The following is a 57,671-nucleotide window of genomic DNA, read 5'->3' as shown; positions in this document are numbered from 1 at the left end:
GCGGTTATTTCCCTGCCGTCACTCTTTTTTATGCTCTTAAAACTGCAGAAACGCTCGTACTTCTCTGATGCCAGCGCCCGAAGAGGCACTATATAGAGGGCTTTTCCTCCGCAATTTAATATTGATTTTAGCATGGCGAACTCAGAAAGCAGGGTCTTGCCAGAGGCTGTGGGGATCGCTGCCACGATATTCTTATCATCAAGAAGCCCGGCCTCAATAGCATCGGCCTGCGGAGGATAGAGCTCGGTTATGCCTGTATCCCGATAGAATTGAATGGCGCTGTCCGGGAGATTCAAGTCTGAGATTTTCATTCGGGTAGCTAAAGGGAGGGATTGCTTAAAAAGAATTCCTCAAGGTCATGCGAACCCATCCAATAATTAGACGGTAAGACAGTATCGAATGATGATAAAAACCTATCCTACTAATCCAGTAATGCCCTAAATTTCACGACCTATATAAAAACAACAGTCACGGAGTCGGCTATGAACGCTGTTCATAAATGAACATGAAAAAGACGATTAACAACGAACTCAAAACGAACTTAAACGAACTCATAAGCCCGAGTTCGTATCGGGTTCGTACCAGTTCGTTGTTTTATATTAGCTGAACCACATCGGAATCTAAGATGCGATATAGTTGAACTTTTTCATACCAGGCACAGAGGCGCAGAGAAATATTTCAAAAAAGCTCTCTGTGAGCGCAAACTATGCAAGATATTTCAATCCCTCTAAGGTCTGATTTTAACTCTATCGGGTCTGATATTTTGTATGCCTCAAGCCCCAGTTTCAATCCCTCTAAGGTCTGATTTTAACCGAGCTACCGCCAGACACAAGATCACTGGTGTTGCGGTTTCAATCCCTCTAAGGTCTGATTTTAACGTTTGCTCGACCTTGAGGAGCGTTTTAATCTTACAAGTTTCAATCCCTCTAAGGTCTGATTTTAACTCCATACCCGCAGACCGTAAATCATCCCTGATATCTGTTTCAATCCCTCTAAGGTCTGATTTTAACAAAAGAACTTATAAACAGTATCCTGGAATTTGACCTCGTTTCAATCCCTCTAAGGTCTGATTTTAACCACAAATTGGTGGGGATCTCAACGCCATACTTTGTATGTTTCAATCCCTCTAAGGTCTGATTTTAACCTGAAAAAGCGCATCAGTCGCATAGAATGATGTACTGTTTCAATCCCTCTAAGGTCTGATTTTAACGAGAGATTGTTATGCATTAAGGGGGCGAGGTGTACTATGTTTCAATCCCTCTAAGGTCTGATTTTAACCCGCCCAACAATCTTTATGATATCTCTGCTTTCTCTCTGTTTCAATCCCTCTAAGGTCTGATTTTAACTGCTTGCAGGGCAAAACAGGTTTGGAGGCGGCCACTAGTTTCAATCCCTCTAAGGTCTGATTTTAACTGTATCTTAGCATGGTAGCTTAAGGCGGTGCAGACATGTTTCAATCCCTCTAAGGTCTGATTTTAACGTATGCGGGAAAGTTAGGTAACGCTTGTTTTTTCTGGTTTCAATCCCTCTAAGGTCTGATTTTAACCTTTATTTGCAGGAGATCCTAACGCACTAATAATATTGTTTCAATCCCTCTAAGGTCTGATTTTAACAGAAGTTGCATTTTAGCGTGCTGCCCTGCAGCCCCGTTTCAATCCCTCTAAGGTCTGATTTTAACCTGTTCCTGGATCTATGGGACCCAGGCAGGCCCCTAGTTTCAATCCCTCTAAGGTCTGATTTTAACATTTCCGTGCTATCACCTCCTGACCTCTACCATTTCAGTTTCAATCCCTCTAAGGTCTGATTTTAACGCCGTAGTGGCTGGATCACTCGCGGCCCTTAATACCGGTTTCAATCCCTCTAAGGTCTGATTTTAACGAGCTGGTGTACATCTGCGAGCCTGAGTGCTACATCGATCAGAGCCGTTTCAATCCCTCTAAGGTCTGATTTTAACGAAAAAAACAAAGCATGTAAAAAAGAGGTGATTTAAGTTTCAATCCCTCTAAGGTCTGATTTTAACAGTTACCAGGGTTGATATAAGGCGTTTATGGGCTACGTTTCAATCCCTCTAAGGTCTGATTTTAACGCAAGAGCTAACTCCCTCACAGAAAGAGACAATAGACGTTTCAATCCCTCTAAGGTCTGATTTTAACGGGCGGGTATGCGAACGATGTTTGGTACTCATCCGAGTTTCAATCCCTCTAAGGTCTGATTTTAACGGTGAGGGAAGAGGACGAGGGGCTGTGAGGTGAGTAGTTTCAATCCCTCTAAGGTCTGATTTTAACAAAGCCAAATACAATGTGTAAATGAAGCGATAACAAGTTTCAATCCCTCTAAGGTCTGATTTTAACTCCTGTTGCCTTTTCTTCTGCGTCATTTAGCTTTGTAGTTTCAATCCCTCTAAGGTCTGATTTTAACTTACGATCAGTATTGCTGCAATTGTGATGGGGATTTTCGTTTCAATCCCTCTAAGGTCTGATTTTAACTATGACCCGCTCTATGATCTGCCCTGTCAGAATCTGCGTTTCAATCCCTCTAAGGTCTGATTTTAACAGAGCATAGACACAGGCCAGGCGGCCACACTCTCTTATGTTTCAATCCCTCTAAGGTCTGATTTTAACTTCCAGACGCAAGTGATGCAGGCCAGCAGATTCTGACGTTTCAATCCCTCTAAGGTCTGATTTTAACGCCGTTTTTGTTCTGGATATAAATGATTGGTCTGGCGAGTTTCAATCCCTCTAAGGTCTGATTTTAACCGAGCAAATTGGCTTAGGGGCTGCATTCGTCATGATGGTTTCAATCCCTCTAAGGTCTGATTTTAACCCTGTATGCCCTCATGTATGCCGCCCAACAATCCTTAGTTTCAATCCCTCTAAGGTCTGATTTTAACTCCCGCTACCCTTGCCACCCAGGATAGATATAGTCCGCGTTTCAATCCCTCTAAGGTCTGATTTTAACCCAGAAGAGATTAATAAGGGCGGTTTTCACAGCAGTTTCAATCCCTCTAAGGTCTGATTTTAACTGCAAGTTGCAGTAACGTTATGTATGACGGGTAATTGTTTCAATCCCTCTAAGGTCTGATTTTAACAGGTACATCATGTACTATAGTACAGCAAAGCATTTTGTTTCAATCCCTCTAAGGTCTGATTTTAACAAGACAATCGAACTAATGTTGTATATCATCGTAGGATGTTTCAATCCCTCTAAGGTCTGATTTTAACGCTTTAAGCGGGCGAGACCGTCCCTTATACAGCCTGGTTTCAATCCCTCTAAGGTCTGATTTTAACCTCACAAAAAAACTGGGCAATGCCTTATACGGAAAGGTTTCAATCCCTCTAAGGTCTGATTTTAACAGCTGGCACGTCAAACGTATTTGTAGCTTATTTAGAGTTTCAATCCCTCTAAGGTCTGATTTTAACGAGTTTAACAACTAGGTACATAATTGAGGTTAAATATGTTTCAATCCCTCTAAGGTCTGATTTTAACTTTTTATAAGTGCGCTGCTGGCATCTTCGGGGCTTAGTTTCAATCCCTCTAAGGTCTGATTTTAACGCTGCGGTGATTGACATTGTTACACCCTGTAAGATGTACTCAGTTTCAATCCCTCTAAGGTCTGATTTTAACATTCACGGTCTAAATCCTCATCTGTATAATCCCGTATGTTTCAATCCCTCTAAGGTCTGATTTTAACTTCGTTTTTTGTGGCGTCACCCTCGTATAATGCTCGTTTCAATCCCTCTAAGGTCTGATTTTAACGATTCCCCGTCGATGGATCAGTGGACTAAAGAAGAAGTTTCAATCCCTCTAAGGTCTGATTTTAACCCGTTTAAGCTCATTTTGTATTCTTTCGCGTATATCGTTTCAATCCCTCTAAGGTCTGATTTTAACTCAATAGTGTAGGCGCTGTTCAGGAATGGGGTAATTGTTTCAATCCCTCTAAGGTCTGATTTTAACTGTAAGGTCTCACTTTCCAGTAATGGGTGCCCTCTCCCAGTTTCAATCCCTCTAAGGTCTGATTTTAACCAATCGATTTAAGAGCAGGGAGTAGGAGAGGTGACACGTTTCAATCCCTCTAAGGTCTGATTTTAACTTGCCCGCGCTGACAAACTCGAATTGTCCCGCAGTCTGATGTTTCAATCCCTCTAAGGTCTGATTTTAACTCTATGCTTTCTATCATGTCTTTGATTCTCCTTCGAGTTTCAATCCCTCTAAGGTCTGATTTTAACCAAGCAAAATCAATAGCGGAGAGCTTAGCGGGATATTGTTTCAATCCCTCTAAGGTCTGATTTTAACCTGTGCCTGAACAGGTGCGGGTATATGCGCTTGTCTAGTTTCAATCCCTCTAAGGTCTGATTTTAACCGTATGGAGGGATGACATATAGTACAACAAGACAACCGTTTCAATCCCTCTAAGGTCTGATTTTAACTTTCCCCACTCCCAGGAATCCATTCTCCATTTTCTCGTTTCAATCCCTCTAAGGTCTGATTTTAACATGTATATTGATCGTGATCTTCGAAGCGCCGAGATCGGTTTCAATCCCTCTAAGGTCTGATTTTAACCAGATGAATTACAGCACTCTTTAGACAGTCAAGGCCTGTTTCAATCCCTCTAAGGTCTGATTTTAACATATCGGGGCTGTAGCCTGTGCCGCTGCGCCAGAACTGTTTCAATCCCTCTAAGGTCTGATTTTAACATCATAATAAAATGAAATATATGCAATCAAAATACAAGTTTCAATCCCTCTAAGGTCTGATTTTAACTTTGCCTATCAGTACCCTGATGGTGGGAGTAGATTTGTTTCAATCCCTCTAAGGTCTGATTTTAACATTATCATGCTAGAGCTGTACGGACTTATTCTGCTGCGTTTCAATCCCTCTAAGGTCTGATTTTAACAGTTAGCTCGTATAAGCTCTGCAGGTTGTATTAAGGAGTTTCAATCCCTCTAAGGTCTGATTTTAACCAAGCTTTTTTGAGCCCATTTTTGACTTAATTCACTGGTGTTTCTCAAAGCAATTTTATAGGAATCACTATCGTTTTTTCCTCAAATCTTAATCGAACTCATTCCACAAAAACCTTTGGTAAAAAGGAACTTTTTATCGTGGATGTCAGGTTTGGTATTGCCTTTATAAAGATCCACGACTTTTTTGCACGTTTTCGTCAAAATTTGAATACAAAAGCCCCACCGCAAAGCGCGCAAAGTACGCAAAGATTCGGCTGCACTTTGCAGTCTTTGGATTCATGGCGGGGGTTGAGGGCGTGGAGGCGGGGCAGGGGAGCGCACGAAGAAGGGTGGCGATATTCATCCAGAATATTAAGCAAATAAAATTATACCAACCGATTTGCAACTTCATAAATTTTATTTGCTGTGTTTATCAGTTCTTGCGCAGAATCTTCATTATATACATAGCCATAATCTGCCCCTTCACGCATCTTCATCGCATAGCCAAAATCCTGGACAAGACTGTTATCCAGCAAACCATTATCCACAAAGAGAGATTCTATTGCATATTTCAAACATGTATGACTCTTCTCTCTGTAACCTTTACTGAATAAAAGGGCTCTGAATGAATGAAACATGGAGTAATATGCCTGTATTATCGCCCATTTGAAATTACCTTCTTTCATGGACATTTCACTTGATTTTAGATCATTTTCCGCTTCGTTGATTTCTTTTGATATCAGATCATGATCTCGTTCGATTTTTACAACCTTACCTTTGCCGAGACATTGTTCAAACTGATATTTCATTTATGTCTCATGGATTACTTTTCCCATGTTAATCCTTTCGTAAAGTGGTTTGTCTTTTGTCTGGAGGCTCCTGAATTCATATGAATCCATTATAATGGGAGAAATCTTACGGTCGATTTTTTTCTGGCAGCTTTCAACAAGCTCTGAAGCTCTTTTTTTATCATTTGATTCTATGAAAATGTCTATATCGCTCTTTTCTGTATCTTCTCCGGTTGAGCAACTTCCGAATAGTATTATTCTTGAAGATACATCTTTAAGGGGCGGCATCAATGGATTTATTTCCAGAAGCGTGAACAGGATCTTTAACTGCCTGAGAATAAAATTTTCCATGTTTGCCCTGTATATTACAAGTCTGCCCTTATTTTCTTTTACAACAAGCCCCGCTTTTTCCAGTTTTCTCAGGCTCTGGCTTGCAGACCCGAGCCCAATGTTAAGTTTTCTTGATAGCTCGCGGACGTAGTAACCCTCGCGGTACCGTCTGCCGAGATACAGGATTATCTGGAGGGATGGCTTTGAGAATATGTTCATTATTTCGAACATATGTTCATTTATGTGAACTAAGCTATTTAAGGGTTGAGGCAGGGTAGATCATACCTACAGGAGCGCAGAGTCCGCAAAGGCTGCGCTTTGTGATCTTTGGGTTCATGGCGGGGGTTGAGGGCGTGGAGGCGGGGCGGAGGGAGCGTGCGGGAGGGGCGGCGCTGTGTCATAGGGTAAAATGAAGGAGCGGTTTTTCATTGAGTGCAGTGCAGCGCTTGAGTCTATTACTGTGGGGTGGAATTGAGTTTGGGGGTAGAAATATGGGAGATGTTGCTAAAAGAAACTAAATAATTACTGGCGGAGGGGGAGGACAATCAAGGGGCTTTTTAAAGTTGAATCCTTTTTGTTTAGAGTAAGGTATTCTGGTTATCCAATAATATTTCTCTTTTCTGCCAATTTTTTTAGATATGCTTTTGAAACAATATAATTCTCCGTGCTCCTTTTCATCTTGTTTGTACCACCATATAGGAACTTTTGCCTGATTTTCCACAATTAAATTGCGATCATCTTCAGCATAATATTCCCAAGGTATGATATCGATTTTCTGGACTTCATCGCTTCGGATTTGGATTAATCTACCCTTTTCTTCGTCTCCGAAGTTTATTTCTTTAGGTGAATGACCAAAGATGCTGCAATCGTTGAAAACAATCCTTAGAGAGGTTGGTGTAATTAGTTTGTATGACGAATATACTTCATCACATATTTTTTTCAATTTGAAGTATGAACAAGGTCCATCTTCTATAACTTCGAGTGTTTTTTTAAGGAGAATTGAATCATACGGGCTTTTTTTGGGTTTGTCCTGATCAAATTCTTCGGGCAGAAAAATCTTCATTGTATACTCGAAGTCGTTTGAAATCCATGTCTGTCCTTTTCTATTAAGCCTGCCACCGCGCTGTCCCAGAGCATCTCCAGGCGCAAGCTCTGTATACATTATATCGCATGAAATATCAAGACTTATTTCAATAACCTGTGTGGCAACAAGTATAAATGGTCTTAATTTTTCTTTATTTAATCGCTCTAAAATGTCTCTTTCTTTATCTGCACGGTCTTTATAAGTAAACTGAGAATGATGAAGGATTATCCTTTCATGCTCTTCAGACTGGAGCAAATGGGTTATTAATACATCATAAATAGATTTACTTCTTTCAATAGTATTCAGTATGATGAACTGTACCAAACCTTTATGATAATTTTCAATAATCTCATCAATAATTTCTTTGTTTAATGCCTCTTTTGTTACTAACTTTTTCTTTGATATGTCGAGTTTGAAAGGTTCAAAAAACAATCCATCACTGTCGGTATATGGTCCCATATATTCTGAGTTTATTTGTTTTACTTCCTTTACAAAGAAATCAGGTAAAGTACCTGACATTAGTAGATTTGGTATTTTCATTTCTTTTAAAATCTGGAATAAGGTTGCAAGATGATCTAAGGTAGATTTATTGTGGTCATCGAGGTTCTTTTCATAATAATGCACCTCATCGAATACTATAACCGCATTCTGGAGATTACCTAAAGTGAAATCCGCCTGTGAGAATCCATGAACGAAAGAATAAATCAAATGGTCAATCGTTGTAACAGTAATCGGTTTAAAGAATACGTTACCTTTGAAATTTTCTCCTCTGACTTCATCTAAATCTTCGGTAGTTAAGTCTTCATTATCTTCTTTTTCTCTCTCTTTTTCCCCTTTTAACTTTATGAAGCTCTTTCCATGAAATAACCCAACATACTTTTTTCCAGACTCAATTTTTTCTTTTTTTATCTCCCCTTCACCGAATAATTCACAAAATCTTTCCCACATTGCATTGCTTGTAATCTGTGTCGGCATGGCAAAAACAATTTTATTCCTTTGGTATTTTCTCATAGCTTTTAAAGCCCAGATAAGAGCAGTCTCAGTTTTTCCCCTTCCACATGGAGCAAAAAGTAAACTATAAAATGGAACCTCTCCGCAGAGTTTTTCTGGCTCATCCTTCTGATAATCGTAGGGTATGTTTTTACCCAGAACCTTCTCATATAGATTATCAACATACAGTCGTGGAACATATTTAATCGGTTCTTCCATAATAGAATCAAATTCACTATCGCTACCGCTATATCCACTTATAAATTCTGAAAACTCGGCGCTTGAATAATCATCACATGTTTCAAGGATGGAGAATATATAACAGAAAATCGATTTCAACCTCTTTTTCTCTTCAAATGAAGAAGTCTCTCTTATCAAGTTATTGCGAGAATCTCTCAATACTCCCCAGAATTTTCTCGCTTCTGGTAATGATTTAATGTTCAATCCTTCGAATAAAAACCACTTATCAAAACCAAGTTCAATATAGATATCCTTTGAATATTCAACAAATGTGCTTATGTCCTTTTCAAGAAATGCCGGGTTATTAAATCCCTCATCTCCTGCATACAACTGTGAATATAGTTGTGTGTGATGTCCCAATATTGCTGCTTTTTCAATGGGCACGTCAAGAAAACTTGGAAAATCAATCTCGTTTAAAATAAACTGCCCATAAAAAGCATGTGGATATTTCTGAGAAGACCTTCCGTTCCTGATGTTTTCTTGGAATTGCTTTGTCAATTTTCCAATATCGTGAAGATAAACTGTGATAAAGAGGCTTTTTAAGAAGGATTCCTTATTCAACTGCCATCGGTCACAGAATTGTGTGATTATTTCTGAATTATTTTCAATGTATGCCTTGAGGATTTTAAGAGCATCAGTAGTATGGCCCTTTAAAGTTTGAAAGTATTTTGGGGTTTGTAATGGATAGGCTTTCGCGATCATTGTCACCTAAACATCCGTTGACACAGCATCTAAAAAATCAATGCATTTAACCAAAAGTTTAAACTGCGCATTTATGAAATCTATAGGTGATTTTTTAACTGTTGGAGATGAAAACAAATATTCATAACCTAATTTTGCTTTTTCAGAAAATTCCTTAACAGCATCTTCACCCCATTGTTCGGGGTCATGAGAATAATAGTAATTTCGTAGATTTCCAATTATTTTCCAAAACTCATGCGAAAGACATTTTTCATTAATTTTATATGTATTGTTGTTTTTCTTGCAACTGTCTCTGAAAAGAAGACATAAATCCGAAACTAAACTCCTAAATTCATCTTCATTTTGAGATAATTTACCTTTCCACTTAGAGGTTATTCTTAATTGTTTTGATGTTGGAGTAAAAACAATCTTTTTTTCATTAATACTCACGAGTTTTTCGATAATTTCGTCCCAATACTCGATTTCCTTCTTCTGATATATAGGTAATAAATACTGTAATACTTCTATAGTTCGGAGTTCCTTAGTTTCAATGAAAAAAATACTTTGTTTAAATTCTTTAAATCCAATACTAATTAAAATATCCTTTTCTTCATTCTCTAAATTAGAGATAGTATAGAAATTGTAGGAAAGATCCCCATCACTTATTGATGATTCGCCGTCAACAGGTATATCTAATAAATTAAATAGTTTATCTATTTCTATTACCTCATCAACACTATGAGTTACACCAGCCATATATTATCCCCATCAAATCGCCAACATTTAACATCTTCACTTAAGCTCAGAGTATCGCTTTGCGGTATTGATACAGTCTTATATTCCAGTGCAAAATCTTTGCCTTTTTTGAAGAATTTGTAAGGTATGTTCTCTAACAGACAATTTTCATGGACACCTTCGATTACTCCATAAATTTCTTTTGCATTAACTTCTTCGATTTCCACAGGTTTTGATAGTTCAATATCTGCAAGATCATCCGAAGCTCCAATATACAAGGATCTAGCTGGCTGGAATAGCGCATTGTAAATACGATTTATTTTATCATCCTCTCCTGCTATGTATATCTCATAGGATGGCGATACCAGAAATTCTTTGAACATTGGTGACGATGGAAAAATTTTCTGATGCGTTTCACCAGTACCCTTTAGCTTCAGCATTTTTGCCATTTCCCTTGATCTATCTGAAAAGTTGAGCGGTTTTATTCCTATTCTCACCCAATCCTGAACTGAGTAGTCGTCTCTTTTCAAACCTGAAGCATTCGCTATCAATCCCCGGATAGTAGTATAAGGGGGGATCGAATAACTTATTATAAGGCTCGTTGAAGTAGGCTTTCTAAAAGTGGTGAAATACAGTCCTTCGAGTCTGAACTTCAAACCAAGCATCATTCCACCAGATTTATCGCCTCATTAATCACTTCGCTTGGAGTTTTTACCTTGATACCTTTTGCCTCAACTGCTTTTTTCACTTCAGCCTCGTTTTTAACTATGCCAGAAACCATGCCGAATAGTATTTCATCACTGTAGTTTGAAACGTCGTCCAGTATCTCGTTCAACCGCTGGATATTCAGTTCTCTTCCGTTATTAAGTTCAAAAAGTTTCTGTAGTCTATGCGAATATCTGTTTTGTAACGAAATAGCAATTATGTCTGGTGAAAAATCTGTTAAAAGCCGTGCCTGCTTTGAATAATCGGCGATATATCTAATGGCTTCGAGGGTTTTCTTTACTCGCTTCTTTTTCTCAGAAGTATCCACAAAATTTTCTATAGATACGGTTCTTTTACCTTCGTCTACCTTTTCATCGCCGCCAACGCGCACCATATCAATAGAAATCCCTCCTTTGTAGATATTTGTGCCTATCTCAACGTTAACAATATCGCCCTCCATCTTTTTGCCTTCAGAAACTCTATGCCGCCTTGTAAGAAAATCCGTTCCACCACTTGCTGCATTCTCATCAAATGGTAGCAACCCTATTGCTGGCGAAACTTTTACTGGAGAAATCCTTGTTTTAGCACCTTTTCCTTTTTCGGTTGTCATAAACCCAAAAAGATCACACATTATGCATTTCCTTATTTCTCCACATGTTTCCCCTTGACCATCAGAGATGCACATGTACTCTTTATCCTCTAAGCTCCGTCTCATCGATTCTTTGAGATAAAATCTCATCGCTTGCCCGCTTACATATGGGTATTCGATACCATCTTTTTTATATTTCTTAACATCTATTAAGTTGCTCTCGCCTTCGCCGGCATTGAGATTCGTCAAATCCGTTTCTGAAAGCCACACAACATTTAATCCTTTAAGTTCACTCATTTACCACACCTTCCTTTTTTTCCCCGATATAGTCTAATCTAGAAAATTCGACGCAGGAGAAGATCACCAAAGTATTTTTTAGATCCTCAATGAACTTGCTATCAGATTCATGTCTCTCTAATAGTAAAACAATGTCCTCAAGAGCGGGGGGATAAATAAATCCCCTGAATTTATCTTTTTCTTCCACTTTTAATCCCGCTATTCTCCGACTAATCTGTCGCAGTGCATCCAATAAAGCATTTTTATCTTTCGCCTTATCCAACTTATATAAAAGATTTCGATGATTTTTCGAAGCCGCTGCAATTGTTCTACCAGCGGACTTAATAATTTTTAAATTCTCTTCATCTAGTCCCATACCTTTTAATCTCCATATATATATTAAATATTCCAAATTCAGTCTGGTATCATTAGAATAGCCTACATGGCCACCCTTCCTTGGAAGAAGGTTTTTTGCAAAAGAACGAAAATCGTCTCTCAGTATAGATTCTGAGAGATTCTCTCTAATCTCTCCTGTTAAGTCCCAGTCTACTGGAGCGCCTTTCGTATTATCATAGAAGAAAAAAATCTCGGTGATTATCCCTTTGTAGATGCTTATCTTATCTTCAGAGAGTTCTTTGATAATTAGCAAAATTGATTCTGTAAGATCGATAACATTGAGCTTGATATTTTTAACCGCGCCGAATGGCACTTCCATCATTGCCCATGATTTTCCAATTACCTCTTTCTTGTCAACACCAAAGAAGAATTTCTCATAGAAGCAAAGCAAAGTGCTAAAAGAACCTGATGGATTTTCTGTTTCTTCACTGCCTTCTTTAACCCGTATGTTGCGATATCGCGAACTTTTATTTAGAAGTGAACGATACGAATCTTTGAATTTTGCCAGCCCCTCTAGGCTGTTAAACCGGGGTAAAAACAATGTGGACTTTTCACCAGGGACTGTGCGATAAATTATTCCATCATCTAACCACTCGGAGATTCCTGTTAGATAACAGGTAGGGCAGAGATCCTCAAAGTATTCTTTAAATGAGTAAACCTCACCGTCCTTGTAACTTCTTACCCCACTAAGGCTTTTTATCTTTGTAACAAAGGGATAGGCAGCTTGCTGAAGTTTTTTCATAGGCTTGAAGAATTGTCTTCCGCAGATGATGCAGTTGCGCGTCCCTTCTTTTGAAATCAAGTCAAATATTTCTTTAATAGTTTCGGCAGTGCTTTTTTCATTGTATAATTCTTCCTTAAACGCTACTTTTCCACTGACCTTTGCCCCTTCTTGGATAAGGATATAATCCTTCTTTACCTCTTTCTTTTCACCTAAATTCTTGTCCTCGTTTATCGCAATAAGATTTGATCTTCTGTTTTTCACCGCAATACCAACAGATTCTTTGAATTTATCGAAATCTGTCACAGTTATTATCAGAGAATTGTTGTCAATCTTTACACTGAAACTACTATTCTGTGTCTCTCTCAATATTCTATAGAGCGTCTCAACCGCATTATCCATCCACACGTCATTGAGTATAGGCAGTTTTATCTCCATCACTTCCTCCCTTCCCTCCTCCCCATCCCCCTCTTCGCCTCCCCTATCGCCTCCTCCATGAACGGCGGCGCCCTGGCCGTGCCAGGCAAAAAGCCATGAGAATCAAGATACAGTATCGCTCCGGTGCAATCCATCCGTGCACCAGAGTTAGAGCAGGCCACCGCTGTCATATACCGTTCATCCTCCTTCTGTTCTATCAGATCATTATGCTGATCATGAGATAGTAGATTCTAACGTTAATTAAACTATTTATCTCTGTTGCTCCCCCTGGAAATCATCTATAGTTAAGTGCTTAAATAACAGTAAGTAAAGAACCGCAGATAAACGCCGATGAACGCAGATAAATGTTTGATAATTTTTGTATATTGACTGCTGCCCGGGGATGAGGATTAATCTGTGCTCGTCTGTAGTTGCATAATCCTGAGGTTGTCCATCAAGCCCATAGCAACCTCTTTTTAAATATCCGATGGTTCCTCCTATCGGCGTCATGCTCGCCGTGACGCATGGACACGTATCAAGGGTTGCGCCCCTTGAGGACGCACACACGTATTGCGAAGCAATACGTGGATACGTAATCGACTGGCGTAACAGTCGACGTGGATGCGCCCTACCGAGGCGCGACTCGGTGCGTTTATCCGCGTTCATCTGCGGTTTATAATTTCCTGAAAGCATCATGGGAAAGAGTTACTGAGACATTGAATAATGCTTAAACTAATGCAAAAGTTATAAGGATTTGGCGGATGGTCCCAGGTCATGCGTAAACTATATATTTTTGTTCGTTCAAATACGAACTAATAGCAAGCAAAAGCAGCTAACTGTAAAATATTAACAACCGTATGAAGATATTGCCTCACCCTCAGATGCATGAGAGCGGATAATGGGCATGGATCATGCAATCTACAGGACTATGGACCCGCGCGCCAGGATACTCCATGGTATCTCAGAGGAACTGGCAGAAAGGACTGGAAATAGGAAATGGTTTGATTTATCTGAGATCTCAGGGCTGTGTACGCATATATATATACGTACCTATAGAGGAACAGAAATAGAACACGGTGAGAGATAATATGAATGGCAAGGTAAATACAGGCAGTAATGGGTCATCTGAAAATAAGAAAAACAAGGACCCTGTGCACCTCTTCTCAAGCTGGTGTAAAAAATGCGGAATCTGCATCGCAATCTGTCCAAAGAAGGTACTTGAGCGTGGTCCTGAGGGCTACCCGTACGCAGCCCGCCCGGAGGACTGCATCCTGTGCGGGATGTGCGATATACACTGTCCGGATTATGCCATAACCCTGAGGAAAAAAGATAAAGATAAAGACAAAGATGAGGAGGCAGAACATGAAGAAGCGAAATGATGTCCTGCTCCAGGGCAATGAAGCCTGCGCACTTGGTGCCCTGGCCGCAGGCATGAGGTTCTATGCAGGATATCCAATCACGCCAAGCACAGAGATCGCTGAACTGCTCTCTATTGAACTGCCGAAGGTCGGCGGGATATTCATCCAGATGGAGGATGAGATCGCCAGCATAGCAGCCATAATAGGTGCAAGCCTGGCAGGGGCGAAGTCAATGACAGCTACAAGCGGGCCTGGTTTCTCGCTGATGCAGGAAAACCTGGGATTTGCCGCTATGGCAGAGGTTCCCTGCGTTGTGGTCAACGTTATGAGAGGAGGCCCAAGCACAGGGATGCCCACAAGGGCAAGCCAGGGGGATGTAATGCAGAGCAGATGGGGCACACACGGGGATCATCCCGCCATCGTATTATCCCCTGGCTCAGTGCTTGAATGTTATACCCTGACAGTTCATGCCTTCAACCTCTCAGAGAAATACCGTACACCTGTGATAGTGCTCATGGACGGTATCATGGGGCATATGTCGGAGAACATCAAGATCCCTGAGAAACTGGAGATCATTAACAGACCAAAACCAACTGTACCCCCTATATGGTACCGTCCGTATGATGATATCCCTGGCGGCGAGATCGTCCCTCTTGTTCCATTCGGCGAAGGGTACAGGTACCATGTGACAGGGCTTGTGCACGATGCACTGGGTTTTCCAACACTTGTCCCTGATGAGGTAAACGCATGTCTTAAGAAGATCATCTACAAGATCAAGAACAACCTGCATGATATCATCAGGATAGAGAAATACCTGCTGGATGATGCCGATATATGCATAGTCGCATATGGCAGTGTGGCAAGATCAGCCAGGGAGGCAGTGAACATGGCAAGGCAGGAGGGTATCAAAGCAGGAATGCTAAGACCGATAACACTGTGGCCTTTTCCCCGCTTCAATCTTGAGGACATCGGCAGGAAGGTGAAGGTGTTCGTGGTACCTGAGATGAACTACGGTCAGGTGTACGGCGAAGTGCTCAAGGCCTGCCATAAAAAGGTTGTGCGTGTCACCAGGGTTGATGGTGAGCTCATAACACCGGATGAGATTATGAAAAAGATAAAAGAGGTCACGATATGATGCGGACTTCAGAGACAGTATATAAATACCTGCGGCCGAACAAGAAATTTCCCCATGTATGGTGCCCTGGCTGCGGTATAGGTATAGTGATGGGCGCACTGGTAAGGGCTATTGATAAGAAAGGGCTTTCCAAGGATGATATCGTACTTGTCAGCGGTATCGGCTGCTCTGGCAGGATGAGTACATACCTTGACTTTAATACACTTCACACTACACACGGGCGGGCGCTGGCGTTCGCCGCAGGCATAAAACTTGCCAGGCCAGAGCTTACCGTTATAGTGGTCATGGGAGACGGCGATGCAACAGCCATAGGTGGCAACCACCTGATACATGCATGCCGCAGGAATATAGATATTACCGCACTTATCATCAACAATAACATATACGGCATGACAGGCGGCCAGTACTCTCCCACTACCCCTATGGATAAAAAGGCAAGTACGGCTCAGTACGGGAATATAGAGAAGCCGTTTGATATCTGCAAGCTGGTGGAGGCATGCGGTGCATCTTTCGTAGCAAGGGGCACGACATACCGCGCCAATATGCTTGACCCTCTAATAGAGAAGGCGATTAGCAGGAGAGGTTTCAGTGTTGTTGAGGCCATGGCCCAGTGCCCTGTCCAGTACGGAAGACGCAACATACAGGGGGGTCCTGTGGATATGCTGCAGTGGTACAGGGACCATGCTGTTCCAGTTGCAGCGTTCAAAGAGATACCGCCCGGTGAGGCTGGTGAGCGTTTTCCCATCGGTGTGATGGTAGACCTGGATGAACCCGGATATATAGATCGATATAAAGAGATCATCAAAAAGGCAGGCGGTGAGGTATAGTGAGATTTAATATCAGTCTCTCTGGCTCAGGAGGCCAGGGTCTGATACTGGCCGGAGTGCTGCTGGCTCAGGCTGCTGTTAAAGATGGAAAGAACGTAACCCTGACAAGCAGCTATGGACCTGAGGCCAGAGGCGGTGCCAGCAGATCAAACCTGGTGATCGATGATGAACCAATCGATTTTCCAATGCCTGGCAGGCTGGATGTATTGCTGACAATGAATCAGGAATCGTGCGATACCTATCTGCCAGAACTGAAGGATGAAGGTATGCTGATCGTAGACTCAAGCCAGGTCATACACCGACCGCCCATGCGGCACTACAGCGTCCCTTTTACAACAATAGCTACCCAGATTGGTGCAGCGGTCACGGCCAATGTGGTAGCACTTGGAACAATCATAGAACTTATAGATATAATCAAACCGTCATGCCTTGAGAAGGCACTTGCAGAACGTATCAGGGAAGATCTGCTGCCAATAAATATAAAAGCAATGAAAAATGGGCTCAGTATGGGCCGAAAATTGAAGAAAAATATCGATAAATATTATACATGCTAAAGGCTCATGAATTCTATCGTCCGTATCTGCCCATAAGTTCGCCTTTTGCAAGTATGTGCCCTTTCATTGCATTCTCAAGATCTGCCCTGGATATTCCTGGAGGCAGGTCAAGCTTTGTGTCCAGGGCGTACACCCTGAAATAATACCTGTGCGGTTTGCCAGGTGGAGGGCATGGTCCACCGTATCCTATCTTCCTGAAGTCCGTAGTTCCCTGCCGGCTTCCATCACTCAACGTCTTGTTTTTTGGTACTGCTTCAGGCAGTCCTTGCGTTTCTGGCGGAACACCATAGAGCACCCAGTGAACGAACGTTCCGCGCGGGGCATCAGGATCGTCCATGATCAACGCAATGCTCTTCGTACCTGCTGGTATTCCGCTCCATGTCAGCGAGGGTGATATATTCCTGTCATCACAGGTGTATTCAGCAGGTATGGTCTCCCCTTCCCCAAACTCCTCTGATGTGATTGATATGTTATCCATGTTATCCCAGGAACTTTTTGTTACATATTGTAGTTATAGTTTTCGAGCCAGGGTAGCGCTAAGAGAAAGGTTTTTAAAGCAATACCGATATGACAATCTCAATATGAAAAGGTGGGAGAATATGCCAAAAGTAGTTATAGTATATCTCAGTACATCAGGTAATACAAAGGCTATGGCAGATGCCATAGCAGAAGGAGTCAGGTCAAGGAATGTTGAAGCTCTGGCCGTAAATTTTCATGAAGCAGATATAGAAGATCTCAGATCTGCTGATGCCATTGCCATAGGCTCTTCGACTTTCTATTATAAGATGCTGCCTCCTATGGAGAAATTTATAGAAAACCTTGCCAGAGAAGATGTAAAAGAAAAGATAGGGGCAGCTTTCGGCTCCTATGGGTGGAGCGGTGAGGCGCCTGTGATGATCGCAGAGAAGATGCGTGAGATCGGTATGAAAGTCATTGACCCTGTACTGCGTATCCAGTACACCCCTACTGATAAAGACCTTGAGGAATGCAAACGACTGGGAAAGGATATTGCAATCAGACTAAAAGCTAAGTAGGAAAATACAGGGGCTAACCAAAATTATATCTACCATGCAGTAGAACCAACTGATAGATGAATATCCTGAAGGTGAGAGTATAGTACGGTTAGAGAGGCAGGGCGATTCGTTTGTAATGATAACAGGTACAGCAGAGCAAAAGCAGGATATTGATATGTTAATAAATGCCATATCAGAGCTTAAACGAGATTCGCCAGATAAAAATAAGATAAAAGAAGGGCTCCTGTACCTTGATAATTCCGCGGGGGTTGATATTAGATATGAGATTAAAACAGTGCTACAAAAGGCAGTGGATAGAGCGGATAAAAAAGCATGACCATTATTGATCTATGAATTCAGGGCAATATCTCATTGATGACAGAGCTGTTCCTGGTACCCTCTATAAGCATATTTGGGATACACGATGTAGCTGTTAGGGATTGGCTTAGTAGTCTTGGTGAGTCCACACTGCATAACCATCTTGAGTATCCCTTTAAACTTGGCAAGTTGTTCCCTGAGAGCTCGCAGCGTGCCCTGGTGAGCGTGGATGATGCCCATTTTGAGACTATGCGTTTGCTTGACATTATTAACCCTCAGGCAGTTTTTCTTGATATATCAGTTAGCTTTGTTGAGCTTGAGAACAAATACAATAAAAGACTTATATCACCCCTGCAGTTCTGGTCTGAGTATTATCAGATACCGGCAAGCGCCAGCAGACCCCTGGAGACCATATACTGTATTTATATGAACGAGATTCTTGATAAGAAGATAAGACTTATTGAGAGTAAAGATAACCTTCCTTTAAGTGTTGTGTTCTATGGACAGGATATTAAAACCAGGGAAGAACTCATCCCTGTGTATGAGGATGTCTTTGATAAGGATAGCGAATTCACATTACAGACAGCAAGGGCGATTAACGAAATAGCTGCATTCAGGGAAACTCCAGGGCATATCTGGTACAGCCCGATGCATGTAAAGCAGGCAGCTATTTCATACGAGGAGACCGAGAAGTTCTATAATGAGCTCTTAATCCGGCTTGAGCGTATGCTTAAGTTCAATACCAAGGGTTATATTATCAAAAGCTTGAATGAACAGGCACTGGAATTCGTATCCTCGTATGAGAGGTTTCTGGATTATAAGATAAAAGAAGATAGAATGAAACTCTCAAACATCATTGAAGGCTTACATATGCTGACCACGCAATCAGATTATTCAGATATTGTGATATTCTGCGGGCCTATGCACTACTCTGCCTTTTTGAATGCCTTTAAAAAAGAAGAGGCATCTCTTCAGGGTATTACAATAGGAGATATCGATATCACTCCATTGCTTGATAAAATAAAGCCGTTTGCCCAGAAGAACAGGATAATGCAGAACAACTATGATGTTGCTTTAAAGATCCTTGGACGGGAAAAGCCAGAGAGATACAATAATCCAAACGCTGTTCTTATTCCTGCATGAGGTATTCAACATTCGACTTTGCAGCCCGGTAATATCTCATTAGCTCATGAACCTGCCGGGGAAGTTCTGTGGAGACAGGAAGTCCAAGAGCCCGGGCATATTTTGCCGAGATGGGCTGGCTATGTATCATCTCGCCACCTATCAATTTCTCAACAACCTGTTTTTGTTTCTCCTTATCAGCGAATTTGCCATCGAGCAGCTCATTTGCTGCTGTTCTCATGAAATTCAATGCTTTCTCAGAGATATCACCAATAACAAGAGTTGCATCATCAGCTTCAAGCCCTTTTTTTGCTGCCACATGCAGCCATGAGGGTGCTGGAAAAACACCCCTCAGGAAGTCACCTATCTGCGGGTCTATGGGTCCAAGGGATGCATCTTTGTCCATTATGATCTCATCTGCTGCAAGAGCTATGATTGTACCGCCAGACATGGAATAATGCGGAATGAAAACACGTGTTTTAGCATTATGGTCTTTTAATGCCCTCGCTATCTGTATAGAGGCATGGAGCTGGCCCCCTGGTGTATGAAGGATAAGGTCAACCGGTTTATCCCCGGCGCTTCGGATTCCTCTCAGGATCTCCTCAGCATCCTCTACATCTATATACTGGTACACAGGTACGCCAAACATGGAGATAGCCTCCTTTCGGTGTATCATAGTGAGAACCTTTGTGCCCCATCCCTCCTCCATTTCTCCGATCTTCCTGAGCCTCTTTCTTCGCGCTGACGCAATCTGGAACTGAGGGTACATCAGCACATATAAGAAGATAATTATACCTAAAATAATCAAAATGTCTGTTGTATTCAGGTCAACCATATATTAACCATAGTTCTCCTGATTAATAAGTATAGCTTATATAAATTCCCCATATTATGAGAATAGCAGTGCCGAGTATTATAAAATATGTGAACGTCCTCTTTATTAATCCCGAAAGCTCAGAAGGGCCTGCCCATTTTACGAGCAATATCTTACTCCCTGTGCTTACAATACTTGCCATGACTGCGGTCAAAGCTGCTGTGCTGTGGGGAACTAGATCACTCACTGCAAGTGTTGTAGCCGATGCAGTTACCACAGCGCTGCTGATTAAACCTCCAAGTGCTGTGGCATAGACACCTGCAGCACCGGCCCACATGTTAGCGAATGTTGAGATTATGGATAATGCTGCAAAACCAAAGGCGAATTTTATTGCAGAAGATAGCGCAAATGGCGACTCAAGTTTTATGGTCTCGCTCACAGGCGTGTTATTTTCTGATCTTATTACAGCAGCTATGGCAAAGGATGTAATGATCAGTTGAGGAGGTGCCATCAATAACAGCACCCTGCCGCTTGGATCCACTATAAATGCTATGAGCAGATTTCTAATCAGCATAGCAGCATTGGATAGTATAATCCCGATATAGCCCGATGTTACCAGTTCATTTCTTTTCTTGACCATGCCTGCAACTGCGCCGGTAGTTGCTTCACTGTTCACGAGCCCACCCAGCATACCTGAGAGGGGAAGCCCGTAGCTCGCCCCCATCTGTTTCATTATAATAAAACTGATGAAACTGATGGTCGCCACTATTATCACAACCCTGAGGATCCATCTTGGATTAATGACCCCCATGAATAGCTCATCCGGAGTTATCGGGTACAGTATGAAAACAACAGCCAGAAATCGGACTGCGCTCTGGATCTCATCGTCCGCCAGGTTTGTGGCGAATGAATGAAGCGGGCGTTTTTCAGCAAGCAGAAGGGTCATAATGACTGCTATCGCTATTGCGATGAGATAAAATTCATAGGCTATAAAAATACCCAGCAGGTATGTACAGAAAAGCGCGATCGGGCCTGTTATACCTGGCTGTTTCAGTATCGCATTTTTTACATATGCGTATATTGCTGATATAATAGCAAAGAATACAAGTGTTATCAATATGATCCCTGTATGGACGGTCTGTGCCAGATACGATGAGATCATTCCTGCTATGCTGGCCATGGTAAATGTACGAACCCCCGCGATCAGTTCTATTCCTTCAGGACGTCTGTGCTCTCTTTCGATGCCGATAAGAATACCTATAAGCGTAGCCAGAGCTAGTTTTTGAAAGAATTCTATCGTCACGTCCATATTGCTTAGAAATTGTGGTACCGGGTCAGTCATTGATAGGAGTTGTTAATAATTTTATTTTTATATATTATAATCATAGTATTTCTGTATATTTTATGGAAAGTTTTGCGGCCTACTATAGAGGTAGTGTCAATCGTCTATAATTAGATTAATGTATGAGGGCTTCAACTTATACCTGTATGGGTTGAAGAAATCTCATTCAGTTGAAAAGCTATATGGGATTAACAGATGGTCTCTCAGGATATAGAATCTATAAAAACGCATCACTTCACCCCTCAGGAAAAAACGTCTGAGGCATACCAGGTCTGAGATGCAGGGCATGGTAATCATTTCATTCACCTTACCGGTATCGTGAAATAGAACGTCGAACCTCTGCCTACCTCGGATTCAGCCCATATCTTCCCACCGTGGCGCTCCACGATCTTCTTGCAGATCGCAAGGCCTATGCCTGTGCCGTGGTATTCGGTTGCGGCGTATTCGCGCTGGAATAACTGGAAAAGCCGTCCAATGAACTGCGGGGCTATGCCTATCCCGTTATCCTGAACAGAGAAGATCCATTCGCTTCCTTTCTTTTCGGCCGAGATATGAATACGCGGCGGCTCCTCTTTTCTGAACTTGATGCCATTGCTGATCAGGTTCTGGAATAACTGAACCATCTGAGAGGCATCGACCATAACAGCGGGCAGGGGATCGTGCGTCACTGCTGCGCCATTTTTCTCAATAGCCGTCATAATGTTGGTTACTGCCTGATTAAAAACATCCTCCATGCTGATAAGCTCAAACGGCCTGCCGCGCGTGCCGACTCTTGAATACATGAGCAGATCCTCGATCATTCTCTGCATTCTGTTTGCCCCGTCCACGATGTATGCGATGAACTCATCAGCACTCTTATCAAGCCTGCCCCTGTAGCGCCGTTCAAGAAGTTTCGTAAAGCCTGATATCATGCGAAGCGGCTCCTGGAGGTCATGGGATGCCACGTATGCGAACTGCTCTAACTCTGCGTTTGAGCGCTTAAGTTCCTTCTCAGCCCTCTTTCGCTCCTGTATCTCAGCTTTCAGTGCCTCGTTGGATTTTGCCAGCTCTGCTGTGCGCTCCCGAACCCTCATCTCAAGTTCATCATGCGCCCTGCGCAGCGCCTCCTCAGCCCGCTTTCGCTCAGTGATATCGATTACTGCCGTCCTGCACTGGTTGATCTGATCTTCGATACCCTGCATTGCTATGCTTTCCAGCCTGGCATTGAATGGGTTTCCATTATTATCAACAAGTTTGATTTCGCAGGTCTGTTTTGTCCCTGTTCTTAAAACCCGCCGAAGGTGCAAATAAAACATATCCCTGCTCCCCGGGGTAACATAAAGATAGAATGGCTGTTTAATTAAAAGGCTTCTTTCCACACCTAACATACGTGCGCCTGTAAGATTTACCTCAAGGATGAGCCCGTTTATATCAAAAATAAAATAACCAGCGGGTGCAAAATCATACAGATCAGCATACCTGTTGCGCGATTCCTCAAGCTCTTTCTGCGCTCGTCTTAGCTCCTCGTTCTGCATCTCAAGTTCGATCTGGTGCACCCGCAGTTCGTGGATAATGCTCTGGATATCCTGTGCCGATAGCTCTTTTAAGTGCTCGGTTTTTCCTTGCAGTATCTCTTCTGCTCTCCTGCGCAGGTCAATTGATTTTTGTGATCTATTACTCAACGCTTATCGCTCTCGTCAACATCTTTTTTATTCTTATCTCGCATCCGGGATAGCTCTTGCTGAAGAGAGGAGTAAAGGCGTGCGTTTTCAAGGGCAAGTGAGATTGAATATGATAGCTTCTCTGTAAAGTCAATTTCGATCTTGCTAAAAGCCGGTTTTACTGAGAAATAATCAAAATATAGAATACCGATTGCATCTCCCCTTACCATGAGCGGAATGGCCAGAACTGAATATATACCATACTTTTTCATTACCCAGCGGCTGGACCTATCATCAGTATAGATATCCCTGATAACGAGTGGTTTTTTAGTTTGAGCAACATGCTCTGATACCGCCGCATCCTCTCCGGTAAAACTTACTCCTATTACCTGTTGTGATAATCCATAGGCATACTCTATTATCCAGCGGCCTTCCTTATGCAATGTTATATTGCAGGCATCACTGCCTATCGCTTTACCTGCCTCAACAACGATCCTTCGCATTATTTCATCAAAATCAAGCGTTGAGTTTATTGTAAGGTTAATGTCGTTGAGTGCTTTACTCAGCTCCCAGGCCCTCTCTCGCTCTGTGATCTCAGCCTTAAGCGCCTCGTTGGCGTGTGCCAGCTCTACCGTGCGCTCTCGAACTCTCATATCAAGTTCATCATGCGCCCTGCGCAGTGCTTCCTCAGCACGCTTTAGCTCGGTTATGTCGATTACTGCCGTCCTGCACTGGTTTATCTTACCCTCGCCATCCTGCACTGCCAGGCTTTCCAGTCTGGCATCGAATTGATTCCTGCTCTTATCAACGATTTTGAGCTCACATGTTTGCCTTGATCCGGCTCTAAAAACCTGCCGCAGATGCAGATAAAATGTATCTCTACTGCCCGGGGCAACATAAAGAGAAAATGGTACTCTTATCAGAGAGCGTCTTTCCACACCCAGTTTGCGGGCGCCGGTAAGGTTTACCGCAATGATAGTCCCGTTTGCATCAAAAGTAAAATAACCGACCGGCGCAAAATCGTACAGATCAGAGTACCTGTTGCGTGATTCCTCAATCTCCCTCTGCGCTCGTCTTAGCTCCTCGTTCTGCATCTCAAGTTCGATCTGGTGCACCCGCAGTTCGTGGATAATACTCTGGATATCCTGTGCCGATAGCTCTTTTAAGAGCTCGGTTTTTCCTTGCAGTATCTCTTCTGCTCTCCTTCGAAGATCTGCTGATCGTTCCGATTTTACGTTAGCCTCGTCCATTCCTGTTATCCCTCCCTGATGAGCGTCTCTATGGCATGGGCTATGTCCTGAAGCGGCAGGATAAAGTCAACTGCACCTGTTGCAATAGCTGCCTGCGGCATCCCGAAAAACTCTGATGTCTCCTCGTCCTGCGCGATCGTTGTCCCGCCCCGCTCTTTTATGGCTCTTATGCCCATCGCACCATCTGATCCTGTCCCGGTCAGGATAACCCCTATGACCCTGTCGCCAAAATCAGCAGCCGCAGAATCAAACAGAAGATCTACCGAAGGCCGAACGAAATGCACGAATGATGTTTTTGTAAGCACTATTTTACTGTCGCTGACAAGCAGATGATTGTTCGGCGGCGCCATGTACACGACCGAGTGTTGAAGGGTCTCATCATGCTCCGCCTCCTTGACCCTCATTTTGCAGTGGCGCTGCAGTATCTCTGCCATCAGGCTCTTGTGGCGGGGATCAAGATGCTGGACAACGAGTACAGATACGGGCAAATCAGGAGATAGGCCTGATAAGACCGCTGATAAGGCCCTGAGTCCTCCTGCAGATGCTCCTATAGCCACAATCTCAAACTGGCTCATTTCTGTTCATCCCTCTCACGTTCTGTAATGTCCTCAATGGCAAGAAGTATCTTATCTTTACCCCCGGCCTGACTGAATCTTCGTGCATTGAGCATCATTGTTCTTCGTCCTATATGAGGGAACTCATGCTCTATCTCGAAATCATTGAACTCTGTGTTTTTCGGTATGATCCCTTCAAGCAGTTCTCTCAATTTTGGAATATCCCACTGCCTGTTGCCTATATCATAAATGAGTCTATTTTCAGTCTCCTCCGGTGAAACTTTAAATAACAGGTAGAAAGACCGGTTCGCTGATATAACCCTCAGGTCTTTATCCAGTATCAGAAGGGCTTCCCGCACTGTATCTACTATGCTCTGGGCATATATTCGGGTATCCTGCTCCGACAGTTCAGCACGCTTTGTCTCTGTGATATCAATGAACGAGATGACAACCCCGTCAATAACATTTTCAACTGTTCTATAGGGCAGGATCCTCATTAAATACCAGTTTTTATCTGCGATCCTACTATATGGTCAAGTACTCTTATAAATTCATCCTTTGATCCGGAGGGTATGAATGCTCCAGCAGCGATATCATGCCCGCCTCCTGTGCCGCCGACTGCTCTTGCAGCCTGGCTTATCGCCTCTCCAAGGTTCAAGCCTTTTCTGGTCAGGTCATAGTTCCCCCGCGATGAGACCTTTACTCCGCCGTCAGAATCAGCAAAAGCGATGATCGGCAGGTCCCTGTTATTCACGAACGATGTGCACATGCCTGCCACTATGCCCACGATGGTCTCTCGTATCTTATCCCCGGCATCGAAATACTGCAGGTGCTCCATCTGCGTCAGTCCCTGCTCCTTTACCAGGTTCAGCCCTTCTACAAGGTTCCTTCTGTGCTCATTGAGCAGTGCGCATGCCTCTTCAAAGTAACCGGCGCGGTCCCCCATGCATACAGCAAGCCCTATATCAGCATGGTCATAGCGTGCGGTTGCATTGAGCAGGGTGGAGTACTCTGAAGCGTCCCTCGTCTCTGTGCCCTCGCGCTCGCACAGCAGTGTATAGACTTCACCCACAAGCCTCTGTGCCCTGTAGCCGGGCACCCCGCATGTAAGGCAGAACTGTATGAGAGCGGATACGATCTGCTGTTTTTCACCGGGCTCAAGGTCTATCCACCGCCTCCATTTCTCCCCGTGCTGGCGTATGCCCACTCTTTTCAGGAATTCTATGCTTGCGTCCTCGCTGCCAGTGATGCCCGGAAGATACGGGTCAGAGGAATACTGAAGCAGCTTGAATACAGGGCGCGTCTGCTTGCCAAAGAGCATGAGGTCATTCTCGTAGTGTAATACACCGCTCTTAACACCCTCATCAAGTATAGACCTGTTAGCCCCTATCAGTTGTCCGTGTTTTACGTGCTGCAGATCCCCCACTGCTCCCACTATCGCAAGGCAGGCAAGATCCACATTGTCGCCCATCTCCGAGGCCATAAAATAAGTAGTACCTGACCCGCTTATTTCAGTGGCTCCGTTTATGGCAAAAAGATGCGGGTTAAGATGATACTCATATCCATATGCTCCCTGGGGCTGGTGGTGATCCGAAATGACCGCATTGAGCTTTAATGAACTTATAGAATCCAGCATTCCACTTCCAAGGTCTGTGAATATCACCAGTTCAGGATTCCGATCTGCTACCTCTGTGAGCACCTTCTGCTCCAGTTGTTTGACAAAACGGATCTCATACTCGATGCCCGCCCTCTCCAGGGCTTTTCCCATAATTGCTGCCGATGTCAGGCCGTCGGCATCTATATGCGATACCACAAGAGCAGATGAGTGCTTTTTGATATACGAGGCACACTCTTTTGCCCTTGATTGAAGTGTCATAACAACGAGAGTGGTTTTATTTAAATAAATATACTTTGGTTGCAGAAACACCATAGAAAGAATTGATGGATAGTCTCTTCATCCTGGTAAAGTTTTTATATACGTTCATCCCATTCTTAAATGAGTGTTTAATATGGTATCTCCATTAACAATAATAATTGCTGCAGTATTAATCCTAATAATACTTATGCAGGCGATCAAGGTCGTGAGAGAATATGAGCGTGTTGTAGTCTTCAGGATGGGAAGATTACTCGGGGCAAAGGGGCCGGGGCTGTTCTTTATAATCCCTATTATAGATAGCATCGTAAAGACAGACCTGAGGATAGTTACAATAGATGTACCAAAACAGACCATAATCACAAGGGATAATGTAAGTGTGGATGTTGATGCTGTCATTTATTATCGTGTTATCAAACCCACAGATGCAGTTACAAAGGTTGAGAGCTACCAGATAGCTACAAGCCTGCTTGCCCAGACAACGCTCAGGGATATCCTGGGACAAATTGATCTGGATGACCTTCTCTCAAAGCGGGAAGAACTGAACAAGAGGCTACAGGAGGTACTGGATGTGGCGACCGATCCCTGGGGTATAAAGATAAGTGCTGTCACAATCCGTGATGTAAGCCTTCCAGAATCAATGCTTCGCGCCATAGCCAGGCAGGCAGAGGCAGAGAGGGAGCGCAGATCGAGGATCATACTTGCGGATGGAGAATTCCAGGCCAGTAAGAAGATGACAGAAGCTGCTGAATTATATCAGAAGGTGCCTATTTCCATAAGGCTCAGGGAGCTTCAAACTCTTGCTGAGATCGCAAGGGAGAAGAATCTGATAGTTGTCACTACAGGCGGGCCAGGTGGTGATGTGGGCGCTATCGCTGGTATGACAGGGGCTTTTACAAAAGCCGGGAAGAAATGAGATTTTTTCTTGCTTTTTTATTTTTTTTATTTCTCACGCAAAGCGCAGGCGCACAGGTTCTGGTAGTTGAGTTAAATAATGCCATAACCCCGGCCAGCGATGATATCGTAGCTGAAGCTCTTATAAGTGCACAGCTTGAGGATGCACAGGCATTGATAATAATCCTGAATACTCCGGGAGGGAGGCTTGAGGAGACACAGAGAATTATTGAGCATATCGAAAACTCACCTGTACCAGTAATCGGCTATGTGTATCCCAGTGGTGCCACAGCATGGTCTGCTGGCACGTTCATACTTCTTGCCACAGACATAGCAGCCATGGCCCCGAACACGATAATCGGCTCTGCCCAGCCTGTGGAGATAACCCCTGAGGGCATGAGACCGGTACAGGATGAGAAGATCATAAATGCGGTCGTTGCCCTGGCTGAGGAGAGGGCAAGGCGGCATGGAAGGAACGTAAGCGCTGCAAGGGAGTTTATTACAGAGAATCTGAACTTAAATGCAGAGGAGGCAAAGGATGCGAATGTAATAGAGGTTGTTTCTCCAGGCATCGAGGAGCTGTTAATAGAAGTGGATGGAATGACGGCAAAAGGTAAAGTGCTCAATACCTCTGGAGCTGGTATCACATATTTTTCCCCGTCGCTCAGGCTGTTGATTCTGGATCTGCTCTCAAATCCTATACTTGCATCCCTTCTGCTGCTTGTTGGTATATACTCTCTTGTGTTCGGGCTTACCAGCCCTGGATACGGAGCTGAGATATTCGGGGTTATTTCAATAAGCCTCGGGCTTATAGGACTTGGATTCTCAGTAAATATAGCAGCCATATTCCTTATCATACTCGGTATGGCGCTTTTGATACTCGAACTGTACACCCCTGAATTCGGGCTTATTGGCTTTGCAGGAATAGCATGCATTGTTCTTGGGAGTGTATTGCTTGTACCCATAGGATACCCGGGACTGTACTCTCCAGAATTCCAGAGAACATTGCTTATAAGCCTGCTTGCACCTGCCGTTGTTATCGGGGGTTTTCTCACCTTTGCGATCTATAAAATGCTTAAAATAAGAGCGAAAAAACCGGAGGTAGGGGATATCATTGGAGATACAGCCGAGACCATAGATCCGCTAATCCCCGGGGCAACAGGGTATGTGAGATACCAGGGAGAGTACTGGCGTGCAAGACCGCATGAGGATGAGAGGATTGAACCCGGAACAAAGGTTGTTATAGTAGGAAAGGACGGGACGGTGCTTATCGTCAGGCCGGTACTTTAGTCTATAACCTCATCCATATGAGCAACAGCAGGATACCTGAATAGATCAACGCACCTGATACGAAAAATTTTGGTTCACCCTTCTCTGCCCCGGGAACCTCATCCTTGATAATATTGAACAGCACAGAGCCTGCTACGAAGGCCAGTAATATGGCTGCCTCAGACTGTCTCTCTGGAAACAGGATAGATAAGGCCCAGCCTATAATAGGCATTGCACTGAGTATATACCTGCCGTATCTTTCGAACATGATGCGATAGTGTACCTCCATCGTCCTGTCTGCAACAAAGAAATGAAGAATAAGGGCGATAGAGAACAGCACTGCCTCCAGTAAGCCGATCTCGACCTCAAAGCGGATGGAATATGCTATCAGCAGACTCAGGAGGGCAAGGACGCTAAGATGGATAGCGAATACACTTCTGGAGGCTGGTATGGAACCCATGGGCTGTCCTGTCCTTGCTGAGATCTTACGGTGTGAATGTATTGCAGCATGTTCTGATATGAAGAATACGAGAAAGCCAGCGAACGCAACTCCGAAGATTGCCACCTCTGAGAAGGCCATTAGTCCTGGATAACCGCTCAGGAGGATATTGAGATGCTCCCCGGCCCTCTGTACCCTGGGCAAAAGTTCAAGGAACACGTAGGCGATAGCAACACCGCCTGAGAAAGAGACCACTGCATTCCTGTACCGTCTTGAGAACCCGTATAACCTGGGAGCAATAAGATGTACTGCTGAAAAGATCAGAGCTATGATTAATGCTGTGAGTATTATTTGCCATTGCATGAATAACTCATGTCACGATCTCAGAAAGTCTATCCTGCTCAATAGCCCTTCGTATCTCAACTGCCACGCGCCGCCCTGTGCTCATGGGTGTACGCCAGAGCATATTACCGTACGGATGCCCTGCCGATATATGCACATTGGTACCTCCGCCCACGCGCGGGGCCACATCATAAACATAGAAATTCAGGTCTTTATCCACGCAGGTCTGAAGACAGAAAGGCCCTATGATCCCGGGTTCATAGTATCTCCGGGTTGCCTCTACGTACTTTTCAGCAAGCTCGAACACATCCTCTAATAAGGACTCACGCAGCGTAGCGGAGTTATGGCCGCACACCGTGTACTCAGGTGTGATCTGCCGCTCATTCAGGGTCATCTGCTGCGGCGCAGGTAACCGCACATGCCCATCAAGGCTTGTCTCGAATCTCCAGTCTATGCCGAGAAGCTCGATCCTGCTCATCTCCTCCTCTATCGGCGAATAGAACAGGTCAAGATTGAACACAGGCCCTATTATATACCGCTCGATCCTTGCACTGGCGAGGGCCTCATGTGTGATTACCCCCTGTTTCAGGAACGCCTCTGATTTTTGTTTGAACTCGTCATATGAAGATGCCGTGAAAAAACCGCGCTCAAGTTTCTTTACTGCATGGGGAAGTTTTACCATCACAAGACTGTCTATATCCTCAGGCCGCTCGATTCTCTCAGGATACGGAAGACCTGCTCTCTCAAGCAGCCAGTAGTAATCTTTTTCTATGCCCCGCTCCTCGCTCCGCAGCATGTTGCGGCTTGCGAACATCGGGACTTTGAAATCGTCTTCGATTGCATCTATACTGCAGTAAGATGTGAATGAGCGGTTTGGGATAAAGATCGTATTCCTATCCCTGAGCCTCTTCTGGTTCTCAGGCTTGAGTATCTCATTGAACCTGTTATAAACATCAATGCTGTCAACCACACCGCGGATAATTTTTCCGTTCTGCCTCTTTGCCCTGAAATATTCAGTATATGTCCTCTCGCGTCCCCTCTCGCATACAGCGTATGTCCTGAATCCCTCCTCTACAGCACCGTCGCATACATCCAGTGCAGAGTGGGATGCCAGCACGCCGATGGTGATATTGCCAGGATCGTATTCAGATAGTACTTCTATTATCTCCTTTCTCTCAATCATGCTCAATTGTAGGTTTTATACATCTAAAATGTTCCGATATTTATGGAGGATACTCTATGGCACAGATTGCTAAAAAAAAAGAATCTATCCGAAAAATTAAAACCACAGAGTCGACTATGAACACTGTTCATAAATGAACATGAAAAAGACGATTAACAACGAACTCAAAACGAACTTAAACGAACTCATAAGCCCGAGTTCGTATCGAGTTCGTACCAGTTCGTTGTTTTATATTAGCTGAACCACATCGGAATCTATGATGCGATATAGTTGAACTTTTTCATACCAGAGCACAGAGATGTATCTAAAAAACCTCCGTGCCCTCATTTTCCGCCAAATAACGCTGAATCTAATTCTGGATCGATAGTCCAGTCAATCGCCTTGAAGAACGCCTCGATATAATCTGCCCTCTTTGTACCATAATCTATCATGAACGCATGCTCAAAGACATCCATTATCAGGATAGGGCTTGCTCCAGAGAGATGACCCCCATCATGTTCATTGATCCAGACATTAAGGAGCCGTCCGGCCGTAATATCATAGTACAGTACTGCCCATCCTATACCCCGCATCATTCCTGTTGCTTTGAAGTCCTTTTCCCAGTTCTCGTATGACCCGAAATCTTTTACGATCTTTCTGTATAGATTTGTATTTTTATCTATTTCCTTACCGCCTCTGGTCATCTTCCCGAAATAATATTCGTGCAGTCTCATCCCGTTCCATTCCCAGCCAAACCTGCGCCTGAGCTCAGCATATTCCGGTGTTCCTGCCTTCCCTTCTTTTTCAAGTTTGCCCAGCTCATCGATCAATTTATTTGTGTTCGTTACATAGCCCTGGTATAACGTGAAATGATTTTTTAGTAACTTGTCGCTCAATCCTTCTATTCCCAGTAGATGCTCAAAATTCCTTGCTTCGTATGCCATAATCTAACACCTCTTATATAAATCCAGTTTTTGTATTTAATAATTTTGTGATCAGTATAACTTTGCTAACGCTCAGCAAAGATCAATGGTAACTTATTTCGTGCCATTGTAATATCTATCTTCCAGTCAATCGCCTTGAAGAATGATTCAATATAATCCGCCTTCTTCACACCATAATCTATCATGAATGCGTGCTCAAAGACGTCCATGATCAAAATAGGACTTGCTCCAGAGAGATGACCCACATCGTGTTCATTAATCCAGACATTAAGGAGCCGTCCTGCCGCAGTATCGTAGTACAGCATTGCCCATCCTATACCCCGCATCATTCCTATTGCCTTGAAGTCTTTTTCCCAGTTCTCGTATGATCCAAAATCTTTAACAATTTTTTTGTATAGATCTGAATTCTTATCTATTGCTCTACCGCCTTTGATCATATTCCCGAAATAGTATTCATGCAATCTCATCCCGTTCCATTCCCAGCCAAATCTGCGCTTGAGTTCTGCGTACTGCGGTGTTCCTGCCATACCCTCTCTTACCATTGTACTCAATACATCAGATAATTTATTCGTATTATTTACATAACCATGGTATAACGTGAAATGATTCCTTAATAATTGATTGCTGAATCCCTCTGTTCCCAGCAGATCTTCAAAGCTTTTTAGTTCGTATGCCATACTTTTCCCCCTGTTGTTAGTAATAGATTCGAGCTTTTTATACTTAATCGTTTTGGGACTTGCACTATAATCAAAGTGCCTCTGGAAAGGTTTTATATCTATCTTAATAATGTTTACTCATGGATATCACCTCTCTCAGGAGCAGGATTGAATATCTAATCCACATGGATTCGGAAGTATTAATCCAGGATATCCTGAATTCTGGATTTTCGTGCGTGCGCTGCGGCTGGTGCTGCAGGGAGAATTTCGATATAAGGATTACGCACGATATCCTGCGCCCATCCAATGCAATCTCTATTTTTCCCGACGATATCAGGCGCATAATCAAAGGCACGGGAATGCAGTGGGATGAGATCTCACAGCCTGATATCTATTCATGCTTATCCGATGGAGATAGTATATGGGTCACAGGATGGATACTGCGGCGCAATGATGCTGGAGACTGCCTCTTTTACAGGGATAGCGCATGCACCATATACAGGTGGCGCCCGATGATATGCAGGTGCTATCCTTTTTTCATGGGTGATAAGAGCGTTGATATCATGCACTGTGAGGGACTGGGGAGTAAAATAACAAAAGAGAGTGCAGCAGAGCTGGGACGGATACTGAAGCAATATGAGATAATGAAGCTGCAGAGTTATACACATATTATAGAGCAGATAGGGGATAAACTGAAGTTTGCCAACCTGCGCATGTTGCCGCGCGATTACTCAGGTGAGGTTCTTGTATGCGATGGGGAGGCAATATTGCTGCGACGCTTCAATAAAAATTAAAATATTTTTCTTTGGATTTACAAAAAATCGGCAACACTTATATCTACCCATGTCATTTGGACTGCTGGAGAATGATTTAATGATCACATGCTCGGCCCCTGGCAAGATATACCTCTTCGGTGAGCATGCCGTAGTATATGGCGAACCAGCCATAGCATGTGCGGTAGAACTACGAACCCATGTCAGCGCAAAGAGATCCGATGCTGTTACCATATCCTCAGGTCTTGGAACAACAGGACTGGATTACGAGATACACCCATATGTTTCCTCTGTGATCGAGAAACTGGGTGTAATGGAGATCTCAGTGGATATAAGCTCAGATCTCCCTGTTGGCTCAGGTCTTGGTTCTTCTGCTGCTGTCACCATTGCAACACTTGCTGCCATCAATACCGAACTCGGGCTTGGATACAGCCACAGGGAACTTGCAAGAATGGGACATGAGATAGAGCAGGAAGTACAGGGTGCTGCAAGCCCGACAGATACCTTTGTATCCACATTCGGGGGAGTAGTCGAGATAACTTCACGCAAGCGCCTGGACTCCCTGGATTGCGGGATAGTCATAGGCAATACTAACAGACCAAAAAAAACCGCAGTAATTTTAGAAGAGGTTAAGAGGCGTATAAAGGATTTTCCTGATATCATGGATTCCGTTATCAAAACAATCGGCTCAATCACTAAGAGAGGTGAAATATCAGTCCTTGAAAAAGACTACAGATCCCTGGGCAGGCTTATGAACATAAACCATGGACTGCTTGATGCCCTTGGCGTTGGTACGGCTGAACTATCAGCCCTTGTCTATGCAGCCAGAAATGCTGGCGCATTTGGTGCAAAAATCACGGGTGCAGGCGGAGGCGGGTGCATGGTCGCCCTGACAGATTCACCCCTCAAGGTGGCATCTGCCATAGAAGCAGCGGGCGGGCAGGCAATAATAACCAGATCCACTCCACTGGGGGTGGTGCAGGAGTGAGCCTTATTATTCTAAAGATCGGGGGAAGCGTGATTACAGAGAAAGGCTCTGTATCCAAAGCAAGGAAGGATGAGATTGACAGGATATCGCGTGAGATTGCCTCATTTGAAGCTGAGACCGATTCAGGTCTTATACTTGTTCACGGCGCGGGGTCATTTGGCCATCCGCAGGCCATGAAATACTTAAATAATGGATTCAATGCGCAGGGCGTATATCTCATCCATAAATCGGTAAAAGTATTGAACTCTGTAGTACTTGATTCATTAGCAGATGCCGGTATTCCTGCCCTGCCAGTCCACCCATTAAGTTCCTGCCTGCTTGAGAACGGAAAGATCGTTGATTTTGAGCTCGGGCAGATCAAACTGATGTTAGGCAGGGGTATAGTGCCTGTACTTCATGGCGACATGGTGATGGACAGCAAGCTTGGAGCAGCCGTTCTATCAGGTGACAGACTGATCTCGCATCTCGCATCTATTATGAATGCATCCAGAATAGGGGCAGGAAGTGATGTTGACGGCGTGCTGGATAATAGAGGAGCGGTTATAAAAAAGATAACCCCGCTAAGTTTCGTTGATATGAAGAAGAATATCCAGGGCTCAACCATGACCGATGTGACTGGAGGCATGCTGGGAAAGGTATCTGAGCTCATTGAACTTGCAAAAAAGGGAATAGATTCCCGTATCTTTAATGCATCCAGGAAAGGTATGGTGTCCAAATTTTTATATAGTGAAGATGTAGGAACACTAATAGCTGGCAAATAATTTATATATATAAGGTTAAATCAGGGAGTATAATGACTACATCGGATAGAAAGATCGAACATCTATTATTATGCGTCGAAAAAGACGTAGAGGCTCATAGAACCTATACAGGGCTTAGAGCTTCAGGTTTTGATGACATCTATCTTGTTCATAACTGCCTTCCTGAGATAAACAAAAAAAATCTTGATCTTGAGATTGAGTTCCTCGGTAAGGAATTACGTGCTCCACTTTTGATTGCATCAATGACAGGCGGCCATCCCGATACCAAAGCTGTAAATGCAACACTTGCATCCGCTGCAGAAGAGCTTGGAATAGGCATTGGAGTTGGAAGCCAGAGAGCAGCGATCGAGGATCCGAGCCTTGAGGACTCATTCAGGATAGTCAGAGATAGAGCTCCTGATGCGTTTATATACGGAAACGTAGGTGCAGCCCAGCTTAATGAGTTCGGGATTGAAGGACTTGAGCGTGCGGTAGAGATGATCGGGGCAGATGCCATGGCCATACATCTGAATTTTCTTCAGGAAGCTATTCAGCCAGAAGGCAATGTTGATGCAACAGGATGTCTTACGGCAATTAAGAAGATCTGCACCGAACTTTCGGTACCTGTTATTGTAAAAGAAACAGGTGCAGGGATATCTCATCTGCAGGCTGTTGCCATATGCGAGGCAGGTGCTGCAGCTATTGATGTCGGAGGTCTTGGCGGCACAAGCTGGGCAGGCGTTGAAACATACCGGGCACAAAAGCGTGGAGATCTATTATCAGACCATCTTGGAAGGCAGTTCTGGAACTGGGGAATACCTACGGTTGTCAGCATCGTAGAGTCCTCAATATCCATCCCTGTTGTCGCAACAGGCGGCATACGCTCAGGCATCGATGCTGCAAAGTCAATCGCTCTTGGAGCATCGATCTGCGGCATAGCACTGCCACTGGTAGCGCCTGCTTTAAAGGGACAGAAGGACGTAGTAGATAAGCTGACCATGATTATTGAGGAACTTAAAGTAGCCATGTTCTTAAGCGGATGCAGAACTATTGAAGAACTCGGCAATGCTCCTGTAGTTATTACAGGTAGAACAAAGGAGTTTCTGGAACAGAGCGGATTTGAGACAAGTAGATTTGCAAGAAAAAAATATAAAATATAATATAAAAATAATTATTATGGAGTGAATTAATTTGACAGAAATAGGAATTATAGCAGTCGGCGGTTACAATGAGATGGGGAAAAATATGACTGCTATCAGGATTGATAACGACATTATTGTAATGGATATGGGATTGCAACTGGACAGGGTGCAGATCCATGAAGACGTAGAAATAGATAAAATGCATTCAATGGACCTGATAAGAATGGGTGCCATACCTGATGATATGGTCATGAAGGATGTTGGCGGAACTGTAAAGGCCATTGTATGCACACACGGGCATCTCGACCATATCGGGGCAATACCCAAACTTGCACATAGATACAAGGCACCTATTATTGCGACCCCTTATACGGCTGAGCTCGTCAAGCATGAGATATCGGATGAGCGGAGATTCGATGTGACCAATGAAGTGATTCCCCTCAAGCTTGGCGGGCGATATAATGTAACACCAGATATACAGATCGAATTTATCCGTACACAGCACAGCATCCCGGATTCTGCATTTGCTGCAATACATACACCCCAGGGTATAGTACTGTATGCAAGCGATTTTAAATTAGACCGGATGCCGACCCTCGGCCAGCCCCCTGATTTTCATAGACTAAGAGCGCTCGGGAAAGAGGATATAAAAGTAATGATCACCGAGAGTACAAACTCAGGACACTTAGGGAAGACGCCATCTGAGCAGATAGCAAAAGATCTTGTTCGTGATGTGTTGCTCGGGACTGAAGAGACAGAATCGGGTGTGGTAGTTACTACCTTCTCATCCCATGTAGCGCGCATTAATGCCATAATCCAGGCTGCGCAGGAGATGGATCGTATCCCGGTGCTCCTGGGACGGTCGATGGACCGCTACCTCTCAACAGCCAAGAATATGGGCTATATAAAATTCCCTCAAAACCTTGAGATCTATGGAAACAGGAATGGTATTGATAAAGCCTTAAAACGCATCTCCCAGGAGGGAAAGAAGAAGTATCTTCCTATAGTTACAGGCCATCAGGGTGAGCCAGATGCTATTCTTACAAGGATAGCAAATGGAGATACACCTTTTAAGATCGAATCCGGGGATAAGGTAGTATTTTCGGCAAACACGATTCCCAACCCTATGACGATGGCTAACAGGTATGCACTTGAGACAAAGCTGAAGATACAGGGGGCGCGCATATACGATAATGTCCATGTATCGGGACACGCTTCCCGGGAGGACCACTGGGAGCTTCTCAGGATGATAAAACCCGATCAGGTTATACCATCGCACGGGAATATGATGATGCATGCTGACTATGTTGAGCTTGCTGAGGACGCAGGTTATGTTTTCGGCGATACCGTACATATAATGAGAAATGGTGAGGAAATGATTGTATGAAAAACTTTAGGAAAGTTTTATCAAAAGAAGGGTATAACCTTAGGAAAGTTTTATCAAAAGAAGGGTATTTTATCAAAAGAAGGGTATAACCTTAGGAAAGTTTTATCAAAAGAAAGGTATAACCTTAGGAAAAGCGAGGTATAGCTTTATGATTGAAGAAGCCCTCAAGATAAGAGCCGGACTTGTGGATGAAGCTATTCCTAAGTTCCTGCCAATAACTCCTCCGGACGAACTATATTATGCAATGCGCCACCTGCTGGATGCAGGAGGAAAAAGGCTTCGACCTTCGGCGCTGCTACTCGCAGCCGAGGCAGTTGGAGGCAGGGCTGAGAACATGCTTCCTGCAGCAGTAGCAGTCGAACTGGTACATAATTTCACGTTGATCCACGATGATATTATGGATGAGGCAGACATTCGAAGAGGGCTTGCCACGGTTCATAAAAAATGGGGAGTCCCAAGGGCGATTATTGCCGGGGATGCTCTGTACTCTAAAGCTTTTGAGATATTATCATGTGCCAGAAGTGAACCATCTCAGATTGCTGAGAGTATTGAGCTACTATCCAAAACCTGCACAGATATATGTGAAGGCCAGTGGATGGATATGAATTTCCAGATCAGAAAAGATGTGGCTGAGCAAGAATATATACGCATGGTTGAGAAAAAAACCGCTGTACTGTTTGCGGCAGCCATGAAAATAGGGGCCATATTATCAGGTGCGAACAGGGATGTATCACGGGCATTGTGGGATTTTGGATGCCGTACAGGTGTGGGGTTCCAGATATATGATGATGTGATCGATCTTATAACACCTGAGGAGATACTCGGTAAAGCGCAGGGCGGAGACATAATAGAAGGAAAACGTACCCTTATTGTGATCCATGCTCTCTCAAAAGGGGCTACGATTGATGCGCTTGGAAAAAGCAATGCCACAAGGAGTGAGATCTCTGCTGCACTTTCGATCTTGAAGGAATCAGGCTCAATTGATTACGCCATGAACAGGGCCGTGAGTATCGTAGAGGCAGGTAAGTCCGCGCTCAGGATACTCCCTGATTCTGAGGCAAAGAGTATACTTATCGGACTTGCGGACTATATGATTGAGCGCAAGTATTAGAGCAATCTATAAGTTTTATGATTCTATTGAGTATCCTATGTACCATCTTGAGTGCATAGAATGTCATAATAAATATCAGGCTTCTGAGGTCGTTTATACCTGTACATGTGGTGGTCTTCTCGATGTCATTTATGATTACTCAGATATCCAGATCACGAAAAAAGATCTTATCGGCCCTCTCTCTGTCTGGAAATACCGCGCACTTCTGCCTGTGGAGAGAGAGCCGATCTCACTTCATGAAGGTGGGACACCGCTGTACCGTGTTGACAGGCTGGCAAAGAGCGTGGGCTTAAAAGATGTCTATATCAAGCATGAAGGGATGAACCCCACAGGCTCGTTCAAGGACAGGGGAATGACCGTTGGCGTGACAAAAGCGCTTGAGCTTGGTATGAAAACCGTTGCCTGCGCCTCGACCGGGAATACATCGGCGTCGCTGGCAGTGTACGGGGCAAGGGCCGGTATTCCTGCTGTCGTGCTCCTGCCATCAGGCAAAGTGGCACTAGGAAAACTTGCACAGGCGCTAATGCATGGTGCCAGGGTTTTGAGCATAAGGGGGAACTTTGATGATGCATTAAAGCTTGTACGTGACCTGTGCGACAGGGAAGGGTTCTATCTTCTAAATTCAGTGAATCCGTATCGGCTTGAAGGACAGAAGACAATCGCCTTTGAGATCGCAGATCAACTCGGGTGGCAGGCGCCTGATCGGCTTGTGCTCCCTGTGGGGAATGCCGGGAATATCACGGCTATCTATAAAGGATTCAGGGAACTCAAGCGCCTTGGAATAATAGATAGTGTACCCAAAATGACAGGCATTCAGGCAGAGGGTGCATGCCCTGTAGTAAGGGCTATCAGGAATAATGCAGCTATGATAACCCCTGAAGGTAAGCCAGAGACCGTGGCGACAGCGATCCGTATAGGCAACCCTGTGAACGCCCGGAAGGCACTGATTGCAATAATAGAATCAGGCGGAACTGCTGAGACTGTCTCTGATGAGGAGATAATCAGGGCACAGCATGAGCTTGCCTCTCTTGAAGGGATAGGTGTTGAACCTGCAAGTGCATCTTCGATTGGCGGATTGAGGAAACTTGTGGATATGGGCGCAATAGAAAAAGATGAGAGCGTGGTATGTGTTACTACAGGACATCTTCTTAAGGATTCTGAGCATGTACTTGCTGTGTGTCCAAAACCAATAGAGATAGATGCCACAATTGAAGCTGTGAGAAGAGCAGTTTTTTCCTGTTGAATTTTGTTTCTTTTCATAATGATTTTAATAGTTCAAGCACCGAGTATCCTGCGCGGGTTATGCCCATGCTTCGCATATCGGTATCTGTCCCGACAACATACAGGCCGTCAACAGGGGTTTTAATCGAAGGAAAATAATTGAGAGAAACAGCCGCCTTCTCGGGAGCCATTACTTGAGTATGTATCATCTCAATATTCTTCTCTATTGCGGGCACCAGAGAATATATTGTATTGAGAAGTTTTTCCTCCGAATCATGGCATTTTTTCGGGTCTACTATCGTGCTCACTCCTACAAGACCTTTATTTCGCGGCGCAAGCTCGGGCACAGGCATGAGCCAGTAGAACAATTCTTTATCAATATCACAGACATCGTAGAACACTTCCGAGCCGTTATAATTGAACTCTGGTATAGGTTCCTTAAGCCCGAGCCAGATTGTCATTGCTGTTGCCTGCTCCAGTTGTTTTACCTGCTGGCTCCATTCCACAGGCATCTCAGTAATACCGGGCAGTTTTTTTACTTCCCCCGAATAGATAACCTTGTCAGAAAGGTAATCGGCTTCCGGGGTTGAAACACAAAAACCGCTTTCGTCCTTTTCAATCTTTTGGACCTCTTCGCTTTTATGATACTCCACGTTTTTCGGAAACGATGCGATTACGCCATCGGTTATCGACTGTATGCCGCCCAGGGGATAGCCCTGTGAGCGGTACCCGGAATTATTGAAAAGTTTCATGGTCTCAGCAATCCGTCTGATCATTCCTCTTTTGCCACTGGAGCTGAATCCGCACCCTTCCAGAAACCGGGATACTGATGTCTTTTCCATTGAAAGCCCGCTCAGCAGATAAGAAAGTGCGTTCACGAACTGCATTGTTTTTTTGCTGAGCCGATGCTTTGATACGACATCGTATACAGCTTTTTGTTTTTCCCCAAAAATGGCACGCGATATTACTGAATTCATAAGATCTCCTGCAAGGATCACCTTGTCTTTTGCCGGAAGGGCATTCATTTTCAAGAAACCAGGGAGGGTTGATGGAAATTTTTCCAGTCCGTCTTTTTTGCGAAGATAGTAGTCATTATGCCGCCTGAACGTGGGAAATTTTCCGGGGTCAAAATAGTGCTCCAATTGCCTCAGCGGGCCATAAATGAGATCTGTTATTGCATGGATGCCAGTATCCACACGCCAGCCAGGATAGTCCTCAGGTTCATATGTCCTGCAGTTCCCGCCAAGAGCGTTATTTTTTTCAAGAAGAAGAATGCTGTTCCCTTTCTTTCCGAGAGTCAGGGCAGACAAAAGGCCCGAAATCCCTCCTCCTACAACAATCGCATCATAAGTGTTATGATCTGGCATATCGTTTTCTCCCCATCGTATTATATATCTACAACCTGTATTTAAAACATACGAAGTTAGAGTAATGATGCTATCATCTACGATAACGAACCTGGCGCAACCGATGACGCAATGCCAGCAACTATAATTCAAGGAGGCTCGATTGTAATACGTAAATAACCGGTTTAATAATCCTGCTTTCAGCTTAAGAAAGAGTTCAAGGTTGAGGTGGTTTGATAACAGGTTAAAAGAATACTGAAGATAACAAGATGATCCATGCCCCAGATAATCCGTACCGCTCCACGGTATGACATGCTGTTCAGTGAAGGTATATTCAACGGAACGCTTCTTATAGGACCGGACCCGCTGGGTCTGGATTTTGATTATAAAGTTTTCCTGGAGGCAAGGAGAAAATTGAGATCAATCGGCCTGCGGATGATTGACAGCAAGCGGGGTCTGGAGGAATACCAGGAAATATTCAGCCTTGATGACAGCAGTATAAAAGCACGGATACGGCTTATCCTCGGGCGAAATTATCATGACAACCTCCAGGAATTATGGCGTGAAACCCTTACACATGAGGATTTCATATATTTGAAAACCCATGCAGGATACGGCAGGCATCTCAGCCTGAGTGACGATGTTGGTTATTTTACCGATGCTATGAAGGAGGGATCTGATCACCCGCGCAAAAGACCATACCAGTTGTTCTATCTTGATTGCTGCAAGAGCGAGATGTATTATAAGGAGGTATTGCGCGACTATGTGGGTGACGACATAGATCTTATACTCCATAAATGGTTCTGTGATTACAAGATAATAGGACCGGTGATAGTGCTTATCAATGAACTGATGAAAGGATCGGACTTTGAAACCATTGTTTCGAAAATGAACGATGAATATGGCATACCACATTTTGATGTGGAAGATGACCCTGCTGATATGAGACTGGATAGAAAGATGGTCACATATTCCATAAGCCAGAATTGATGTTCAGTGATAACCTGCATACCAATTCGTTAAGCTAATAAACAAGATATACTATTACTTATCGATATGAGAGCGGTAATTCTTGCAGCTGGGGAAGGTTTGCGGTGCCGTCCCCTTACTCTGACTCGTTCCAAGGTGATGGTACCGGTTGCGAATAAGCCTTTACTTGAGCATATTATAAGCGCAGTAGCCGAGAATGGTATCAGGGATATCATACTTGTTGTGGGATATAAAAAAGAGCGGATAATGGATTATTTCGGCGATGGTCTGGATTTCAGGGTAAACATCAGTTATGTCTTTCAGGATGCTCAACTGGGCACCGCCCATGCTGTAAAACAGCTAAGGGGACTGGTAGAGGAGGATTTTCTTGTCCTGAATGGTGATAACCTGGTTGACGCTAATACTATATCCGATCTTCTGACCGGCAGAAGTGGCTCAGTCACCCTGCTTGCTGTTGAGCGGGAGCAGACCCTTGGCTATGGGGTTGTGATCTCAGATGGCAGCAGAGTTAAAACAATCCTGGAAAAACCAAAGGAAGTTGTGAGCCATCTTGTAAACGCAGGGATGTACGTATTCTCCCCTGAGATTTTTGATGAGATCGATAAAACTCCCCTCTCTGAAGCAGGAGAATATGCGATCACAGATACCATTCAGCAGATGATAAATGATGGCAAGAACGTCAGTATGGTAACATCAAGATCCATGTGGATGGACGCTATCCATTCATGGGATTTCCTGAAAGCAAATGCTGTTGTTCTGGCAGACTGCAGGAGAAGATTAAGTGGGACTATTGAAGAAAGTGCTGTAATAAGAGGAAATGTAGTGATAGGTGAGAACAGTCTTATCCGCGGGGGCTGCTATATTGTAGGCCCTGTGATAATCGGAAGGAACTGCGATATAGGGCCGAACACTGTTATTTTACCCTCTACTGCAATAGGGGATAATACCTCAATCGGGTCATCGGTCGAGATACAGAACAGTATTCTGATGAACGATGTGAGGATCGGAAGTAACTCATACATATCCAACTCTATCGTTGGTGCCAACAATACCATAGGTCCACATCTCTCAATAGAGGTGGGTCGGGACCTTATGATAGAGATGAAAGGGATACTGCACCATGCGGATACATTAGGAACAGTGATGGGAGATGACAATACCCTTGCCAATCGTGTACTGATCAAGGCCGGAAAGATGATAGCAAACAACTGCAGTGTTGAGGCTGGTATTACCGTGCATAAAGACATTCCTCCTGCTTCAATCGTGATCTGATATGTGCGGGATTATAGGGTATAACGGCATAAGGCAGGCGACCAATATACTTATTGATTCCCTGAAGAGGTTAGAATACCGCGGGTATGATTCTGCCGGGATTGCCGTTTTAAACAATAAGGCCATCGAGGTGTATAAGGATAAGGGCAGGATCATAGAACTGGAGAGAGATCTTCCAGAGATTATAAGTACAGTTGGAATAGGACACACGAGATGGGCAACGCATGGGAAGCCAAATAAAGCAAATGCCCATCCCCATACATCAGGGGATATTGCTGTTGTCCACAATGGGATCATTGAGAACTATGAGCATTTGAGGGATCGTTTGACGCAGCTGGGGTATGTCTTTGTTTCGGAAACAGATACAGAGGCACTGGCGCATCTCATTAACCACTACTACAGGAATAACCTCATGGATGCGGTCGTATCTGCCCTGAATGACATAAAGGGATCCTATGCAATAGCAGTACTGTGCGGCAGCGAACTGGTTGCAGCAAGAAAGGACAGCCCTCTTATTATAGGAATAGGTGATAATGAGAACTTTATAGCCTCAGATATACCTGCTATCCTGAAATATACCAGGAATATAATCTATTTAGATGATATGGAAGTTGCCTGTGTTACCCCGGATTGTGTGTCTATTTTTGATATTAACAAGCGGCAGATCGAGAAAACGGTGAATACTATTGACTGGGACCTGGAAGCTGCTGAGAAATCAGGGTATGACCATTTTATGCTAAAAGAGATCCATGAGCAGCCCAGGGCACTTCATGAGACCTTTGCAGGCAGGATATCGGAGCTTGAGGGTAATATCACCTTTGATGGCCTGAATCTGACCGAGGAGGAGATCAGAAGTATATCAAGAATAAGCATCATTGCATGCGGCACCTCTTTTAATGCAGGCCTGCTTGGCAAATACCTGTTCGAGTACATGACGCATATCCATGTCGATGTTGAGATCGCATCAGAGTTCCGCTATGCCCACTCAAGTCCCGGGTCCCTTGTGATTGCAATATCACAATCAGGAGAGACAGCAGATACACTTGCAGCCCTGCGCGAAGCGAAAAGTTTTGGATGCAGGACACTTGCGATTACAAATGTAGTGGGCAGCACTATAACAAGAGAAGTTGACAGTGTTATATATACACGATCAGGGCCTGAGATAGGAGTTGCTGCTACCAAGACTTTCCTGTCACAGGTTGGTGTACTGTATCTTCTTTCCCTGTATTTTGGGAAATTAAAAGGGATAATCAGCTCCGACCGTATAAAACTCATGCTTGTGTCCCTGAAAAAGCTATCAGCCCAGATAAGACGCATCCTCGATGATAAAGAATCAATAAGATACTGTGCAGAAGCATTTGCACCTGCGAATGATGTCTTCTTTATCGGACGTACCTTTAATTACCCGATCGCCCTTGAGGGAGCCTTAAAACTTAAAGAGATCTCCTATATCCATGCAGAGGGATATGCTGCAGGTGAGCTGAAGCACGGCCCTCTCGCCCTGATCGCAAATAATACTCCTGTTGTTGCCATTGCAACAAGAGGACCGATCTATGATAAAATGGTCAATAATATCAAAGAGGTAAAGGCAAGAGAAGCCCCTGTTATCGCAATTGCTGATGAGAAGGATAGTGAGATAGAAAAATATGTGGATACAGTAATACGGGTTCCATCCACTGAGTATGTCCTGTCGCCTGTTCTATCAACAGTGGTTGTGCAGCTTTTCTCGTATTATGTTGCAAAATCACGCAAATGTCCCATAGACCAGCCCAGGAATCTCGCCAAAAGTGTTACTGTGGAGTGAGCTATGTCTGAAAATCCAAAGTTCGGGTCCTCAGGAGTAAGAGGTATAGCAAACAAGGAGATCACCCCCCGGTTTGCACTTAATTTCGGGCTTGCAGTGGGCAGTATCTATCCAGAGGTCGTGGTAGGCCGCGACCCGAGGATACCGGCTGTAATGATCGAAAGCGCAGTTGTGGCAGGCCTGCTCTCAGCAGGAAGCCGGGTTACCAGGATCGGTATGGCTCCTACCCCTACCCTTGCTATTGCATCGCGAGGCTACGACTGCGGTATCATGATCACTGCCTCACATAACCCTGCCCAGTATGTCGGGATAAAGATCTTCAAAGATGGGATGTCCTTTGATACAGGAGAGCAGATAGAGATAGAGGATATACTGAGGGAAGAAAAATTTCGATATGCAAGCTGGGAGAGCACTGGTAATTTGAGTGATATGAATACTGCTTTAAAAGATCACAGTGAGATCATATTGAAAAACACCAGAAGAGCGAACCTGAAGGTCGTGGTTGACTGCGGCTGTGGCGCAGCCTCTGTAATCACACCATATGTGCTAAGGGAAATGGGCTGTGGGGTGATAACCCTCAATTCACATCCGGATGGACACTTCCCGGGAAGAGAGCCTGAACCGGTTGAGGAGAACCTGAGCCTGCTAAAAAGCACGGTCAGATCAGCGGGCGCTGATCTTGGTATCGCGCATGATGGGGATGCGGACAGGATGATGGCTGTGGATAATAAAGGACGTTTTGTGAGCGGGGATAAGATGCTTGCATTTTTTGCAACCAGGGAAGCCAGGAAAGCAATAGCAGTACCTGTTGATACATCAAGAGTTATTGATGACATCCTGAGCGGAATAAAGATCTCACGCACAAAGGTGGGGGATGTCTATGTTGCCGAGGAGCTTAAAAAAATTGATGGGGATCTTGGAGGTGAACCATCCGGGGCATGGATCTTTCCAAAGATATCCCTCTGTCCGGATGGCATATACGCTGCATGCAGGCTTGTTGAACTCGTAGAGGAAGAGGGAGAGCTCAGTGAACTGCTTGAATCCATTCCAGAATACCCTGTGAAGCGGGGCGCATTTATATGCGAGGATAAAAAAAGGGCGATGGCTAAAATAGCCAGAAGATTAGGAGAGCTTGGCAATATCAATACCCTGGATGGCGTCAGGGTTGATCTTGAAGAGGGGTGGATCCTTGTGCGGCCAAGCGGTACAGAGCCGAAGATAAGAATAACGGTCGAATCAAAAGACAGGTGTGATGAGCTGTATAATATGGCATCTGAGATCGTAAGGGAAGAAATGTGAATATGAAGGCCGTCATACTTGCAGCAGGGAAAGGAACACGGATGGGACCTCTCACAGAGAGCAGGCCCAAGGTAATGCTGCCGATAGATAACAGGCCGATCCTTGAGCATATTATAGTGAGGCTTAAGGCTGCGGGTATAAAGGATTTCCTGGTGGTTATCGGGTATTGTAAAGAAAAGATAACGGATTATTTTGGAGATGGCTCAATGCTGGGTGTTGGTATAGAATATATAGAGCAGCAGAATCCGAAGGGAACTGCCGACGCCATTGCCACTGCCAGGGATTCAATAGATGAGAGGTTCCTGGTAACAAACGGTGATGTGCTTGCAGATCCTTCAGATATCAAAAAGATCATCAGTGCCGGTGGAGATGCGGTTCTGGCCGCAAAGAGGGTAGCAGTTCCAGAAGAATACGGGATATTATATGTAAAAGGGAATAAGGTCGAGAAAATCGTTGAGAAGCCAAAAGAATCAACCTCCGACCTTGCAAATGCCGGTATCTACGTCTTTGAGCCTGTTATATTTAATGCAATCGATAATACAAACCCTTCTCCGCGTGGAGAGTACGAGATCACAGACTCTATCCAGTTCATGATAGATAGGGGGAACGAACTGAGCTGTGCAGCCCTTGAGAGATGGCAGGATATAGGGTTTCCATGGCACTTACTTACAGCCAATGAGATAGCTTTGAATGAGAGGGAGGACTGGGATATACAGGGCGAGATCGAGCCTTACGTGACCCTGAAAGGGAAAGTGGCAGTTGGCAAAGGTACGGTAATAAGGAGCGGCGCTTATATCACCGGGCCTGTGGTCATTGGAGAGAACTGCGATATAGGGCCGAACTGCTTTATCAGGCCCGGTACAAGCATTGCAGATAATGTAAGGATCGGGAACGCTGTGGAGGTGAAGAACAGCATTGTGATGAGCGGGACCAACATAGGACATTTAAGCTATGTAGGGGACAGTATTATTGGTGAGAAGTGCAATTTCGGGGCCGGCACCAAGGTGGCGAATTTAAGGCATGATAACAGGACTGTAATGGTAGAGCTCGGGGGAAGGAGATTCAATTCTGGAAGGCGGAAATTAGGTGTAATAATGGGGGATGATGTGCACACGGGTATAAACAGCATGATCAATGTGGGCACGACCATAGCCAGCGGGGCATTTATTGATCCTGGTGAGTTTATCAAAGGAACATATCCTGCGAACAGGTAATGATACAGTATCCATGACTGTAGAAATCATTTCCAGCACCTTCTGGGTGCCCGGTATTTTCTTTCTCTTAACCCGGCGGCTGCTCTTGATTTTTTTGTACAAATGCAATCTATTAAAAAATGTTAATAAAAACTAGAACCGAGATGCGTTGAAGCAATAAGTTATATATGCCTTGAGGATAATTAAACTAAAAAGATCTGATAGGTTGAAGGTACCCAATCCGTTTTTAAATCAAAGGAACCATAAAACGAAACGAACAATATAAATTGTTTTAGATCTATCATCTGGTTTAATCAGTAATATGGATAAAGGGAATCGAAATGGAGGAAGCAAATAGAGAATACGGCGCAAGACAGATCCAGGTACTTGAAGGGCTTGAGGCTGTACGCAAGCGCCCCAGCATGTACATCGGCAGCACGGATTCAAGAGGTCTTCACCATCTTGTATACGAAGTGGTGGATAACAGTATAGATGAAGCACTTGCCGGTTATTGTATGAGTATCGAGATTTACCTGAGGGCTGATAACAGCATTAGAATTGTGGATAACGGGCGTGGCATCCCTGTAGATATCATACCGAAATACAATAGATCCGCACTTGAGGTTGTAATGACCATGCTCCACGCAGGCGGCAAGTTCGACAATAACGCCTATAAGGTCTCAGGTGGACTGCACGGCGTGGGTGTATCCGCTGTGAATGCGCTATCCGAATGGCTTGAAGCTGAGGTTAAGCGGGACGGTAAGCTTTACAAGCAGAGATACGAGCGCGGAAAACCGATAACTGACATAGTTCATATCGGCGATACACAGGGCACGGGCACAACGATTACGTTCAAACCTGACAAAGAAATTTTTGAGACGCTTGAGTTCAATTTTGAGACCATAACAAATCGATTACGTGAGTTAGCATTCCTGAACAAGGGTATAAAGATCTCAATCAAGGACGAGTTCTCTCTGAAAGAGCAGGTGTTCCAGTACGAAGGCGGTATCGTATCCTTTGTTGAGTTCCTGAATAAAAACAAAAACGTACTCCATGAGAAACCAATATACTTCCAGAAGCAAAAGGATACCACTGCAGTAGAGATTGCCATGCAGTATAATGATAGCTATACTGAAAACGTTTATACTTTCGCAAATAATATAAACACGCATGAGGGCGGCACGCACCTTGCGGGCTTTAAGGCCGCACTTACAAAGGTATCTAACGATTACGCAAAATCTAAATCGATCCTGAAAGGCGATGATAAACTATCAGGCGACGATGTAAGAGAGGGGCTTACTGCTATAATCAACGTCAAGCTTGTGAATCCACAGTTCGAAGGTCAGACAAAGACAAAACTGGGTAACAGTGAGATCAAGGGAATAGTTGAGACACTGGTCTCTGAAGGGTTATCCGAGTTCCTTGAGGAGAACCCGGCTGTAGCGAAAAACATTCTCTCAAAGGCTCTTGAGGCCGCAGAAGCGCGTGAAGCGGCAAGGAAAGCACGGGAACTCACACGGCGAAAAAATGCGCTTGAGGTGAGTTCACTGCCGGGAAAGCTTGCAGACTGCTCTGAGAAAGACCCGGCGAGAAGTGAGATATACATCGTGGAAGGCGATTCGGCAGGCGGCTGCTTTTCTGGAGATACGCTTGTTGCTCTGGCTGATGGTCGTGCGCTCAGTTTTAAGGAAATTGTGGCAGAGCATGCGATGGGAAAAGATCATTTTTGCTATACTATTCGTAATGACGGTACGATCGGATTGGAGCGCATCATCAACCCACGTATGACTAAGACGAATGCCGAAGTTATCAAGATTACTTTAGATACTGGCGAGACTATTATTTGTACGCCTGATCATCCATTCATGTTACGCGATGGCAGTTTCAAGCCGGCTGGATCTTTAACTCCAGATTATTCGCTTATGCCGCTGTATACGGTTGCCAATTTCAACCACCGCATTGTCTCTATCGAACGACTGGAAGAAGGCATGGATGTTTATGATATCGAGGTTCCGCATACTCATAACTTTGCTCTCGCCAGTGGTGTATTTGTACACAACAGTGCCAAACAGGGACGCGATCGCAAGTTCCAGGCGATACTACCTCTTCGCGGCAAGATATTGAACGTGGAGAAAGCACGGCTTACAAAAATATTGAAGAACGAGGAGATAAGAGCGCTCATAACAGCCATAGGCGCCGGTATCGGCGAAGGTGAGGAGTTTGATATCAATAAGGCGCGGTATCATCGTATAATAATTATGACAGATGCTGATGTTGACGGAAGCCACATCCGAACATTATTACTAACGTTATTCTACAGGTACATGCGCCAGCTCATCGACACGGGTTATATCTACATAGCCCAGCCCCCGCTTTTCAAGATAAAGAAAGGAAAAACTGAGTTTTATGTTTACAACGAAGAAGAACTCAACAGGAAACTGGCCGAGATCGGAAGGGATGGAATCACATTACAGCGCTACAAGGGTCTTGGTGAGATGAATCCAGCCCAGCTGTGGGAGACCACCATGAACCCCGATACGCGAACCATGCTCAGGGTCACACTTGAGGATGCCATCAAGGCTGATGAGATCTTTACAATACTCATGGGTGATAAGGTAGAGCCGAGGCGCGAGTTTATTGAGAAGAATGCCAGGGATGTTAAGAACCTGGATGTGTAAGTAGAGAGATACATTATGAATCTGCCAATTATAACTGAAAGCAATATCAGGTAATCAAGGTTGAGAAACATGCAGCCGATAACTGAAGAAACAATCCAGGAAATTAAAAACCGCATCGTTAAGGGAGTCCATCCTGAGAAGATAATCCTTTTTGGCTCATATGCCTACGGAATGCCGACAAAAGAAAGCGATCTGGATTTGTTAGTTATTCTCCAAACAGAAGAGCCTGTGCATAAGAGGGCGATAAAGATAAGAAAATTGCTTCGTGATATCAGAATCCCAAAAGATATACTTGTTTATACACCACAGGAAGTTGAGAGATGGAAAAACGCATCATCCGCGTTTATTACTTCCATTCTTAAAAAAGGCAGGGTTATATATGGATAATAGGGATGTTGCAAGAAGCTGGTTTAAGAAAGGAAATAACGACCTAATAGTAGCAGAGCATGTACTTATCATGCAAAACCCACCTACAGATACGATATGTTTTCATAGCCAACAAGCTGCTGAAAAATATCTCAAGGGATTTCTTGCTTTTCATGGGAAAGAAACGCCAAAAATACATGACCTGGAAGAGTTTATCTCAGCCTGCAAAGAAATTGATTCTGAATAAATTAAAAATAATAATTTAATAAATTGAGCTGATACCATGCCAGATCAAGAACCTAAAAACCCGCAGAAAAAGCTTGTAATAGAAAAAATCAGCCCGATCAATATCGAAGATGAGATGAAGCGCTCATATATCGATTATGCCATGAGCGTAATAGTAGGGCGCGCGCTGCCGGATGTGAGGGACGGCTTAAAGCCTGTGCACAGGCGCATTCTCTATTCGATGTACGAGCAGGGGATGACACATGATAAGCCTTACAAGAAATCTGCAAGAATCGTTGGTGATACACTTGGTAAGTACCACCCTCACGGGGATATAGCTGTTTATGATACACTCGTCAGGATGGTACAGGATTTCTCGCTTCGCTATCCTTTGATAGATGGACAGGGAAATTTCGGATCGATAGACGGTGACAGCGCCGCAGCTATGCGATATACTGAAGTCCGCCTTGCAAAGATCGCCGATGAAACCCTTGGCGATATCGATAAAGAAACAGTTGATTTTGTTCCCAACTATGATGATTCCTTAAAAGAGCCGACCGTACTGCCGTGCAAACTTCCGAACCTGCTCATTAACGGCTCGACCGGCATAGCAGTGGGAATGGCGACCAACATGCCGCCGCACAACCTTGGAGAAGTGATCGACGGCATAACCATGGTTATCGATAGGCCTGATATTGAAATAAATGAACTTGTGAAGATTATAAAAGGCCCGGATTTCCCGACAGCAAGTTTCATATATGGCCGCCAGGGAATAATCGATGCGTATTCCACAGGCCGCGGCTCAATCAAGATGCGTGCCCGTGCCGTAATCGAGGAGATAAAGAGCAAGGAACAGATAATCATAACAGAACTCCCGTACCAGGTAAATAAAGCAAAACTGGTAGAGGATATTGCAGGCCTTGTCAGGGATAAGAAGATCGCCGGTATCACGGATCTTAGAGACGAATCTGATAAAGAGGGGATACGTATTGTTATAGAGATATCAAGGCAGGCGCAGGCCAGGGTCATCTTAAACCAGTTGTATTCCCATACGCAGCTTGAAGCTACTTTCGGTGTGATCAACCTGGCACTGGTCGATGGGCAGCCCAGACTTCTTACATTAAAAGATATAATAATCCACTACATAGCTCACAGGAAGCAGGTCATCATCAGGAGAAGCCAGTTTGAGCTTGATAAAGCGCAAAAACGCGCCCATATACTTGAGGGGCTGCGGATTGCCCTTGACCATATCGATAGTGTCATAAAATTGATAAAAGCTTCAAAAACACCTGATGAGGCGCGCACCGGTCTTGTGGCCCAGTTCAACCTGAGTGAAGAGCAGGCAAAAGCTATACTTGATATGCGGCTTCAGCGATTGACAGGTCTTGAGCGCGAGAAGATCGATGCTGAGTACAATGAGCTTTTAAAAACCATTGCATGGCTTCGGGAACTTCTGGCAAGTGAAACAAGGATACTCACATTTATAAAAACAGAGCTTGCCGAGCTTAAAACACGTTTTGCTGATAAGAGGAGAACCGAGATCATAGAGAATACAGGAGAACTTGTGATAGAGGATCTTATTCCAAAAGAAGATGATGTTATCACGGTAACAAACAGCGGTTATATCAAACGTATCCCTGTGGATGCGTATAAACAGCAGCGCCGCGGCGGGAAAGGTGTCATCGGAATGGAGACAAAGGATGAGGATTTCGTAAGCGATCTATTCATCGCGAATACCCATGACTATATCCTGTTCTTCACCGACAGAGGTAAGGTCTACTGGCTGAAAGTGTATGAGGTACCCACTGCAGGAAGACAGGCGCGCGGAACAGCGATAATCAATCTGCTCCAGATAGAACAGGGCGAAAAGATTAACGCATATATCCCGATCAGCAAGTTTGACGAAGAACACTATCTCCTTATGGTAACAAAGAAGGGGGTCGTCAAGAAGACAGTCCTGAGTGTATTCTCAAATCCCAGAAAAACAGGAATAATAGCAATATCACTGGATGATGGGGATAAACTGGTATCAGTGAAGCTCACAGATGGCACCAGGGGTATCGTGATCGGTACAAAGCACGGTAAAGCAATAAGGTTCAACGAGAACGATGTAAGGGACATGGGGCGCAGCGCGTATGGCGTAAGGGGAGTTAAGCTGGTCGGTGAGGATGAGGTTGTAAGTATGGCCGTGGTCGAGGAGGATGCGACCCTTCTTACAATAACCGAGCACGGCTTCGGGAAACGCACAGGATTTGAGGAATACCGTATTATGAACCGCGGCGGACAGGGTGTGATTACCATAGATGTGAATATAAGGAACGGGAGTGTGGTGGATATAAAGACCGTTCGTGAGGATGATGAGATCATGGTAACCACCTCCAGAGGGATTATCATCCGCGTGCCTGTGAGCGGCATCCGCATACAGGGAAGGAATACACAGGGAGTAAAAATAATGAACGTTGATGATAAAGACAGGGTTGTGGGCGTGGCGACTCTTGCGAAGGAGGAGAATGGGGATGTGGGTGGAGAGCAGAGGAAGCTAGATGAGAGCGATTATCCCATTTAAGAAGTGCAACGCAAAATCAAGATTGGGAGCGCTGCTCTCTGAAAAAGAGCGCGAGGGCTTTGCTATGGCCATGCTCAGTGATGTGGCAGAGGCATTGATCAGCTCCGGGTGCTTCGGGGCAATTGATATATTATCCAGCTCTATCATCGAGATCAGAGGAACCAATATAGTATTAACGGAAAAGGGCCTGAATGAAGCCTTAAACGAGTACCTCCATAAGATGTCATACCATTCAATACATGAACCTGTTCTTATTATCATGGCAGACATTCCGCTCGTCTCGATTAAGAATATCAAAAACATAGCCTCATCCTCTGCCGATATTGTGATCGTGCCGGGAAGGATGGGGGGCACCAATGCCCTGTTTATCCGCGACCCGTCAGTTTTCCATGTTGACTATTACGGCGCAAGTTTCTTAAAACATCGCGAGATCGCATCCACAAATAAACTTAAGCATGAGGTCTTTGATTCCTTTAACCTCAGTACGGATATCGATGAGACGGCAGACCTTGCCGAGGTTCTGCTTCATGGGACAGGGTATGCTGCACGTTACCTGAGAGAACTTGGGTTTATCCTTGCTGAGAATGGGGGCAGGGTAGGGGTTAAAAGGATCTAGCATTTAATCCCTGAACGCGAGCAAACCCTCGTACTCCAAAAAGACGATAGGCAGCCAAAACATCCTATAATTATGGAGATTTGAGCGTATATACTGTGCGTGCAATGATAATATTTATGTTAATGTACTTTCCATACTACAATGGCGATAATAATGTTAAAAATAAAATCCACAGACAAAGGCATTTTTATTCCTCATGAGCTCATCGGTTTGCCAGCCGGAACAGAGTTTTCAATTCGTAGAGGTAAATATTACATAACCCTTGAGCCTGAAGGTCTTACGAATAAAACAGCGGAGCTAGTTAAGATTGGGAAGATCGATATAGATGAAGAAATTGGAAGAATGGTAGAATCAAAAGTGGTATAATGAATCTTGAAGGATTCAAGGGTACTGAAAGAATATACATAGATTCTACTATCTTCGTAAGCCACCACAGTAAAGATGCTATCGATAGAAAAGAGTGCACAGCTTTCCTTAATGCTGTTGAAAAAGGGGAAATGAATGCTGTTACTTCCTCTATTGCAATCGATGAAACCGCCTATATCCTGCTAAAATTCAAAGCAGCGGAGATTTTGAATACTGACAGACATTATAAAATCCTTGCTTCACTGCGCCATGATAAAGATGTATTCGATGAAGCATGGGAAGTCGCGCAGATACACATTGATTTTGTAGATGCTCTAAGAGCAAAGAATGTACTTCAGATAATAACTGAAACAGCCGATCCTCTTGAGATAGCAGGACTTGCCAAAAGATATCAACTCTTACCGAGAGATGCCTCACATCTTGGCATAATGCGTAAGAATATGATAAAAAATATTGCAACTAACGATAGTGATTTTGAAAGGATCAAAGATATAGAAATGTGGAGACCCTAAAACGATATTAAAAAGGATGAGTATGGTAAATTAAAGGTTACTCAATCTATATGGGTGGGTAAATAAGAATTTATTAGATAACAAAAAGTGGACGTTCCGTACCTTTTAGAGAGTATACATCTTAACTAATTTTTTACGTCTGTACAGGTAAATTATAGCCTCCGCATAGCATCTGACAATAGTATATAAACCACAGAGCGCACAGAGGGTTGATTATCTTGTCTTGACCATTTTACGTCTCAAGAGATATGCAAGACATGAGTAAATAGAGAACTTTTGAAGGAGCAAATTATTTGATTTTCTTTTTTTGTACGTAAATAAATACCAATCCAGCTAAAGTTACAATAAGTGTAACTCCTGAGAAAAGAACCAAAGTATTAAATGGTATCTCTGTAATTGCTGTATTCCCTACTATACCTTTCCAAATATAAAGAGTATAACCCACAATAATTACTTTTGGAGCCTCTTTTGATTTTAACTTTCCAATATAGCTTAAGGGGAATTCACTCATCTTTTGAACCCCCTGTATGTATAGTTACAAGTAATAATGAGAGGACACCGAGAGTTATAAAATAGTTATTACTTAAAGACCAACCAAATAAAATTGAAGCAAATCCTACTATATAGCAAGCATATATAAAAAATAAATCAATGTTATTTATCGAGAGAATTCTTCTAAATACACCTAGTTTATTTGGCTCCTCCTTTAAGAGGTTATGCATCTTCAGGATTTGCTCGTATTTTTTTGCTCTGAGTTCCCACTCTCTTGCTTCAGCCAATGCATCGTCTTGAATTGGACAACATTCAGATAATCCGCATTTAGTTTTCCTTTTATTATAAATCAATAATTTACTATTCATATATTGTTTTTATTTAGTAGTGACATTATAGTTTCTAAATTATGTTTAGCCGAATTTTGTAATAAGTCGACTGATAAATCTTTAGTGAATTTAGTCGATAAGTCTACTCTAAGTTTGTTACTTAATTTCTCTACACTTATCGCTTGTATACCTAGTGGCTCACCACACTAATTATGATATAGCCTTTTTAGTTTAACTCTTGCATCTTTTGTAGTAAAACGCCAATTTACCATAGCATGCTGTTCGTTAGTTTCTTTTCCCAAGCGTCAATCTCCCGTTTTACAGTTGCCTTGTCTGGAATACGTCTATCCAAGCATTGTTCTGAGAGCACTGAAATCTCTATCTCCACCATATTGAGCCAGCTACCATGCTTAGGAGTATAGTGAAAATCCAGTTTCCTCAGTATCCTGCGTGCCTCCTCCGGCTTATAGGCTTCATATAAAGCCGCCGGGTTATGTGTATTCAAATTATCCAGAACTACCTTTATAGCTTCAGCTTCTGGGAAATACTTATCAGTCAAGGCTTTCATGCACGAGGCAAAATCCAGCTTTGTGCGTTGTTCGGTCACTTCTACATGACGCCATCCTGAAAGAGGCTGAAAAAACAAGAATATATTGCATGTCCCGTTACGTTTGTACTCGTAGTCATATCTTTGAGCTTGACCTGGTTTCATGGGTAGAGGATGACGTACATCTCCTATCAACTGATATGGCTTCTCATCAAAGCATACTACAGGTTGTTTTGGGTCGTAGGGCTGTGCATAAAGATCCAGAACGTCTTCCATCCGCCATACAAATTCACTGTTTACCGAAGGAATGCACCACTGTTTCTTAAGCCACGGCTTAACATCTTTTTTTTGAGTACCCGGCGTACTGTTTCATCGGAGATGGAGTCTATCGTACCCAATTCCACCAACTTATCAGCCAGAAGCTGCATTGTCCAGGTCTTTCTCCCTTCTGGTGGATTGCTGCAAGCAAGAGCAATAAGGAAAGCTTCCTGTTTTCCTTTCAGTTTTCGTTCTCCACCTGGACGGGGAAGCTCGTTCAGGGCATATTCCAATCCTCCTTCTACGAATTTTTTGCGGATTCGTCCCACTGTGGAAAAACCAATATAGAGAGCTTCTTCGATAGCTTCATCGGTTTTACCCTTATCAGCTAAAAGCAAAATCCTTGCACGATTCAATCTTCGGGCTGGATGTTTACCGCCTTTGAATAGGCTTAATAGGTAGGTTCGTTCGTCTTCTGTCAGATTCACTGTGTATATCTTTTTTGGCATTTTAGTATATTTCTTCCTTTGATTTGTGAAGAAACATACCTATTTAAGATCATACTTCAAAAACCTTGTGGTGAGCCACTAGATCAGATTTTTCACAATCTAATCTATATTCACATATTTTAAAATCTCCTAATTTACTAAGTAAATTTGGTGGTGGTGTAATAGACCAATTATTTGGATGAATAAATAAACTTTTAGAATCAGTAACATGATAGACTCTACAGCAAGTACCGCTTGTTTTTTTCATTGAAACACTATTTATCAAAATATTTAGTGGCTTATAAGATAATTCAAAATCATCAGGATTAAATTGGTCTTTGATTGTTGATAAGTCAAATGATATACTCACTTTATTGTCAGAACAGGAACTTATCTCCAGAATCAGTATATTGCTTGCATCTTCCCAAGAATCTTTGTCAAGTATATACACATTATCATCATTCAAATCATATTGAATAATATTTTGTGCCAAAGATACCTTGGATTTAGAGCCTATCCGATAAATAGAAGAACCCCAGAGTTAGATTAGAATAGGGGAGTATT

The 57,671-nt window shown here is 43.7% G+C and carries 54 protein-coding genes, 1 pseudogene and 1 CRISPR repeat array (1 of these 56 only partly in view); of the genes and pseudogenes, 29 read left to right on the top strand and 26 right to left on the bottom strand.

Annotated elements, in window-relative coordinates:
* From ANME2D_RS01335 to ANME2D_RS18785, 9 genes are all read right to left on the bottom strand, one after another.
* Positions 1-311: the 5' end (the start) of an ATP-dependent DNA helicase gene (locus ANME2D_RS01335; RefSeq protein WP_048088477.1), read on the bottom strand. It extends 1,879 nt beyond the left edge of the window; the window shows 311 of its 2,190 coding nt (coding positions 1-311); it begins with the start codon at positions 309-311; its stop codon lies off the left edge, out of view.
* Positions 312-715: 404 nt separating this feature from the next.
* Positions 716-4,961: a CRISPR direct-repeat array (repeat unit 30 nt; unit sequence GTTTCAATCCCTCTAAGGTCTGATTTTAAC).
* Between the two features lie 365 nt (positions 4,962-5,326).
* Positions 5,327-5,749 (bottom strand): HEPN domain-containing protein, encoded by a 423-nt coding sequence (locus ANME2D_RS01330; RefSeq protein ID WP_048088475.1) that lies wholly within the window; start codon positions 5,747-5,749, stop codon positions 5,327-5,329.
* Positions 5,750-6,289, bottom strand: coding sequence for a nucleotidyltransferase domain-containing protein (locus ANME2D_RS01325; RefSeq protein ID WP_048088473.1), 540 nt, complete (start codon positions 6,287-6,289; stop codon positions 5,750-5,752).
* A gap of 283 nt (positions 6,290-6,572) precedes the next feature.
* Entirely contained in the window at positions 6,573-9,074 is a 2,502-nt protein-coding gene (locus ANME2D_RS01320; RefSeq protein WP_048088471.1) for a CRISPR-associated helicase/endonuclease Cas3, read from the bottom strand.
* Positions 9,075-9,080: 6 nt separating this feature from the next.
* Positions 9,081-9,809: a hypothetical protein gene (locus ANME2D_RS01315; protein ID WP_048088469.1), complete on the bottom strand. Its 729-nt coding sequence runs from the start codon at positions 9,807-9,809 to the stop codon at positions 9,081-9,083.
* Complete coding sequence (gene cas5, locus ANME2D_RS01310) at positions 9,797-10,456, bottom strand: CRISPR-associated protein Cas5 (RefSeq protein WP_081810074.1); 660 nt, start codon at positions 10,454-10,456, stop codon at positions 9,797-9,799. The genes ANME2D_RS01315 and cas5 overlap by 13 nt, the downstream gene beginning before the upstream one ends.
* Positions 10,453-11,379: a type I-B CRISPR-associated protein Cas7/Cst2/DevR gene (gene cas7i / locus ANME2D_RS01305; RefSeq protein ID WP_048088466.1), complete on the bottom strand. Its 927-nt coding sequence runs from the start codon at positions 11,377-11,379 to the stop codon at positions 10,453-10,455. The genes cas5 and cas7i overlap by 4 nt, the downstream gene beginning before the upstream one ends.
* Positions 11,372-12,913: a hypothetical protein gene (locus ANME2D_RS01300; protein WP_052368501.1), complete on the bottom strand. Its 1,542-nt coding sequence runs from the start codon at positions 12,911-12,913 to the stop codon at positions 11,372-11,374. The genes cas7i and ANME2D_RS01300 overlap by 8 nt, the downstream gene beginning before the upstream one ends.
* Positions 12,913-13,047 carry a hypothetical protein gene (locus ANME2D_RS18785; protein WP_277812893.1) on the bottom strand — a complete coding sequence of 45 codons (135 nt, stop codon included), beginning with the start codon at positions 13,045-13,047 and terminating at the stop codon, positions 12,913-12,915. Before ANME2D_RS18785 ends, ANME2D_RS01300 begins: the two co-directional genes overlap by 1 nt.
* A 743-nt stretch (positions 13,048-13,790) precedes the next feature.
* On the opposite strand from ANME2D_RS18785, the gene ANME2D_RS01295 reads away from it, so the two are divergent.
* The 5 genes from ANME2D_RS01295 to ANME2D_RS01275 are packed head-to-tail and all read left to right on the top strand — an operon-like array spanning position 13,791 to position 16,766.
* Complete coding sequence (locus ANME2D_RS01295) at positions 13,791-13,979, top strand: citrate/2-methylcitrate synthase (protein WP_048088465.1); 189 nt, start codon at positions 13,791-13,793, stop codon at positions 13,977-13,979.
* A 1-nt stretch (position 13,980) separates the two neighbouring features.
* A complete protein-coding gene (locus ANME2D_RS01290) occupies positions 13,981-14,271 on the top strand; it encodes a 4Fe-4S dicluster domain-containing protein (RefSeq protein ID WP_048088463.1) in 291 nt (96 codons plus the stop codon).
* The gene (locus tag ANME2D_RS01285; protein WP_048088460.1) at positions 14,255-15,385 is read left to right on the top strand and encodes a 2-oxoacid:acceptor oxidoreductase subunit alpha; all 1,131 of its coding nucleotides are present in this window, start codon (positions 14,255-14,257) and stop codon (positions 15,383-15,385) included. The genes ANME2D_RS01290 and ANME2D_RS01285 overlap by 17 nt, the downstream gene beginning before the upstream one ends.
* Positions 15,382-16,212 (top strand): 2-oxoacid:ferredoxin oxidoreductase subunit beta, encoded by an 831-nt coding sequence (locus ANME2D_RS01280; protein WP_048088459.1) that lies wholly within the window; start codon positions 15,382-15,384, stop codon positions 16,210-16,212. The genes ANME2D_RS01285 and ANME2D_RS01280 overlap by 4 nt, the downstream gene beginning before the upstream one ends.
* Positions 16,212-16,766: a 2-oxoacid:acceptor oxidoreductase family protein gene (locus ANME2D_RS01275; RefSeq protein ID WP_048088458.1), complete on the top strand. Its 555-nt coding sequence runs from the start codon at positions 16,212-16,214 to the stop codon at positions 16,764-16,766. Before ANME2D_RS01280 ends, ANME2D_RS01275 begins: the two co-directional genes overlap by 1 nt.
* A 13-nt stretch (positions 16,767-16,779) precedes the next feature.
* On the opposite strand, the gene ANME2D_RS01270 is transcribed toward ANME2D_RS01275, so the two are convergent.
* A complete protein-coding gene (locus ANME2D_RS01270; protein ID WP_048088457.1) occupies positions 16,780-17,244 on the bottom strand; it encodes a YbhB/YbcL family Raf kinase inhibitor-like protein in 465 nt (154 codons plus the stop codon).
* Between the two features lie 121 nt (positions 17,245-17,365).
* Between ANME2D_RS01270 and ANME2D_RS01265 the strand changes: the two genes are divergently transcribed.
* The 3 genes from ANME2D_RS01265 (at position 17,366) to ANME2D_RS01255 (ending at position 19,240) form a co-directional block, all read left to right on the top strand.
* Positions 17,366-17,800 carry a flavodoxin domain-containing protein gene (locus ANME2D_RS01265; RefSeq protein ID WP_048088456.1) on the top strand — a complete coding sequence of 145 codons (435 nt, stop codon included), beginning with the start codon at positions 17,366-17,368 and terminating at the stop codon, positions 17,798-17,800.
* 115 nt (positions 17,801-17,915) lie between these two features.
* A complete protein-coding gene (locus ANME2D_RS01260) occupies positions 17,916-18,116 on the top strand; it encodes a hypothetical protein (protein WP_048088452.1) in 201 nt (66 codons plus the stop codon).
* Between the two features lie 38 nt (positions 18,117-18,154).
* On the top strand, positions 18,155-19,240 hold the full coding sequence (locus ANME2D_RS01255; protein ID WP_048088450.1) for a hypothetical protein: 1,086 nt from the start codon (positions 18,155-18,157) through the stop codon (positions 19,238-19,240).
* On the opposite strand, the gene ANME2D_RS01250 is transcribed toward ANME2D_RS01255, so the two are convergent.
* From ANME2D_RS01250 to ANME2D_RS01220, 7 genes are all read right to left on the bottom strand, one after another.
* On the bottom strand, positions 19,227-20,054 hold the full coding sequence (locus ANME2D_RS01250; protein ID WP_048088448.1) for an SDH family Clp fold serine proteinase: 828 nt from the start codon (positions 20,052-20,054) through the stop codon (positions 19,227-19,229). The two genes, ANME2D_RS01255 and ANME2D_RS01250, sit on opposite strands and share 14 nt — an antisense overlap.
* A 22-nt stretch (positions 20,055-20,076) precedes the next feature.
* The gene (locus ANME2D_RS01245; RefSeq protein WP_081810072.1) at positions 20,077-21,375 is read right to left on the bottom strand and encodes an MgtC/SapB family protein; all 1,299 of its coding nucleotides are present in this window, start codon (positions 21,373-21,375) and stop codon (positions 20,077-20,079) included.
* A 302-nt stretch (positions 21,376-21,677) separates the two neighbouring features.
* Positions 21,678-23,036 carry a sensor histidine kinase gene (locus ANME2D_RS01240; RefSeq protein WP_198527325.1) on the bottom strand — a complete coding sequence of 453 codons (1,359 nt, stop codon included), beginning with the start codon at positions 23,034-23,036 and terminating at the stop codon, positions 21,678-21,680.
* On the bottom strand, positions 23,033-24,265 hold the full coding sequence (locus tag ANME2D_RS16645) for a GAF domain-containing protein (protein WP_052368499.1): 1,233 nt from the start codon (positions 24,263-24,265) through the stop codon (positions 23,033-23,035). The genes ANME2D_RS01240 and ANME2D_RS16645 overlap by 4 nt, the downstream gene beginning before the upstream one ends.
* Positions 24,266-24,270: 5 nt before the next feature.
* Positions 24,271-24,840, bottom strand: a complete 570-nt coding sequence (locus ANME2D_RS01230) for a chemotaxis protein CheB (protein ID WP_048088447.1) — start codon at positions 24,838-24,840, stop codon at positions 24,271-24,273.
* Positions 24,837-25,316: a PAS domain-containing protein gene (locus ANME2D_RS18595; protein WP_048088445.1), complete on the bottom strand. Its 480-nt coding sequence runs from the start codon at positions 25,314-25,316 to the stop codon at positions 24,837-24,839. The genes ANME2D_RS01230 and ANME2D_RS18595 overlap by 4 nt, the downstream gene beginning before the upstream one ends.
* The gene (locus ANME2D_RS01220; protein WP_048089225.1) at positions 25,316-26,695 is read right to left on the bottom strand and encodes a single-stranded-DNA-specific exonuclease RecJ; all 1,380 of its coding nucleotides are present in this window, start codon (positions 26,693-26,695) and stop codon (positions 25,316-25,318) included. Before ANME2D_RS01220 ends, ANME2D_RS18595 begins: the two co-directional genes overlap by 1 nt.
* A gap of 133 nt (positions 26,696-26,828) precedes the next feature.
* Between ANME2D_RS01220 and ANME2D_RS01215 the strand changes: the two genes are divergently transcribed.
* Both ANME2D_RS01215 and ANME2D_RS01210 read left to right on the top strand, forming a co-directional pair.
* A complete protein-coding gene (locus tag ANME2D_RS01215; RefSeq protein WP_048088443.1) occupies positions 26,829-27,608 on the top strand; it encodes a slipin family protein in 780 nt (259 codons plus the stop codon).
* Positions 27,605-28,876: an NfeD family protein gene (locus ANME2D_RS01210; protein ID WP_048088441.1), complete on the top strand. Its 1,272-nt coding sequence runs from the start codon at positions 27,605-27,607 to the stop codon at positions 28,874-28,876. Before ANME2D_RS01215 ends, ANME2D_RS01210 begins: the two co-directional genes overlap by 4 nt.
* Position 28,877: 1 nt before the next feature.
* Here ANME2D_RS01210 and ANME2D_RS01205 read toward each other — a convergent pair whose 3' ends face one another.
* The 4 genes from ANME2D_RS01205 to ANME2D_RS01190 form a co-directional block, all read right to left on the bottom strand.
* Positions 28,878-29,657 carry a ZIP family metal transporter gene (locus ANME2D_RS01205; RefSeq protein ID WP_048088439.1) on the bottom strand — a complete coding sequence of 260 codons (780 nt, stop codon included), beginning with the start codon at positions 29,655-29,657 and terminating at the stop codon, positions 28,878-28,880.
* A gap of 7 nt (positions 29,658-29,664) precedes the next feature.
* Entirely contained in the window at positions 29,665-30,819 is a 1,155-nt protein-coding gene (locus ANME2D_RS01200) for a formate--phosphoribosylaminoimidazolecarboxamide ligase family protein (RefSeq protein WP_048088437.1), read from the bottom strand.
* 323 nt (positions 30,820-31,142) lie between these two features.
* Positions 31,143-31,742 (bottom strand): superoxide dismutase, encoded by a 600-nt coding sequence (locus tag ANME2D_RS01195; RefSeq protein ID WP_048088435.1) that lies wholly within the window; start codon positions 31,740-31,742, stop codon positions 31,143-31,145.
* A gap of 65 nt (positions 31,743-31,807) precedes the next feature.
* Positions 31,808-32,419 (bottom strand): superoxide dismutase, encoded by a 612-nt coding sequence (locus ANME2D_RS01190; protein ID WP_048088433.1) that lies wholly within the window; start codon positions 32,417-32,419, stop codon positions 31,808-31,810.
* 119 nt (positions 32,420-32,538) lie between these two features.
* Here ANME2D_RS01190 and ANME2D_RS01185 point away from each other — a divergent pair, with 119 nt between their 5' ends.
* From ANME2D_RS01185 to thrC, 7 genes are all read left to right on the top strand, one after another.
* Positions 32,539-33,192 (top strand): YkgJ family cysteine cluster protein, encoded by a 654-nt coding sequence (locus tag ANME2D_RS01185; RefSeq protein WP_048088431.1) that lies wholly within the window; start codon positions 32,539-32,541, stop codon positions 33,190-33,192.
* 79 nt (positions 33,193-33,271) lie between these two features.
* Positions 33,272-34,159 (top strand): mevalonate kinase, encoded by an 888-nt coding sequence (mvk, locus tag ANME2D_RS01180; RefSeq protein WP_048088429.1) that lies wholly within the window; start codon positions 33,272-33,274, stop codon positions 34,157-34,159.
* On the top strand, positions 34,156-34,920 hold the full coding sequence (locus ANME2D_RS01175) for an isopentenyl phosphate kinase (RefSeq protein ID WP_048088427.1): 765 nt from the start codon (positions 34,156-34,158) through the stop codon (positions 34,918-34,920). The genes mvk and ANME2D_RS01175 overlap by 4 nt, the downstream gene beginning before the upstream one ends.
* 32 nt (positions 34,921-34,952) lie before the next feature.
* Positions 34,953-36,059, top strand: coding sequence for a type 2 isopentenyl-diphosphate Delta-isomerase (fni, locus tag ANME2D_RS01170; protein ID WP_048088424.1), 1,107 nt, complete (start codon positions 34,953-34,955; stop codon positions 36,057-36,059).
* A 31-nt stretch (positions 36,060-36,090) separates the two neighbouring features.
* A complete protein-coding gene (locus ANME2D_RS01165; RefSeq protein WP_048088422.1) occupies positions 36,091-37,428 on the top strand; it encodes an RNase J family beta-CASP ribonuclease in 1,338 nt (445 codons plus the stop codon).
* A 148-nt stretch (positions 37,429-37,576) separates the two neighbouring features.
* Positions 37,577-38,539: a polyprenyl synthetase family protein gene (locus tag ANME2D_RS01160; protein WP_048088421.1), complete on the top strand. Its 963-nt coding sequence runs from the start codon at positions 37,577-37,579 to the stop codon at positions 38,537-38,539.
* A 37-nt stretch (positions 38,540-38,576) separates the two neighbouring features.
* Entirely contained in the window at positions 38,577-39,782 is a 1,206-nt protein-coding gene (gene thrC / locus ANME2D_RS01155; protein ID WP_048088419.1) for a threonine synthase, read from the top strand.
* A gap of 13 nt (positions 39,783-39,795) precedes the next feature.
* Here thrC and ANME2D_RS01150 read toward each other — a convergent pair whose 3' ends face one another.
* Positions 39,796-41,127, bottom strand: a complete 1,332-nt coding sequence (locus ANME2D_RS01150) for a phytoene desaturase family protein (RefSeq protein ID WP_048088417.1) — start codon at positions 41,125-41,127, stop codon at positions 39,796-39,798.
* A 255-nt stretch (positions 41,128-41,382) separates the two neighbouring features.
* Between ANME2D_RS01150 and ANME2D_RS01145 the strand changes: the two genes are divergently transcribed.
* The 12 genes from ANME2D_RS01145 to ANME2D_RS01090 all read left to right on the top strand — a co-directional run bounded on the left by ANME2D_RS01145 (position 41,383) and on the right by ANME2D_RS01090 (position 54,993).
* Positions 41,383-42,096: a hypothetical protein gene (locus tag ANME2D_RS01145; protein ID WP_048088416.1), complete on the top strand. Its 714-nt coding sequence runs from the start codon at positions 41,383-41,385 to the stop codon at positions 42,094-42,096.
* 66 nt (positions 42,097-42,162) lie between these two features.
* Positions 42,163-43,368: a bifunctional sugar-1-phosphate nucleotidylyltransferase/acetyltransferase gene (glmU, locus tag ANME2D_RS01140; protein WP_048088414.1), complete on the top strand. Its 1,206-nt coding sequence runs from the start codon at positions 42,163-42,165 to the stop codon at positions 43,366-43,368.
* Position 43,369: 1 nt separating this feature from the next.
* On the top strand, positions 43,370-45,172 hold the full coding sequence (gene glmS, locus ANME2D_RS01135) for a glutamine--fructose-6-phosphate transaminase (isomerizing) (RefSeq protein WP_048088412.1): 1,803 nt from the start codon (positions 43,370-43,372) through the stop codon (positions 45,170-45,172).
* Between the two features lie 3 nt (positions 45,173-45,175).
* Positions 45,176-46,471, top strand: a complete 1,296-nt coding sequence (glmM, locus tag ANME2D_RS01130; RefSeq protein ID WP_048088410.1) for a phosphoglucosamine mutase — start codon at positions 45,176-45,178, stop codon at positions 46,469-46,471.
* Positions 46,472-46,473: 2 nt separating this feature from the next.
* Complete coding sequence (gene glmU, locus ANME2D_RS01125; RefSeq protein WP_048088408.1) at positions 46,474-47,685, top strand: bifunctional sugar-1-phosphate nucleotidylyltransferase/acetyltransferase; 1,212 nt, start codon at positions 46,474-46,476, stop codon at positions 47,683-47,685.
* 320 nt (positions 47,686-48,005) lie between these two features.
* A complete protein-coding gene (gyrB, locus tag ANME2D_RS01120) occupies positions 48,006-50,342 on the top strand; it encodes a DNA topoisomerase (ATP-hydrolyzing) subunit B (RefSeq protein ID WP_048088406.1) in 2,337 nt (778 codons plus the stop codon).
* Positions 50,343-50,411: 69 nt separating this feature from the next.
* Positions 50,412-50,729 (top strand): nucleotidyltransferase domain-containing protein, encoded by a 318-nt coding sequence (locus ANME2D_RS01115; RefSeq protein ID WP_048088404.1) that lies wholly within the window; start codon positions 50,412-50,414, stop codon positions 50,727-50,729.
* Entirely contained in the window at positions 50,722-50,955 is a 234-nt protein-coding gene (locus tag ANME2D_RS01110; RefSeq protein WP_052368498.1) for a HEPN domain-containing protein, read from the top strand. Before ANME2D_RS01115 ends, ANME2D_RS01110 begins: the two co-directional genes overlap by 8 nt.
* 36 nt (positions 50,956-50,991) lie before the next feature.
* Complete coding sequence (gene gyrA, locus ANME2D_RS01105; RefSeq protein ID WP_048088402.1) at positions 50,992-53,499, top strand: DNA gyrase subunit A; 2,508 nt, start codon at positions 50,992-50,994, stop codon at positions 53,497-53,499.
* Positions 53,477-54,115 carry a 2-phospho-L-lactate guanylyltransferase gene (cofC, locus tag ANME2D_RS01100; RefSeq protein WP_048088399.1) on the top strand — a complete coding sequence of 213 codons (639 nt, stop codon included), beginning with the start codon at positions 53,477-53,479 and terminating at the stop codon, positions 54,113-54,115. Before gyrA ends, cofC begins: the two co-directional genes overlap by 23 nt.
* A 141-nt stretch (positions 54,116-54,256) precedes the next feature.
* Positions 54,257-54,481, top strand: coding sequence for a hypothetical protein (locus ANME2D_RS01095; RefSeq protein ID WP_157833892.1), 225 nt, complete (start codon positions 54,257-54,259; stop codon positions 54,479-54,481).
* Positions 54,481-54,993 (top strand): type II toxin-antitoxin system VapC family toxin, encoded by a 513-nt coding sequence (locus tag ANME2D_RS01090; RefSeq protein ID WP_048088395.1) that lies wholly within the window; start codon positions 54,481-54,483, stop codon positions 54,991-54,993. The genes ANME2D_RS01095 and ANME2D_RS01090 overlap by 1 nt, the downstream gene beginning before the upstream one ends.
* 289 nt (positions 54,994-55,282) lie before the next feature.
* On the opposite strand, the gene ANME2D_RS01085 is transcribed toward ANME2D_RS01090, so the two are convergent.
* The 4 genes and pseudogenes from ANME2D_RS01085 to ANME2D_RS01065 all read right to left on the bottom strand — a co-directional run bounded on the left by ANME2D_RS01085 (position 55,283) and on the right by ANME2D_RS01065 (position 57,600).
* Positions 55,283-55,504, bottom strand: a complete 222-nt coding sequence (locus ANME2D_RS01085; RefSeq protein ID WP_048088393.1) for a hypothetical protein — start codon at positions 55,502-55,504, stop codon at positions 55,283-55,285.
* Positions 55,497-55,853, bottom strand: a complete 357-nt coding sequence (locus ANME2D_RS01080; protein ID WP_048088391.1) for a hypothetical protein — start codon at positions 55,851-55,853, stop codon at positions 55,497-55,499. The genes ANME2D_RS01085 and ANME2D_RS01080 overlap by 8 nt, the downstream gene beginning before the upstream one ends.
* 167 nt (positions 55,854-56,020) lie before the next feature.
* A pseudogene (locus ANME2D_RS17755) lies at positions 56,021-57,128 on the bottom strand (IS630 family transposase).
* A 49-nt stretch (positions 57,129-57,177) separates the two neighbouring features.
* Positions 57,178-57,600, bottom strand: a complete 423-nt coding sequence (locus ANME2D_RS01065; protein ID WP_048088387.1) for a hypothetical protein — start codon at positions 57,598-57,600, stop codon at positions 57,178-57,180.
* Positions 57,601-57,671 lie beyond the last annotated feature (71 nt).

The sequence above is a fragment of the Candidatus Methanoperedens nitratireducens genome, assembly GCF_000685155.1.
GTDB lineage: Archaea > Halobacteriota > Methanosarcinia > Methanosarcinales > Methanoperedenaceae > Methanoperedens > Methanoperedens nitratireducens.
Note: the sequence above shows the minus strand (reverse complement) of the source record. Positions and strands in the feature narration are given on the sequence as shown.

Coding starts and splice junctions, on each gene's coding strand:
- ANME2D_RS01295 (WP_048088465.1), top strand. CDS start 13,791: ATGGGCATGGATCATGCAATCTACAGGACTATGGACCCGCGCGCCAGG.
- ANME2D_RS01255 (WP_048088450.1), top strand. CDS start 18,155: ATGACAGAGCTGTTCCTGGTACCCTCTATAAGCATATTTGGGATACAC.
- ANME2D_RS01145 (WP_048088416.1), top strand. CDS start 41,383: ATGCCCCAGATAATCCGTACCGCTCCACGGTATGACATGCTGTTCAGT.
- ANME2D_RS01325 (WP_048088473.1), bottom strand. CDS start 6,289: ATGTTCGAAATAATGAACATATTCTCAAAGCCATCCCTCCAGATAATC.
- ANME2D_RS01250 (WP_048088448.1), bottom strand. CDS start 20,054: ATGGTTGACCTGAATACAACAGACATTTTGATTATTTTAGGTATAATT.
- ANME2D_RS01330 (WP_048088475.1), bottom strand. CDS start 5,749: ATGAAATATCAGTTTGAACAATGTCTCGGCAAAGGTAAGGTTGTAAAA.
- ANME2D_RS01110 (WP_052368498.1), top strand. CDS start 50,722: ATGGATAATAGGGATGTTGCAAGAAGCTGGTTTAAGAAAGGAAATAAC.
- ANME2D_RS01200 (WP_048088437.1), bottom strand. CDS start 30,819: ATGATTGAGAGAAAGGAGATAATAGAAGTACTATCTGAATACGATCCT.
- ANME2D_RS18595 (WP_048088445.1), bottom strand. CDS start 25,316: ATGAGGATCCTGCCCTATAGAACAGTTGAAAATGTTATTGACGGGGTT.
- ANME2D_RS01185 (WP_048088431.1), top strand. CDS start 32,539: ATGGATATCACCTCTCTCAGGAGCAGGATTGAATATCTAATCCACATG.
- ANME2D_RS01205 (WP_048088439.1), bottom strand. CDS start 29,657: ATGCAATGGCAAATAATACTCACAGCATTAATCATAGCTCTGATCTTT.
- ANME2D_RS01190 (WP_048088433.1), bottom strand. CDS start 32,419: ATGGCATACGAACTAAAAAGCTTTGAAGATCTGCTGGGAACAGAGGGA.
- ANME2D_RS01210 (WP_048088441.1), top strand. CDS start 27,605: ATGAGATTTTTTCTTGCTTTTTTATTTTTTTTATTTCTCACGCAAAGC.
- glmU (WP_048088414.1), top strand. CDS start 42,163: ATGAGAGCGGTAATTCTTGCAGCTGGGGAAGGTTTGCGGTGCCGTCCC.
- ANME2D_RS01265 (WP_048088456.1), top strand. CDS start 17,366: ATGCCAAAAGTAGTTATAGTATATCTCAGTACATCAGGTAATACAAAG.
- ANME2D_RS01085 (WP_048088393.1), bottom strand. CDS start 55,504: ATGAGTGAATTCCCCTTAAGCTATATTGGAAAGTTAAAATCAAAAGAG.
- ANME2D_RS01270 (WP_048088457.1), bottom strand. CDS start 17,244: ATGGATAACATATCAATCACATCAGAGGAGTTTGGGGAAGGGGAGACC.
- ANME2D_RS16645 (WP_052368499.1), bottom strand. CDS start 24,265: ATGGACGAGGCTAACGTAAAATCGGAACGATCAGCAGATCTTCGAAGG.
- thrC (WP_048088419.1), top strand. CDS start 38,577: ATGTACCATCTTGAGTGCATAGAATGTCATAATAAATATCAGGCTTCT.
- gyrA (WP_048088402.1), top strand. CDS start 50,992: ATGCCAGATCAAGAACCTAAAAACCCGCAGAAAAAGCTTGTAATAGAA.
- ANME2D_RS01315 (WP_048088469.1), bottom strand. CDS start 9,809: ATGGCTGGTGTAACTCATAGTGTTGATGAGGTAATAGAAATAGATAAA.
- cas5 (WP_081810074.1), bottom strand. CDS start 10,456: ATGATGCTTGGTTTGAAGTTCAGACTCGAAGGACTGTATTTCACCACT.
- ANME2D_RS01195 (WP_048088435.1), bottom strand. CDS start 31,742: ATGGCATACGAAGCAAGGAATTTTGAGCATCTACTGGGAATAGAAGGA.
- ANME2D_RS01320 (WP_048088471.1), bottom strand. CDS start 9,074: ATGATCGCGAAAGCCTATCCATTACAAACCCCAAAATACTTTCAAACT.
- ANME2D_RS01080 (WP_048088391.1), bottom strand. CDS start 55,853: ATGAATAGTAAATTATTGATTTATAATAAAAGGAAAACTAAATGCGGA.
- ANME2D_RS01285 (WP_048088460.1), top strand. CDS start 14,255: ATGAAGAAGCGAAATGATGTCCTGCTCCAGGGCAATGAAGCCTGCGCA.
- ANME2D_RS01260 (WP_048088452.1), top strand. CDS start 17,916: ATGATAACAGGTACAGCAGAGCAAAAGCAGGATATTGATATGTTAATA.
- ANME2D_RS01215 (WP_048088443.1), top strand. CDS start 26,829: ATGGTATCTCCATTAACAATAATAATTGCTGCAGTATTAATCCTAATA.
- glmU (WP_048088408.1), top strand. CDS start 46,474: ATGAAGGCCGTCATACTTGCAGCAGGGAAAGGAACACGGATGGGACCT.
- cofC (WP_048088399.1), top strand. CDS start 53,477: ATGAGAGCGATTATCCCATTTAAGAAGTGCAACGCAAAATCAAGATTG.
- ANME2D_RS01230 (WP_048088447.1), bottom strand. CDS start 24,840: ATGAGCCAGTTTGAGATTGTGGCTATAGGAGCATCTGCAGGAGGACTC.
- ANME2D_RS01090 (WP_048088395.1), top strand. CDS start 54,481: ATGAATCTTGAAGGATTCAAGGGTACTGAAAGAATATACATAGATTCT.
- cas7i (WP_048088466.1), bottom strand. CDS start 11,379: ATGAGTGAACTTAAAGGATTAAATGTTGTGTGGCTTTCAGAAACGGAT.
- ANME2D_RS01245 (WP_081810072.1), bottom strand. CDS start 21,375: ATGACTGACCCGGTACCACAATTTCTAAGCAATATGGACGTGACGATA.
- ANME2D_RS01160 (WP_048088421.1), top strand. CDS start 37,577: ATGATTGAAGAAGCCCTCAAGATAAGAGCCGGACTTGTGGATGAAGCT.
- fni (WP_048088424.1), top strand. CDS start 34,953: ATGACTACATCGGATAGAAAGATCGAACATCTATTATTATGCGTCGAA.
- ANME2D_RS01300 (WP_052368501.1), bottom strand. CDS start 12,913: ATGGAGATAAAACTGCCTATACTCAATGACGTGTGGATGGATAATGCG.
- glmM (WP_048088410.1), top strand. CDS start 45,176: ATGTCTGAAAATCCAAAGTTCGGGTCCTCAGGAGTAAGAGGTATAGCA.
- mvk (WP_048088429.1), top strand. CDS start 33,272: ATGATCACATGCTCGGCCCCTGGCAAGATATACCTCTTCGGTGAGCAT.
- ANME2D_RS01220 (WP_048089225.1), bottom strand. CDS start 26,695: ATGACACTTCAATCAAGGGCAAAAGAGTGTGCCTCGTATATCAAAAAG.
- ANME2D_RS01290 (WP_048088463.1), top strand. CDS start 13,981: ATGAATGGCAAGGTAAATACAGGCAGTAATGGGTCATCTGAAAATAAG.
- ANME2D_RS01280 (WP_048088459.1), top strand. CDS start 15,382: ATGATGCGGACTTCAGAGACAGTATATAAATACCTGCGGCCGAACAAG.
- ANME2D_RS01095 (WP_157833892.1), top strand. CDS start 54,257: ATGGCGATAATAATGTTAAAAATAAAATCCACAGACAAAGGCATTTTT.
- gyrB (WP_048088406.1), top strand. CDS start 48,006: ATGGAGGAAGCAAATAGAGAATACGGCGCAAGACAGATCCAGGTACTT.
- ANME2D_RS18785 (WP_277812893.1), bottom strand. CDS start 13,047: ATGGATTGCACCGGAGCGATACTGTATCTTGATTCTCATGGCTTTTTG.
- ANME2D_RS01150 (WP_048088417.1), bottom strand. CDS start 41,127: ATGCCAGATCATAACACTTATGATGCGATTGTTGTAGGAGGAGGGATT.
- ANME2D_RS01115 (WP_048088404.1), top strand. CDS start 50,412: ATGCAGCCGATAACTGAAGAAACAATCCAGGAAATTAAAAACCGCATC.
- glmS (WP_048088412.1), top strand. CDS start 43,370: ATGTGCGGGATTATAGGGTATAACGGCATAAGGCAGGCGACCAATATA.